Source organism: Bacteroides caecigallinarum, from assembly GCF_021530995.1.
Classification (GTDB): domain Bacteria; phylum Bacteroidota; class Bacteroidia; order Bacteroidales; family Bacteroidaceae; genus Phocaeicola; species Phocaeicola faecigallinarum.
In genome coordinates this window covers 1-53714 of record NZ_JADYTF010000008.1, presented here as the reverse complement: position 1 = coordinate 53714, position 53714 = coordinate 1, and the positions used below count along the sequence as shown (strand labels likewise).

The 53714-nt window shown below is 43.2% G+C and carries 44 protein-coding genes and 1 pseudogene; 41 read left to right on the top strand and 4 right to left on the bottom strand.

The annotated features are described in order from the left end of the window. From I6E24_RS02410 to I6E24_RS02380, 7 genes are all read left to right on the top strand, one after another. On the top strand, window positions 1–530 hold a 530-nt coding region (locus I6E24_RS02410), incomplete at its 5' end, for a type IIL restriction-modification enzyme MmeI (RefSeq protein ID WP_317218720.1). Further along, complete coding sequence (locus I6E24_RS02405; RefSeq protein WP_235325963.1) at window positions 527–1207, top strand: hypothetical protein; 681 nt, start codon at window positions 527–529, stop codon at window positions 1205–1207. The genes I6E24_RS02410 and I6E24_RS02405, both read left to right, overlap by 4 nt. A gap of 80 nt (window positions 1208–1287) precedes the next feature. Then, window positions 1288–1515: a DUF3791 domain-containing protein gene (locus tag I6E24_RS02400; protein WP_235325961.1), complete on the top strand. Its 228-nt coding sequence runs from the start codon at window positions 1288–1290 to the stop codon at window positions 1513–1515. Continuing rightward, window positions 1512–1994: a DUF3990 domain-containing protein gene (locus I6E24_RS02395; protein ID WP_235325959.1), complete on the top strand. Its 483-nt coding sequence runs from the start codon at window positions 1512–1514 to the stop codon at window positions 1992–1994. Before I6E24_RS02400 ends, I6E24_RS02395 begins: the two co-directional genes overlap by 4 nt. Further along, complete coding sequence (locus I6E24_RS02390) at window positions 1991–4210, top strand: DEAD/DEAH box helicase (protein WP_235325957.1); 2220 nt, start codon at window positions 1991–1993, stop codon at window positions 4208–4210. Before I6E24_RS02395 ends, I6E24_RS02390 begins: the two co-directional genes overlap by 4 nt. Then, a complete protein-coding gene (locus tag I6E24_RS02385) occupies window positions 4207–5415 on the top strand; it encodes a GIY-YIG nuclease family protein (protein WP_235325955.1) in 1209 nt (402 codons plus the stop codon). Before I6E24_RS02390 ends, I6E24_RS02385 begins: the two co-directional genes overlap by 4 nt. Continuing rightward, window positions 5405–5764, top strand: a complete 360-nt coding sequence (locus tag I6E24_RS02380; protein WP_235325953.1) for a Fic family protein — start codon at window positions 5405–5407, stop codon at window positions 5762–5764. The genes I6E24_RS02385 and I6E24_RS02380 overlap by 11 nt, the downstream gene beginning before the upstream one ends. A gap of 213 nt (window positions 5765–5977) precedes the next feature. Here I6E24_RS02380 and I6E24_RS02375 read toward each other — a convergent pair whose 3' ends face one another. Then, window positions 5978–7324: an ATP-binding protein gene (locus I6E24_RS02375; RefSeq protein WP_235325951.1), complete on the bottom strand. Its 1347-nt coding sequence runs from the start codon at window positions 7322–7324 to the stop codon at window positions 5978–5980. 217 nt (window positions 7325–7541) lie between these two features. On the opposite strand from I6E24_RS02375, the gene I6E24_RS02370 reads away from it, so the two are divergent. The 18 genes and pseudogenes from I6E24_RS02370 (at window position 7542) to I6E24_RS02285 (ending at window position 27210) form a co-directional block, all read left to right on the top strand. Next, a complete protein-coding gene (locus I6E24_RS02370; protein ID WP_235325949.1) occupies window positions 7542–8912 on the top strand; it encodes an ATP-binding protein in 1371 nt (456 codons plus the stop codon). A 176-nt stretch (window positions 8913–9088) separates the two neighbouring features. Further along, window positions 9089–9772 carry a zinc metallopeptidase gene (locus I6E24_RS02365; RefSeq protein ID WP_204403233.1) on the top strand — a complete coding sequence of 228 codons (684 nt, stop codon included), beginning with the start codon at window positions 9089–9091 and terminating at the stop codon, window positions 9770–9772. A gap of 73 nt (window positions 9773–9845) precedes the next feature. Further along, on the top strand, window positions 9846–11207 hold the full coding sequence (gene hisS, locus I6E24_RS02360) for a histidine--tRNA ligase (RefSeq protein WP_235325947.1): 1362 nt from the start codon (window positions 9846–9848) through the stop codon (window positions 11205–11207). Window positions 11208–11347: 140 nt separating this feature from the next. Next, entirely contained in the window at window positions 11348–12256 is a 909-nt protein-coding gene (locus I6E24_RS02355; protein ID WP_235325946.1) for a PepSY-like domain-containing protein, read from the top strand. Window positions 12257–12435: 179 nt separating this feature from the next. After that, window positions 12436–12996, top strand: a complete 561-nt coding sequence (gene frr, locus I6E24_RS02350) for a ribosome recycling factor (RefSeq protein ID WP_154043187.1) — start codon at window positions 12436–12438, stop codon at window positions 12994–12996. Between the two features lie 153 nt (window positions 12997–13149). Next, window positions 13150–14085 carry a ribosome small subunit-dependent GTPase A gene (rsgA, locus tag I6E24_RS02345; RefSeq protein ID WP_235325944.1) on the top strand — a complete coding sequence of 312 codons (936 nt, stop codon included), beginning with the start codon at window positions 13150–13152 and terminating at the stop codon, window positions 14083–14085. Window positions 14086–14116: 31 nt separating this feature from the next. Beyond that, entirely contained in the window at window positions 14117–15775 is a 1659-nt protein-coding gene (locus I6E24_RS02340; protein WP_235325942.1) for an amino acid permease, read from the top strand. 110 nt (window positions 15776–15885) lie between these two features. Then, on the top strand, window positions 15886–16692 hold the full coding sequence (cysQ, locus tag I6E24_RS02335; RefSeq protein WP_235325940.1) for a 3'(2'),5'-bisphosphate nucleotidase CysQ: 807 nt from the start codon (window positions 15886–15888) through the stop codon (window positions 16690–16692). 42 nt (window positions 16693–16734) lie between these two features. Continuing rightward, a complete protein-coding gene (locus tag I6E24_RS02330) occupies window positions 16735–18276 on the top strand; it encodes an SLC13 family permease (protein WP_235325938.1) in 1542 nt (513 codons plus the stop codon). Between the two features lie 24 nt (window positions 18277–18300). Then, window positions 18301–18912 carry an adenylyl-sulfate kinase gene (gene cysC, locus I6E24_RS02325; protein ID WP_154043182.1) on the top strand — a complete coding sequence of 204 codons (612 nt, stop codon included), beginning with the start codon at window positions 18301–18303 and terminating at the stop codon, window positions 18910–18912. Window positions 18913–18927: 15 nt separating this feature from the next. Next, entirely contained in the window at window positions 18928–19839 is a 912-nt protein-coding gene (gene cysD, locus I6E24_RS02320; protein WP_204390506.1) for a sulfate adenylyltransferase subunit CysD, read from the top strand. 90 nt (window positions 19840–19929) lie between these two features. Further along, window positions 19930–21435: a sulfate adenylyltransferase subunit CysN gene (cysN, locus tag I6E24_RS02315; protein WP_394800348.1), complete on the top strand. Its 1506-nt coding sequence runs from the start codon at window positions 19930–19932 to the stop codon at window positions 21433–21435. An 8-nt stretch (window positions 21436–21443) separates the two neighbouring features. Next, window positions 21444–22550 carry a sulfotransferase family protein gene (locus I6E24_RS02310; RefSeq protein ID WP_235325936.1) on the top strand — a complete coding sequence of 369 codons (1107 nt, stop codon included), beginning with the start codon at window positions 21444–21446 and terminating at the stop codon, window positions 22548–22550. Window positions 22551–22803: 253 nt separating this feature from the next. After that, a pseudogene (locus I6E24_RS02305) lies at window positions 22804–24197 on the top strand (PTS galactitol transporter subunit IIC). A 35-nt stretch (window positions 24198–24232) separates the two neighbouring features. Beyond that, entirely contained in the window at window positions 24233–25153 is a 921-nt protein-coding gene (gene kduI, locus I6E24_RS02300; RefSeq protein ID WP_235325934.1) for a 5-dehydro-4-deoxy-D-glucuronate isomerase, read from the top strand. A gap of 170 nt (window positions 25154–25323) precedes the next feature. Continuing rightward, entirely contained in the window at window positions 25324–26136 is an 813-nt protein-coding gene (locus tag I6E24_RS02295) for an ATP-binding cassette domain-containing protein (protein ID WP_235325932.1), read from the top strand. Further along, window positions 26133–26840: a hypothetical protein gene (locus I6E24_RS02290; RefSeq protein ID WP_235325930.1), complete on the top strand. Its 708-nt coding sequence runs from the start codon at window positions 26133–26135 to the stop codon at window positions 26838–26840. Before I6E24_RS02295 ends, I6E24_RS02290 begins: the two co-directional genes overlap by 4 nt. Window positions 26841–26844: 4 nt before the next feature. After that, a complete protein-coding gene (locus I6E24_RS02285; protein WP_235325928.1) occupies window positions 26845–27210 on the top strand; it encodes a GntR family transcriptional regulator in 366 nt (121 codons plus the stop codon). 95 nt (window positions 27211–27305) lie between these two features. Here I6E24_RS02285 and I6E24_RS02280 read toward each other — a convergent pair whose 3' ends face one another. Further along, window positions 27306–29771 (bottom strand): bifunctional UDP-N-acetylmuramoyl-tripeptide:D-alanyl-D-alanine ligase/alanine racemase, encoded by a 2466-nt coding sequence (locus tag I6E24_RS02280; RefSeq protein ID WP_235325926.1) that lies wholly within the window; start codon window positions 29769–29771, stop codon window positions 27306–27308. Next, window positions 29747–30733 carry a GSCFA domain-containing protein gene (locus I6E24_RS02275; protein WP_235325924.1) on the bottom strand — a complete coding sequence of 329 codons (987 nt, stop codon included), beginning with the start codon at window positions 30731–30733 and terminating at the stop codon, window positions 29747–29749. The genes I6E24_RS02280 and I6E24_RS02275 overlap by 25 nt, the downstream gene beginning before the upstream one ends. A gap of 93 nt (window positions 30734–30826) precedes the next feature. Here I6E24_RS02275 and dxs point away from each other — a divergent pair, with 93 nt between their 5' ends. From dxs to I6E24_RS02195, 16 genes are all read left to right on the top strand, one after another. Then, window positions 30827–32740 (top strand): 1-deoxy-D-xylulose-5-phosphate synthase, encoded by a 1914-nt coding sequence (dxs, locus tag I6E24_RS02270; RefSeq protein ID WP_235325923.1) that lies wholly within the window; start codon window positions 30827–30829, stop codon window positions 32738–32740. 39 nt (window positions 32741–32779) lie between these two features. Then, window positions 32780–34120 carry a Trk system potassium transporter TrkA gene (gene trkA, locus I6E24_RS02265; protein ID WP_235325921.1) on the top strand — a complete coding sequence of 447 codons (1341 nt, stop codon included), beginning with the start codon at window positions 32780–32782 and terminating at the stop codon, window positions 34118–34120. A 620-nt stretch (window positions 34121–34740) separates the two neighbouring features. Beyond that, the gene (locus tag I6E24_RS02260; RefSeq protein WP_235325919.1) at window positions 34741–35091 is read left to right on the top strand and encodes an NADH-quinone oxidoreductase subunit A; all 351 of its coding nucleotides are present in this window, start codon (window positions 34741–34743) and stop codon (window positions 35089–35091) included. Then, complete coding sequence (locus I6E24_RS02255) at window positions 35082–35756, top strand: NADH-quinone oxidoreductase subunit B (RefSeq protein WP_235325917.1); 675 nt, start codon at window positions 35082–35084, stop codon at window positions 35754–35756. Before I6E24_RS02260 ends, I6E24_RS02255 begins: the two co-directional genes overlap by 10 nt. Before the next feature lie 2 nt (window positions 35757–35758). Then, window positions 35759–37351, top strand: a complete 1593-nt coding sequence (locus tag I6E24_RS02250) for an NADH-quinone oxidoreductase subunit D-related protein (protein WP_235325965.1) — start codon at window positions 35759–35761, stop codon at window positions 37349–37351. A 132-nt stretch (window positions 37352–37483) separates the two neighbouring features. Continuing rightward, window positions 37484–38572: an NADH-quinone oxidoreductase subunit NuoH gene (nuoH, locus tag I6E24_RS02245; protein WP_204507291.1), complete on the top strand. Its 1089-nt coding sequence runs from the start codon at window positions 37484–37486 to the stop codon at window positions 38570–38572. 57 nt (window positions 38573–38629) lie between these two features. Further along, window positions 38630–39100: a NuoI/complex I 23 kDa subunit family protein gene (locus I6E24_RS02240; RefSeq protein ID WP_235325915.1), complete on the top strand. Its 471-nt coding sequence runs from the start codon at window positions 38630–38632 to the stop codon at window positions 39098–39100. Between the two features lie 34 nt (window positions 39101–39134). Further along, window positions 39135–39647 carry an NADH-quinone oxidoreductase subunit J family protein gene (locus tag I6E24_RS02235; RefSeq protein WP_204403290.1) on the top strand — a complete coding sequence of 171 codons (513 nt, stop codon included), beginning with the start codon at window positions 39135–39137 and terminating at the stop codon, window positions 39645–39647. A gap of 22 nt (window positions 39648–39669) precedes the next feature. Beyond that, window positions 39670–39993 carry an NADH-quinone oxidoreductase subunit NuoK gene (gene nuoK, locus I6E24_RS02230; RefSeq protein ID WP_204403292.1) on the top strand — a complete coding sequence of 108 codons (324 nt, stop codon included), beginning with the start codon at window positions 39670–39672 and terminating at the stop codon, window positions 39991–39993. Window positions 39994–40008: 15 nt separating this feature from the next. Continuing rightward, the gene (nuoL, locus tag I6E24_RS02225; protein WP_235325913.1) at window positions 40009–41898 is read left to right on the top strand and encodes an NADH-quinone oxidoreductase subunit L; all 1890 of its coding nucleotides are present in this window, start codon (window positions 40009–40011) and stop codon (window positions 41896–41898) included. A 66-nt stretch (window positions 41899–41964) separates the two neighbouring features. Continuing rightward, a complete protein-coding gene (locus I6E24_RS02220) occupies window positions 41965–43446 on the top strand; it encodes a complex I subunit 4 family protein (protein ID WP_235325911.1) in 1482 nt (493 codons plus the stop codon). Window positions 43447–43573: 127 nt separating this feature from the next. Next, window positions 43574–45073: an NADH-quinone oxidoreductase subunit N gene (locus I6E24_RS02215; RefSeq protein WP_235325909.1), complete on the top strand. Its 1500-nt coding sequence runs from the start codon at window positions 43574–43576 to the stop codon at window positions 45071–45073. Between the two features lie 97 nt (window positions 45074–45170). After that, entirely contained in the window at window positions 45171–45413 is a 243-nt protein-coding gene (locus I6E24_RS02210; RefSeq protein WP_235325907.1) for a hypothetical protein, read from the top strand. A gap of 298 nt (window positions 45414–45711) precedes the next feature. Then, window positions 45712–48390 (top strand): TonB-dependent receptor, encoded by a 2679-nt coding sequence (locus I6E24_RS02205; protein ID WP_235325905.1) that lies wholly within the window; start codon window positions 45712–45714, stop codon window positions 48388–48390. 1279 nt (window positions 48391–49669) lie between these two features. Beyond that, the gene (locus I6E24_RS17615) at window positions 49670–50893 is read left to right on the top strand and encodes a hypothetical protein (protein WP_455577807.1); all 1224 of its coding nucleotides are present in this window, start codon (window positions 49670–49672) and stop codon (window positions 50891–50893) included. A gap of 176 nt (window positions 50894–51069) precedes the next feature. After that, entirely contained in the window at window positions 51070–52041 is a 972-nt protein-coding gene (locus I6E24_RS02195) for a type I phosphomannose isomerase catalytic subunit (protein ID WP_235325903.1), read from the top strand. Between the two features lie 30 nt (window positions 52042–52071). Here the strand turns inward: I6E24_RS02195 and I6E24_RS02190 are convergent, their stop codons facing one another. Next, complete coding sequence (locus I6E24_RS02190) at window positions 52072–53349, bottom strand: hemolysin family protein (protein WP_235325901.1); 1278 nt, start codon at window positions 53347–53349, stop codon at window positions 52072–52074. Window positions 53350–53714 lie beyond the last annotated feature (365 nt).

The window sequence follows — 53714 nt, the reverse complement described above, 5'->3', positions numbered from 1 at the left end:
CTATAGTTCCATATAAATTTGGAGAAATCCGTTATAAAGAAACTGAATGCATTATTATACCTGCTGTATCCTCAGAACGTCGCGAATATATTCCAATCGGTTTTTTAAATTCTGGAACTGTTGTTTCCAATTCGGCTTTTGCAATATATGATGCCCCTTTATGGCTTTTCAGTATTCTCACAAGCAAGATGCACATGGCTTGGGTAAAAATAATAGGAGGACGATTAGAAACACGATATCGATATTCAGCTCAACTTTGTTATAATACTTTTCCTTTCCCCTCAATCAGCGAAATACAAAAAAAAGAATTAGAGGAGTTAGCACAGTGCATATTAGATATACGTGACCAACATTTTGACATGACATTAGGTGAAATGTATAACCCTGAAACGATGCCTGAGGATTTAAAGGAAGTACATCATAATCTTGATGTAGCAGTAGAACGTTGCTATCGTCAGGAACCTTTTTCTTCAGATGAAGAACGTTTGGAATATTTGTTTAAGTTGTATGCTAAAATGACGAAGAAATGAAAGAGTATGTAAAAATAAATTGGAGTTTCTGGCTTTCTTTAATGGCTTTTGTTATATCATTAGTAGCATTAGCTGTGTTTATTTGTAAGGTGGAACCATATAGTGTCGTAACAATTGATACATATATAGGTGTAATAGCTGGATTTATAGGAATTGCTGTTACCTTATTAGTAGGTTATCAAATATACAACGCTATTGATTTAAGACAAAGAATTAATGCTGTAGAAACTTTAAAGACATCTTTGGAAAATCATCAAAAACAATTGGATATATTACGACAAGAACAAGCTGAAAGTACTGAAATTTTACAAGCAAGATTATTCCTTAAAACACAGAATATGGATCTTGAGGCTTTTTTACATTTTCATTCAGCTATAAAATATTCCTTATCTGTAGACCATAAACGAGAAGGGTATAAATGGTTATTAGATGAACTAAAAGAATATATGCTAAATATTACAAATTCATCTTTTGCATATTGTACAAGTAAAGAAGAACTTTTAAATACAATCAAAAAATTCAAAGGTTTTTATCAAGAATATGACAATTTCATTCGTAATCATCCAAATTATCTTTTCATAAGAATTGGATATGAAGAATTAATGGAAAAATTTGAAAAACGACTTGATAATATTGCTAATTTTAAAACAGTATCATTGAATTATTTAGATGAGTGAGTTTACTACAGAAAATAATAAAATGATATATAAAAAGATTTTGCGAACTTCATTTGATATAACACTCTAAAAAATAAGAAATGAACGACAAAGAACTCGATATAGCCTATTTCCTTTCTTTCTGCATAGAACAATACAGAAAGAAACATCAACTGAGCGGAGAAGAAACTTTTTCTCTGTTCGATAAATACGATGTACTGCCCTATCTGGAAGAGAACTTTGAGATACTCCATACTCAGGGACATCATTGGCTGATGGAAGAGATAGACGAACTGATTAATAACAAGAAAAAAGAAATAATAAAATGATATTATATCACGGCAGTTTAGAACAGGTAGAAAAACCGGAAATACGGGAAGCCAATCGTGCATTGGATTATGGAAACGGTTTCTACACTACAACATCAGAAGAACAAGCTACGCTTTGGGTTAAGCGCAAATTGGGTAGAAAAGGAGGAAAAGGATACGTTAATGTATATGAATTTGACGAAATCAGTGCTTCTCAGCTTGACATTCTTCATTTTTCAGAACCTACTGAAGAATGGCTTGACTTTGTAATGGCAAACCGTACTGATATAAATTTCTGCCATACGCACGATATAGTATGGGGTCCTGTGGCAAACGACCGTGTATATGCTGCTTTTGCTTTATATGAAGGAGGCCTTTTAAACAAACAGGAACTCATTAAGGAGCTGAAAACATATATATTGGTAGATCAGCTGCTGTTTCACACAACACGTTCAATCGACTGTCTGAAATTCAAGGAAATAAAGGAGGTAAGTCTATGAATTTGGAAATATCTGATAAAAATCTGTATTTGCTATTGCCAAGTAAAGTAAGCAGACTGGCACAGATTTATGCCCATGAGTCTCATATTACAATTATAGAAGCTATGCGACGTTTCTATAATTCGGAAACATACAAGAAACTTGCCGATGAAACCACCAAGCTGTGGCACTACGGGCCGGTTGCTTTGTATCAGGAATTCATGGACGAACTTAACAGAAAGGGAACAAATATGGCAATCAATAATCTGGTAAATATAGAATATGCACAAACAGGACAGTCAAGCACAACCAATGAACTTGGTATGCGCGAGATGCAAGCGATGGTTTACGAACAAAAGCATCGCCAATATTTATTGGTAAAAGCTCCACCGGCATCCGGTAAAAGTCGTGCCATGATGTTTGTAGCATTGGATAAATTAGCAAATCAGGATATAAGAAAAGTTATAGTAGCAGTACCGGAAAAATCTATCGGACGTTCATTCAGAAATACCAACCTGAAAGAATATGGTTTCTTTGAGGACTGGAAAGTCGCACCGTATTACAACCTGTGTGATTCGTTAGGCTCTGAAACATCGAAACGTAAAGTTCTGAGAGAGTTTCTAAAGCCTGAGGACAAGGCTAAGATATTGGTCTGCACACATAGTACATTGCGTAATGCAATGAAAGAGATTCCTAATGAGTTGCTGAACAACGTATTCTTTGGTATTGACGAGTTTCATCACACTTCTGCCGACGCAAACAATAACTTGGGAGAACTTATCAGAAGGCTTCTCAACGAAACTTCTGCGCATATATTAGCCATGACTGGAAGTTATTTCCGTGGAGATGACATACCGGTGATGCGTCCGGAAGATGAAGCAAAGTTTCAGCCTACCATAAACTATAACTATTATCAGCAACTTAGCGGATATAAGTATCTGAAAAGTTTGGGTATTGGTTATCAGTTCTTTACAGGGAAGTACATAACAGCTATTCCGGAAGCACTTGATACCACTAAGAAAACATTGATACATATTCCTAATGTAAATTCTAAACCTACATACGCTTCTAAATATGATCAAGCTGCAGATATAATAAACTGTATAGGTGAAATAATTGATATAGATTATGAACATTATATCTATCGTGTACGTACTCCTGACGGACGTATCCTGAAAGTAGGTGATTTGGTAGAAGATGTTCCGTCACGTAGAGAAGCACTACAGGCATATCTGCAAAGAATGAACTCACGCGATTCTCTCGACATACTGATAGCTCTTGGTACAGCCAAAGAAGGATTTGACTGGACATGGTGCGAATGCTGTATCACTATCGGAATACGCTCTTCGCTTACTGAAATTGTACAGATTATCGGTCGCTGTACACGCGACTGTGAAGGCAAAAGTCATGCACAGTTCATCAATCTGATTCCTTGCCCTGATGCTGCACAGGAAGATGTTTCTATGGCAGTAAACGACTTCCTTAAAGCAATATCCGTGTCCTTGCTTATGGAACAGGTTATGGCTCCACGATGGACTTTCCGTACCAAAAGGGAAGAAAACACACCTGAAGAAGAGGAAGCAAAGCAGCAGAGAAGAAAAACAGACCGCAAACATACCATTGATGTGGAAGGACTGCCAACGCCTACCGAACGGGCACAGGCAATAATAGATAATGACCTTGATACACTTATTGCAACAACATTATCCGACAGACGCATAAGGGAAGCCATTATAGGTACTGATATGACAGAGATTATCACACAGGTTTATTTCCCGAAGATTATTGCCGAAAAATACAAAGACCTTACGGAAGAGGAAGTAGATCAGGTTTCTAAACATGCCATACTGACTATAGCGACTCAGGGACAGGATATAACAACTGATGATAACGGAAACAAATTTATCCGTTTGGCTAATAAATTTGTGAATCTTGACAATTTATCAATTAATCTTATAGATTCCATAAATCCATTCCAAAGGGCATACGAAATATTGTCAAAATCATTGACACCTGAGGTTTTGCGTACTATACAATACGAGATAGAGGAACACAAGGAAGAAATGTCACGTGAAGAGGCTATTCTACTATTCACAAAGTATCTGCCTAAATGGAGAGAAGAGCATAACGGACAGATACCTACACTCAATGAAGCCGATGCTAACGGAAGACGTATAGCTATGGCAATAGAATATTTGCGTAAACTGAAACAACAATCACTCGCTAAAAAACAATGATAGACTGGGATAAAGAACTGGAAAAGATTTTTGAAGATCCGCTTTTGGCAGATGTTACTGCTCCCAAAAAGAAAGTGACATCGAGCGACCGTCTGATAGCCGGATTTCAGAAGATTGTAGAATTTGTGGAAACGAACGGACGTATGCCACAAAATTGTAATGAACGTGAAGAACGTAGTTTTTACAATCAGCTGAAAGGCATTATGAGCGACCCGGCTAAAAAAGAACGTTGTCGTCCATACGATACAGCCGGAATACTGAATGAAGAAGAGAGCCAGAATGTTTCAGAGTCACCGGTATCTTATGGGGTAACAACTCAGACACCGGAACAACAGCTTGAAGCTATCTTTTCCGACCCTCTTTTAGAAGATGTCAGCCAGACTGTCAGCAGCTTGTTTGACTTGCCGGACTATATGAAGCGTAAATTGGAAGAAAGGCGTGAGGCTGATTATGTGGCACAGAGAGTAAAGTGTGAGGATTTCAGTTCTTATGAAGCAGGATTCAAGGCTATACACGCAGGACTTAAATCAGGAAAATATCGTTTGATAAAATTCAAGGATGCTCATGTGGCGCAAGGACGGTATTTTGTGGAGGATGGCATTCTTGTTTACATAGCAGGTCTTGACCAGATAGAGAAAAATCGTCATGGAAGAAAAGACAGTCGTACACGATGTATTTACGAGAATGGCATGGAATCAGGTATATACATGCAAACACTCTGCAAAAACCTTTATAGCACGGGATACACAGTACAAGATATGTCGGATGTTGGTGATGATTTCCTGAACAAGCAGTTTTCCATAACAGATAATGATGTGGAGAGTGGTTTGATATATGTACTTCGCTCACTATCGAAAGATCCGGAGATACAAGCTATCAAGAATTTGTACAAAATAGGTTTTACGACTACTCCGCTTGAGGCACGTATAGCCAATGCAAAAAACGAACCCACATATTTATGTGCGGATGTTGAAGTCGTAGCTACATGGCGAGTATACAATGTGAAAAGCTCAGTATTCGAATCTCTTATACACAAACTTTTCGATGATGTTCAGTTACAAGTGACTGTAGATGGAATAAAGCCACAGGAATGGTTCGTGGTACCATTCACAGTAATTGAACAGGCCATAATGTATATCATTAACGGTAAGCCTGTAGCTTACGACAAGAACATAGAACAGTTGATAGATTTGAATGGAAAATAGATGGCAAAACATCTTCTTTTATAAGTATGGGGAAGATTGTTTTAAGTTTACTGATAATTTTATCCGTATTACTTTTCCGATAAGTACAAGTGACCATGCAAGTGACCATGCAAGTGTACAAATAACAAAACTCGTTTCTGTTTTAATGGGAGAAATGGGACGTTCGGAATTGCAGAATATGTTATTAATTAAGAATAGAGATTATTTTAGAACGGATTATTTAATTCCGGCAATTAATAACGGTTATATAGAACTAACAATACCAGATAAACCCAATAGTCAAAATCAAAAATATCGCCTTACAGCAAAAGGTATAGCATTGAAGAAGACTTTGAAAAATAGCAAATAACGATTTAGATAATAAAGATGAACGAAGAAAATAATCCATTTAAACAGTGGTTAAATAGCGTTTAAACACTGTTTAAATGGTTTTCAAAATGCTTGCAAAGGCTTTGCAAAAGGTTTGCAAGAGATGGGGAGCGGTTATATTTTATAGCAACCGGATTGTGTGTTTGCTGAAATCCTATGAAACAGATAAAAAGCATGAAGCCAACTTTATCACTTAATTTAGTCCGCTCAAATCAACTTTATAGAATGTTGGAGCATCGTTTTTCTTCTCAATAAACATCACCATATAAATTGGGGCATAAATATATTTTCCTCTGACATTAATATTATCATTGTTAAAAATTATTGATTCCGGAATTTCATACTCACTGCAATCCATGATGTTTGTAAGCGCACGATGTACCTCGTAATCTTTTCCTGACTTTACCTCAATAGGAAGAACTTTTCCAGCAAGTTCAATAACAAAGTCCAGTTCACCACGTTTTTTATTGTTGTAATAATAGACATCAATACCATGTGCTACCAGCTCTTGTGCAACAGCATTTTCGAAGACTGAGCCAAAATTTATTGATTTATCCCCACTGATTATGCGCAACTGTATTCCTTCAGCATATTGTGCAGCGAGAAGACCTATATCGCTTTGAAAGAGTTTGAAAAGATTTCTTGAGCGGGAGAGCAATAAAGGGAGTTTTGGCTCTTCTATATTATATACCGGCAATGCAACACCGGCATTCTTTAGCCACAAGAAGCTGTTCTGGTAACGCTCAAACTTGGCATTTTCATTCAGACGCTTTAATATAAAACGTTTGTTTTTTGCGTTCAGTTCCGGCGGAATCAAGTCAAAAATCTCTTCGATGCTCAACTTGTTGTTGGAATCATACTGGGCTATATCACGCTTATAAAGTTTTATAATATCCTTCTGTACTGCCATTACTTCCTGCAGGTTATTCGTTTCGATATACTTACTTACAGCAGCCGGCATTCCACCTACCACTAAGTATAACCGAAACAGTTCCATAATTTTGGAATGGACAAATTCATCCACCGGAGTCCTGTTTTGCCATGCAGTGCGGAGAGAGTCAATGACCTGCTGATTAATACCCACACAACTGATAAATTCCTCAAAGTCCATTGGATACATATCTTTAACACCCATATATCCCACTGGCTCAGAACGCAGGTCATTCAGTTCAACACCCAATAAAGAGCCACTCAATATATATCTGTATGAACCTTCATCTACCAGAAACTTGATTGCTGTAACAATATCCGGACATTTTTGGACTTCGTCAAAAAAGATAAGAGTTTCGCCTTTGATAAGTGGTTTAGTAGTGATAGCTGAAAGTCTTAGCAATATATCCGAGCTGTTTTTAGCTCCTTTGAATAGAGCTACCGCATCAGGATTCTCAAGAAAGTTAATTTCGATGAAACTTTTGAATGTCCTTCCAAACTCACGGATAGAGTAGGTCTTACCAATTTGACGGGCACCGGTAATCAAAAGAGCATTACGGTTAGTCGCGTAATAATTAGTCAGATATGTGTCTATTTTTCTCTTCAACATAATGCAATATCTTTATTTTTCCACTTTTCCAAGACAAAAATACATAGTTTTTGCCGCTTTTCCAAGGTATAAATGCGGTTTTTTGCCGCTTTTCCATGATTTCTTTATAATCAAGATACCAGCTACAATAAGAAGACATCATAAAAACTAAATGTATAATATTATAATTTAAAGTATTATCTGTATCTTTGTAACACACGCAACTAAAAGATACACAATGAATACCGAATCACAGAACATAGAATTCAAAGAATCATGGAGGGATGATTATCTGAAATGGATATGCGGTTTTGCAAACGCACAAGGAGGAATACTCTATATCGGCATAAAAGACAATGGTGATATATGCGGAGTGCAAGATGCCCAAAAACTGATGGAAGATATACCTAATAAGGTACGTGATATGCTCGGTATTCTGGTAGACGTGAATAAAAAAGAAAAAGAAGAAAAAGTATATCTGGAAATTGTGACTGAAGCATATCCTTATCCTATAAGTTATCGTGGCAAGTATTATCAGAGAAGTGGTGCTACAAATCAGGAATTGAAAGGTGCGTCACTTGACCGGTTCATGCTTCGCAAGCAGGGAAAGACTTGGGATGGTGTGCCTGTTCCATATTTGAATGAAAAAGACCTGGATAATGCCACTTTTAATTTATTTCGTAAATATGCCAAAAGAAGCGGGCGCATGGAGGAAGCCGACCTTATGGACGATAATCACGGACTGTTAGAAAAATTACGACTTTACGAGGGCGATTATTTAAAGCGTGCTGCCGCCTTGCTGTTTCATCCAGACCCTGAACGATATGTTACAGGAGCTTTTGTCAAGATTGGTTTCTTTCGTGAAGGTATGGACTTGGTATATCAGGATGAAGTTCACGGAAATCTGTTTCAACAAATAGCGAAACTCATGGATTTGCTGTGTACCAAATATATGAAAGCCATCATTACTTACGAGGGAATCCAACGTGTGGAAACTTTACCTGTACCAAGAGAAGCTCTGCGTGAAGCATTATTGAATGCGTGTATTAATAAAGATTATGCAGAACCATCACCGATACAAATCCGCGTTTATGAGAATAAAATGGAAATAGTAAATGGAGGTGTACTGCCGGATGGTTGGACTGTAGAAACTTTACTTTCTTCACATCGAAGTTTCCCTTACAATCCTGATATAGCAAATACATTCTTCCGTTCCGGAGAAATTGAAGCCTGGGGGCGTGGTATTGAACGTATAATTACGGATTGTAAAAACGACGGGTTCTCTACACCTGAATTCCGTTATGATGCATCCGGCATATGGACAATATTCAAATTTGAGTATCCTGAAAGGGCAACTACCCAAAAGACCATACAAAAGACCATACAAAAGACCATACAAAAGACCATACAAAACCTTACGGAACAACAAAAGAATATATTATCATATTTAAATGAAAATCCTAATGCAACACGTAAAGAGCTATATGAGAATATCCCTGATGCAACAATGGGGGGCATTATTCATAATCTCTCACGCCTTCAAGAACTTGGACTACTTAAACGCATAGGGGGACGAAAACAAGGTTATTGGGAAATTATAGAAGAATAATCCTTTGATTCCATTTCAATACTATTAAGGAAAGAAACACTTTTCGAAAGGTGTTTTTTCAGTCAAAAGTCACTTTTCGAAAAGTGTTTTTTGTATTGTATTAAATTCACTTTTAAAACTTTGGCAAGGTTTTTGTACGTCAATTCATTGATTAATAATTATAAAACAGAAAATATATGGTATTTAGTTGGATTATTTTTATCGGAATCGCTATAGTGAGTTTTATAGTGCAGTCCAGTTTGAAAAGCAAGTTTGACAAGTATTCGAAGGTTCCTCTCTACAACGGGATGACAGGACGCGAGGTAGCGGAAAAGATGCTGCGCGACAATGGTATCTACGATGTAAGGGTTATCAGCACTCCGGGTATGCTTACAGACCATTTTAACCCAACCAACAAGACTGTAAATCTGAGTGAAGGTGTTTACTCGTCGTGCAGCGTGGCTGCGGCTGCTGTTGCTGCCCACGAATGCGGTCACGCCGTACAGCATGCACGCGCGTACGCTCCTCTGCAGATGCGTTCGGCTCTGGTGCCGGTAGTACAGTTCTCTTCGTCTATAATGTCGTGGATATTGCTTGCAGGTATATTGCTCATAAATTCGTTCCCTCAGCTGTTGCTGATAGGTATCTGTCTTTTCGCAATGACAACACTTTTCAGTTTCATCACTCTTCCTGTAGAGATTGATGCCAGCCGTCGTGCACTGGTATGGCTGAACAGCGCGGGTATCACAAACGCTTCGAATCACGGTATGGCTAAAGATGCGCTTAAGTCGGCTGCATACACATACGTGGTTGCCGCACTTGGCTCGCTTGCCACTCTGGTATATTATATAATGATATTCATGGGTCGCCGCGAAGAGTAATTTCCACGATTATTTCCTTCTTATAAAATAATTATCTAATTTTGTGACCAAAAATAATTAAAACAGAAACAATATGGCTACAAAACCGGGAATACCGAAAGGAACAAGAGATTTCTCGCCTGTTGAAATGGCGAAGAGAAACTACATATTCGATACCATACGCGAAGTTTTCCACCTCTACGGATACAGTCAGATAGAAACTCCTTCTATGGAGAACCTTTCTACCCTGATGGGTAAATACGGTGAGGAAGGCGACAAACTTCTTTTCAAGATACAGAACTCAGGCGACTACTTCTCAGGCATCACTGACGAAGAACTTCTGAGCAGAAACGCGGCCAAGCTTGCGAGCAAATTCTGCGAGAAAGGACTCCGTTATGACCTAACTGTACCTTTCGCCCGCTACGTGGTTATGCACCGCGACGAGATTACTTTCCCGTTCAAACGTTTCCAGATCCAGCCGGTATGGCGTGCCGACCGTCCTCAGAAGGGACGTTACCGCGAGTTCTATCAGTGTGACGCCGACGTTGTGGGAAGCAACTCCCTTATCAACGAGGTGGAACTGGTGCAGATGATTGATTCTGTGTTCAACAAGTTCGGAATTCGTGTTTCCATCAAGATAAACAACCGCAAGATTCTTACCGGTATAGCTGAAATCATCGGCGAGGCCGACAAGATTGTTGACATCACAGTAGCCATCGACAAGCTGGACAAGATTGGTCTGGAAAATGTAAATGCCGAACTTGCATCGAAGGGTATTCCTCAGGAAGCTATTGACAAGTTGCAGCCTATAATCCTGCTGAGCGGAACGAACGAAGAGAAGCTTGAGACTCTGAAAACAGTTCTGGCTGCAAGCGAGACAGGACTTAAGGGTGTGGAGGAAAGCGAATTTATCCTGAAGCATGTCGCACAGCTTGGTATGAAATCGGAAGTGGAACTCGACCTTACTCTTGCCCGCGGACTGAACTACTATACAGGCGCCATCTTCGAGGTGAAAGCTCTCGACGTTCAGATAGGAAGTATCAGTGGCGGTGGACGTTATGACAATTTGACAGGTGTATTCGGAATGGATGGCATGTCAGGTGTAGGTATCTCTTTCGGTGCCGACCGTATCTATGACGTTCTTAATCAGTTAGACCTTTATCCAAAGGAGGCAGTAAACGGAACACAGCTTCTGTTTGTCAACTTCGGCGAGAAGGAAACAGAATATTCTCTTCCTATATTGTTCAAGGCCCGTGAGGCAGGCATCCGCGCCGAAATATATCCGGACAGCACAAAGATGAAAAAGCAGATGAGCTATGCCAACGCAAAACAGATTCCTTTTGTGGCTATAGTAGGAGAAAACGAGATGAACGAAGGAAAGGTTACCCTGAAGAATATGACTACAGGCGAACAGTCGCTTCTTACTCCTGAAGAGCTTGTAGCTGCCATAAAATAAGAAAGACATTTTAAATTATATACATTGTAGCGTCATTATGGACACAATATCCATAGTGGCGCTGTTTTTTTTCAAAATTCCCAAATCTTTTCAGTTTTCAATACTATGTTTGCAATATGATAATTTAAAAACCAATTGTTATGAAGCAAATTAAGTTTATTACAACCGCCCTGATATGCGGAACTATCGCCCTTTCATCGTGTGACAAGCAGAACGGCGACGGCTATATAGACAATGCTGTTTACGAAGCATTAGAACGTGAATTTCCCGGAGCGAAAGATGTCTCCTGGAGAACCAACGGAAATTATGCGATAGCTTCTTTCGAATGGAACGGCAGCCGTGCAGGAAACGACACGGACTTCACAGCGTGGTTCGAGAAAACAACTGCAGAATTCAAAATGCATGAATATGACATTCCTTTCTCTTCACTTCCACAAGCTGTAACGACTGCTTTCAACGAAAGCGACTATTCCAAACTCCCATGGAGGCACGACGACGAAGTGGATGTGATAAAGAAACACGACGAGAATCTGGTTCTATATGTAATAGAGGTGGAAAAGGAGGAAAACAACAAGGAGACTGAAGCTGACTTGTACTACTCGGAAGACGGTGTTCTGGTGAAAGAAGTACTTGATGCAAACCAGAATCCTGACTATACGGATCTGTTGCCTACACAGCCTGCCAACAATGCGTATTCGTGGGTTGAAAGCAAATATCCGGGTGCAAGAATCGTTGACGTGGAATTTGAGGATGGCGGCGTTGAAGTGGAATTCATATTCGAGAACATCAAACATGACGCTTTGCTGACTGCCGGATATGAGTGGGTTTATACAAAGAAGGATTATAACAGAGATTCGTCTGTATTGCCTGAAGCAGCAAGAAATCATATCACAACTACATATCCTGATTATTATATTGATGACATCGAGTACTACGAGACGAATTCGAAAGGCAATTTCTTCAGCGTTGAGATAGAAGGCAGATATGATGATGACATTGAATTGCAATTTTATGAGGACGGAACTCTGAAGGCTGAATATAAAGACTGACAGGTCTGCAGACATTAAGCTATCCTGTTTCGCACAGCATAATAAGCGTGACGAAACGGGATAGTTTCATTTTAGAATATCAATTTATACATCAACTATTGCAAAAGAGCAAAAAAACACATACTTTTGTTCACTTAAAATATTATCACATAACAGCATAACCTAAAAATTAAAAAATAATGGCAGATTCAAAAACTATAATCAGCGAAGCTGAAGAGAAAATGGACATGGCAATCATGTACCTTGACGAAGCATTGGCACATATCCGCGCAGGAAAAGCAGATGTACGTTTGTTGGACGGCATCAAAGTTGACTCATACGGAAGCATGGTTCCAATCAACAATGTGGCAGCAGTAACTACTCCTGATGCCAGAAGCATAGCTATCAAGCCTTGGGACAAGAGCATGTTCCGCGTGATTGAGAAAGCCATCATCGACTCAGAACTTGGAATTATGCCTGAAAACAATGGCGAAATCATACGTATCGGTATACCTCCATTGACAGAGGAACGCCGTAAGCAATTGTCAAAACAGTGTAAAGGCGAAGTTGAAACTGCAAAAGTAAGTATCCGTAACGCTCGCCGCGATGCAATCGACGCATTGAAGAAAGCTGTAAAAGACGGTATGCCTGAAGACGAGCAGAAAAACAGCGAAGCAAAACTGCAGAAGATACACGACAAGTTTATCAAGCAGATTGACGATATGTTTGCTGCCAAGGATAAGGAAATCATGACAGTATAATGTTTTCTGTTGGTGCATACACCAATACATTTATACACTATAAAAGAAAGAAGAATCTGCACTACCATTTTTTCCAAAAAACACAGTGATGCAGTTTCTTCTTTTCTTTATTAAATAATATCAGTAATTCACAATTACAAAAAATCAACTCTTTTGGACAAAGGTTTAGTAATAAAAAATACAGGTAGCTGGTATCTGGTGAAAACCGATGACGGAAGCGAAGTGGAATGCAAGATTAAAGGCAACTTCCGGTTGAAAGGTATCAGAAGTACAAATCCGGTAGCTGTAGGCGACCGGGTAAAAATCATACGCAATCAGGAAGGAACAGCCTTCATAACAGAAATCGAGGACAGAAAGAACTATATCATACGACGTTCTTCCAACCTGTCCAAGCAATCGCACATCATAGCTTCAAACCTTGACCAGTGCATGCTTATCGTTACAGTGAACTATCCGGAGACATCGACCACCTTCATAGACCGCTTTCTGGCATCGGCCGAAGCATACTGCGTACCGGTGTGTCTGGTTTTCAACAAGACAGACCGATATTCGGAAGATGAAAACAGATATCTGGAAGAACTTATAAACCTATACACCACTATCGGATACCAGTGCTACAAGGTTTCGGCACTGAACAATATAGGTATCGAAGAAATTAAAAAGGGACTTGAAGGCAAGATTACTCTTTTCTCCGGAAACTCAGGGGTAGGAAAATCTACGCTCATCAATGCCATTCTGCCGGGACAGAACTTGAAGACAGGTGATATTTCGAACGTCCACAACAAAGGTATGCACACCACTACATTCTCCGAAATGTTCCCCGTAGATGGCGGAGGATATATAATTGACACTCCGGGAATAAAAGGTTTCGGAACATTCGATATGGAAGAAGAAGAGGTGGGACATTATTTCAAGGAAATTTTCAAATTCTCTGCCGACTGCAAGTATGGCAACTGTACGCACCGACATGAGCCGGGATGTGCAGTAAGGGAAGCTGTGGAGAAACATTATATCAGCGAATCAAGATATACTTCTTATCTGAGTATCCTGGATGACAAAGAGGACGGCAAATACCGTTCGGCATATTAGAAAATATAAAAACATATACAACTAAAACAGAATGGGACTATTTATAAGAAAAAGTATTGAAGTTCTGCAAGCAGAAGCACAGGCTTCAGGCAGCAAGACTCTGAAAAGAGTGCTTGGTCCTATAAGCCTTATAGCTCTTGGAGTGGGAGTAATAATAGGTGCAGGACTTTTCTCAATCACCGGAACAGTAGCTTCAGAATTTACCGGACCTGCCATAACACTGTCGTTCATCATTGCAGCAATAGGATGTTGTTTTGCAGGTCTGTGTTATGCAGAATTTGCATCCATGATTCCTGTGTCGGGCAGTGCATACACATATTCGTATGCCACTATGGGTGAGCTCATTGCATGGATTATAGGCTGGGACCTTGTGTTGGAATACACCGTCGCCGCAACTACCGTAAGCATTAGCTGGAGTAGGTACATGGTAGTCTTTCTGGAAAGTATAGGCATATCACTCCCCCATCATCTTACGGCTTGTCCATGGGACGGAGGTATAATAAACATACCTGCAATACTTATTGTAATAATGATGAGTATCATACTGATGCGGGGTACAGCTGGAAGCTCCATATTCAACGGTTTTATAGTATTTCTGAAAATAGCGGTAATTCTGGTGTTCGTAGTTCTGGGGTGGAAATTCATTCAGGCAGACAATTATATTCCATATATTCCTGAAAATACCGGAAAGCTAGGTGAATTCGGTATATCAGGAATATTCCGTGGTGCGGCAATAGTTTTCTTCGCTTTCTTAGGTTTCGATGCAGTAAGTACTGCCGCACAAGAGACAAAGAATCCTAAACGCGACATGCCTATAGGAATTCTGGTTTCACTTCTGGTTTGTACTATCTTATATATTCTGTTTGCTCACGTGATGACTGGTGTGGCAAACTATACCGAGTTCAAAGGTCACGTAGGAATAGCTCCTGTTGCTGTAGCTATAGAAAATATGGGAACTGCTGATGCCTCAGGAATAATTACTCCTGCATATCCGTGGCTCAATAAAGCTATCATTCTGGCTATACTGTTCGGTTACTGCTCTGTCATAATGGTAACTCTTATGGGACAGAGCCGTGTATTCCTGAGTATGAGCCACGACGGTCTGCTTCCGAAATTTTTCTCAAGAATAAACGAGAAGACAAGAACACCGGTACACAGTAACTTGTTGTTCATGGTGGTTGTAAGTCTGCTGGCAGGATTTGTTCCGGCACAGGTGGCAGGCGAGATGACCAGTATAGGAACACTTCTTGCGTTCACACTGGTATGCGCCGGAATTCTTGTTGTGAGAAAGACCATGCCGGATGCACCTAGGGCATTCAAGACTCCTTTTGTACCGGCAGTACCGATACTGGGAATACTGACATGTCTGTGTATGATGTGTTTCCTGCCTGCCGACACGTGGATAAGACTTGTGCTATGGATGCTTATTGGACTTGACGTATATGCATCGTATGGTATCAGACACAGCAAACTGGAAAATGGAGTCAGAATAAGAAAAGGAGATATGGTACTGAACATCATGGGTATATCATTGTCCGTACTGAGCATAATAACTGGACTTTGGCATCAGCAGACAGTTGGCTGGGAAGCTGACAAGACATTGCTGGCCATATCATTTGCCTTTGCAGTGACACATTGCGCATACTATATGTACAGAATGTGGAAACACTCCAAACCTGTAATATCGTAATATTTTATATCTTAAAATAAGTTATAAAACGTAACTTAGTCCAGGAAATCAGAGTTTTCAACTATAGGCTTTTAGAAAAAAAGTACTTATTTTACAGCGATTTATAGATTATGGATAAAAATATATTGATGGTCGCAGTCCGTGCTGCAATAGAAGCAGGTGCGAAAATAATGAGTGTCTATACTAATCCGAATGCAGATTTTGAAATAGAAAAGAAAGCTGACAATTCACCTCTGACAATAGCCGACAGGAAAGCGCATGAAGTTATCAGCGGAATACTTTCATCGACAAATATACCTGTGCTGAGTGAGGAAGGAAAGAAACTTCCGTTCGAAAACAGAAAGGAATGGGACGAGTTGTGGATAGTCGATCCGCTGGACGGAACAAAAGAATTCATAAAAAAGAACGGCGAATTCACCGTTAATATAGCATACGTAAAGAACGGTACGCCTCAAGCCGGAGTAATATATATTCCGGTAAAGGAAGAATTATATCTGGGCGACTGTGAACACGGGGCATACAAAGTGGAAAATATAAGTTCCGTATCTGAAGAAGAAACATTCTCTTCGCTGACATCAAGAGCAATCAGTCTTCCTATTAAAGAAGAGAGGAATACATTCGTCGTTGTGGCTTCTCGTTCACATCTTTCTCCTGAGACAGAAGAGTTTATCGAAAAGGTAAAAGAGTTACACCATGACGTAGAGACTGTGTCAAAAGGCAGTTCTCTAAAACTATGTCTTATAGCCGAAGGCAAGGCTGATATTTATCCGCGTTTCGCTCCTACAATGGAATGGGATACGGCTGCAGGACATGCCATTATCCGCGCTGCCGGCAGAGAGGTATACCACACAGACGAGAAGACTCCACTCGCATACAACAAAGAAGATTTATTGAATCCGTGGTTCATTGCCAAGTAACAAGTAAGATAAGAATTGTCAAATCGACTAAGTCAATAAAAGATGTCACACGAAATAATCATAGTGCTTGTCTCACTTGTCGGGATGCTTGCAGCTCTAATTGCTGACAAAATGAGACCGGGAATGATTTTATTCTCCGTTCTTGTAATTTTCCTATGTACCGGAATACTAAGCCCGAAAGAGATGCTTGAGGGTTTCAGCAACAAAGGAATGATAACTGTGGCCATGCTATTCCTCGTAAGTGAAGGAGTACGCCAAAGCGGTGCTCTGACAAAACTTATCAAGAGACTGCTACCTGTCGAGAATATTAATGTATTCAAGGCCCAACTAAGAATGCTGCCAAGCATTGCCTTCATATCGGCATTCCTCAACAACACTCCGGTTGTGGTAATATTTGCTCCTATAATAAAGAGATGGGCAAACTATGTAAAGCTGCCTGCCACTTATTTCCTCATTCCCCTGTCGTATGTAACGATTTTGGGAGGTATGTGTACACTTATTGGAACTTCTACAAACCTCGTGGTACACAGTATGATACAGGATGCAGGAATGAAAGGGTTCAGCATGTTTGAGCTTGGCAAGGTGGGTATCTTCATAGCACTTGCCGGTATCATATACCTGTTCATTTTCTCTAAGAAACTGCTTCCGGCACAACGTCCGGACCAGATTATTTCAGGCGAAGATGATCCGTCGCTACACCCTATAGAGGCTGTGATAGGAGCACGTTTCCCTGGTATCAACCGCCGTATATCTGATTTCGACTTCAAACGCCACTATGGTGCCGAGATTAAGGAATTGAGAAGAAACGGTAATACTTATACCAATCTTTCGAAGATGCACTTCCGCGAGAACGATACGCTGGTGATAATGGCAGACGACAGTTTCATCAAGACATGGGGTGAATCATCTGTATTCATCATGCTGGCAAACGGTAAGGATGTAGAGCCTGTGGGAAAGAAAAAACGCTGGCTTGCCCTGACATTATTGTTGATTATGATTATCGGAGCTACAGTGGGCGAACTTCCTGCCGTACAGAAGATGTTGCCCGAAGGAATTAAGCTGGATATGTTCTTTTTCGTGTCGGTAACTACAGTAATAATGGCATGGACAAAGATATTTCCTCCACGCAAATACACCAAATACATATCATGGGACGTACTGATAACCATTGCATGCGCATTCGGGATAAGCAAGGCTATGGTGAACTCTGGGGTTTCCGACCTGATAGCCAGCCAAATCATAAGCCTCAGCCATAGTTACGGTCCGTACGTATTGCTGGCGGCAATGTTTATAATAACAAATGTCTTTACAGAACTGATAACAAACAATGCAGCTGCGGCATTATCATTCCCGCTTGCCTTGTCACTGTCGCAACAGCTTGGAGTAAGCCCTATGCCATTCTTTGTAATCGTATGCGTGGCTGCCTCGGCCAGTTTCTCCACTCCTATCGGTTATCAGACCAACCTTATAGTACAGGGTATCGGTAATTATAAGTTTACAGACTTTGTACGCATAGGTCTGCCGCTTAATATCATTACTTTCATAATTTCGGTACTGCTTATACCGCAAATTTGGCCATTTTAGGAAATAAATAAAAACTAGACATATATGGAAAATAAAAACAACATTTATCCTATATTCGACAAGATGCTCACCAGAGCCGACAAGGAAGAACTGCTTCATCAGCATAGCGTGATGATATGGTTCACCGGACTGAGCGGCTCAGGTAAAAGCACGATTGCAATAGCTCTTGAAAGGGAATTGCAAAAGCGTGGTCTGCTATGCAGAATTCTTGATGGAGACAATATCCGCAGCGGAATAAACAACAACCTGGGTTTCTCTGAAGAAGACAGAGTGGAAAATATACGACGCATAGCCGAAATAGGAAAACTGTTTGTAGATACCGGCATAATAACTATTGCAGCATTTATAAGCCCGAACAATGACATTCGTGAAATGGCTGCCAATATAATAGGCAAGGAAAATTTCCTTGAAATATTTGTTAGCACACCTATAGAGGAATGCGAGAGAAGAGATGTGAAAGGCCTTTATGCAAAAGCCAGACGTGGAGAAATAAAGAACTTCACAGGTATATCAGCACCTTTCGAAGCTCCGGCAAACCCGGCTTTGTCTATAGATACATCAAAACTGAGTGTTGAGGAGTCTGTAAACAAACTTTTGGAACTTATACTTCCTAAAATATCATTCAAAAAAGACTAAAAACAAAATAAAAATATGATCGAAGAATATAAACTTAGCCACTTGAAGGAACTGGAAGCCGAGTCTATCCACATTATACGTGAAGTGGCTGCCGAATTCGAAAATCCTGTCATGCTTTACAGTATAGGCAAGGATTCATCTGTAATGGTACGTCTGGCAGAAAAAGCTTTTGCACCGGGCAAGGTACCATTCCCTCTTATGCATATCGACTCAAAATGGAAATTCAAGGAAATGATTCAGTTCCGCGATGAATATGCAAAGAAATATGGCTGGAATCTCATCGTAGAAAGCAATATGGAGGCATTCAAAGCCGGTGTAGGTCCTTTCACTCACGGTAGTAAAGTCCATACAGACCTAATGAAGACACAGGCTTTGCTTAATGCACTCGACAAATACAAATTCGATGCAGCATTCGGTGGTGCACGCCGCGACGAGGAAAAGTCACGTGCAAAAGAACGTATATTCTCTTTCAGAAATGAGTTCCACCAGTGGGACCCTAAAAACCAGCGTCCTGAACTTTGGGACATTTATAATGCCCGCATCAGAAAAGGAGAAAGCATCCGTGTGTTCCCTCTGAGCAACTGGACAGAACTTGATATATGGCAGTACATACGTCTTGAAAATATTCCTATCGTTCCTCTGTACTTCGCAAAGGAAAGACCGGTCATAAACATCGACGGACAGCTAATTATGCCTGACGACGACCGTCTGCCTGAACAATACAAGGACAAGATAGAGATGAAAAAGATACGTTTCCGTACTCTTGGTTGCTGGCCGCTCACAGGAGCGATAGAAAGTGAAGCTGATACAATCGAAAAGATTGTTGAGGAAATGATGACTACTACAAAGAGCGAACGTACCACTCGTGTGATTGACTTCGACCAGGAAGCCAGCATGGAGCAGAAAAAACGCGAAGGATATTTCTAAATAATTAAAAATTAATAATTTAAAATTAGCATAGCTAATTGAAAACGCCATCAGTTATAATTATTAATTGTTCATTATTAATTAAGTAAAATGGAAACTTTAGATAAAAACAAATCAGGAAACCCTATGGAAGGCGAAGCACGCGGAAATATGTCCATAGAGGAATTCCTAAAGAAAGACGAACAGAAGGACTTGCTCCGTTTCCTTACAGCAGGTTCTGTTGACGACGGTAAATCAACTCTTATAGGCCGTCTGTTGTTCGACAGCAAGAAACTTTACGAAGACCAGCTTGACGCACTCGAACGCGACAGCAAGCGTGTAGGTAACGCAGGCGAACATATTGACTATGCCCTTTTGCTTGACGGCCTGAAGGCTGAACGTGAACAGGGTATCACAATCGACGTGGCATACAGATATTTCTCTACAAACAACCGTAAATTCATCATTGCAGACACTCCGGGACACGAACAGTACACACGTAACATGATTACAGGTGGTTCTACAGCCAACCTTGCAATAATCCTTGTTGATGCACGTACAGGAGTTATCACCCAGACAAAGCGCCATTCATACCTGGTTTCACTGCTCGGTATCAAACATGTGGTTCTGGCTGTGAACAAGATGGACCTCGTAGACTTCTCAAAAGAAGTGTTCGACAAGATTGTCAACGACTATAAGTCTTTCGTTGAGCCTCTGAATATTCCGGATATTCAGTGTATTCCTCTGTCAGCCCTCGAAGGTGACAACGTAGTGGAGAAATCAGACCGCACACCATGGTACGAAGGTACATCGTTGCTTGAATATCTTGAAACAGTACATATAGGAAATGACCACAATCTGAAAGATTTCCGTTATCCGGTTCAGTACGTTTTGCGTCCTAACCTTGATTTCCGCGGATTCTGTGGAAAAGTATCTTCAGGTGTTATACACAAAGGCGACGAAGTGATGGCTCTCCCGTCAGGAAAGAAATCACACGTAAAGAGTATCGTTACATACGAAGGTGAGATAGACTATGCCTTCCCTCCTATGTCTGTAACCATCACACTGGAAGACGAAATAGACGTATCAAGAGGTGAAATGCTTGTACATCCTGATAACGTTCCTATGGTGGGACGTAACTTTGAGGCTATGCTGGTATGGATGGATGAAGAGAAGATGGATATGGAGAAATCATTCTTCCTGAAACATACCACAAACACAAGCCGTACACGCATCGACAGCATAGAATATAAGGTGGACATCAACACTATGGAACACCTGAGTGTTGAAAACGGCCGCCTTGCCAAGGAAGATATTCCAATGCAACTGAACCAGATTGCGAAAGTTGTACTCACTTCATCAAAGGAACTGTTCTTCGACTCATATTCGGACAACAAGGCTACAGGTGCATTCATACTTATAGACCCTATAACAAACAATACAAGTGCCGTAGGTATGATTATCAATCAGGTGGCAGACAAGGATATGCACAACCAGATGGTATTGCCTATTCTGGATTTGCCTAAACTTGGTATTGCTCCTGAACACTATGAAGCTGTAGAAAAAGCAGTGAAAGAGCTGTCACGTCAAGGAATCGATATAGAAATAAGAAAATAATACTAATAATGGGATTACTAGAATTCAGTAAATTGCCTGTTAACCCACTTGTGGGAGCTGACTGGAAAACTTTCAATCAGATAACAGAGGGAAGAGTTATAGACGATAAATTCAAGAATAAATACAGACTTACAAAATCTGTATGCCGCTTGCTGTCAACTCTCAAACCACTACAGGACAAAAAATACGAAAAGCTGTTGGCTGATAAACCTCTTGAGCACGATCCGGTATTCATACTGGGACACTGGCGCAGTGGAACCACATTCATGCATAATGTATTCTCTTGCGACATGCACTTTGGCTACAACACAACGTATCAGACAGTATTTCCTCATCTTATGATGTGGGGACAGCCATTCTTCAAAAAGAACATGAGTTGGATAATGCCAGACAAGCGTCCGACAGATAACATGGAACTTGCAGTAGACCTTCCTCAGGAAGAGGAGTTTGCTTTGGCCAATATGATGCCTTATACATATTACAACTTCTGGTTTCTTCCTAAGCACATGATGGAATATGCAGACAAGTATCTGCTTTTCAACGATATTACAGATGAAGAACTGAAAGTTTTCGAAGAGGTTTTCACTAAGTTGATCAAGATTTCATTATGGAATACAAAAGGAACACAATTCCTGAGCAAGAACCCTCCTCACACCGGACGTGTAAAGGAACTTGTAAAAATGTTCCCTAATGCCAAGTTCATTTATCTGATGCGTAATCCATACACTGTGTTTGAGTCAACAAGAAGTTTCTTTACCAACACTATACAGCCTCTGATGCTGCAACATATCAGTAATGAAGAACTTCAGGCAAACATATTGGAGGTATACTCTAAACTATACCACAAATATGAAGAAGACAAAAAATTCATACCTGAAGGAAATCTGGTAGAGGTAAAATTTGAAGACTACGAACAAAATGCTTTTGATATGACAGAAGAAATTTATAAAAAACTGTCATTGCCAGGATTCGACGAGTCACGCACCGCGATAGGAGATTATGTGAACAAGAAAAAAGGTTATAAAAAGAATAAATATCAATATAAACCTGAAACAATAGAGCTGGTAGAAAAGCATTGGTCGTTTGCACTTGAGCAATGGAACTATAAGCTTTAACATATAAAAATACAATAAGTATATATTACAAAAATATCGTTTGTAAAGTGTTTTCGATACAAACGATATTTTTTTATTTCTATTCCATAATAGATACATAATTCGTGTGCGATAACGAAAAATATGTTATATATTTGGCGAATAGTCCAAAATAGTCAAAAATAGATTGGATTTTACAATAAAAGAAATTACTTTTGGCCAAGAAAATAAACAACAAATCTTAATTATAGTAAAATCTGTAGAAAAACAAAGCATGGAACAAGTCTTCAGTTACATCATCGGACTGGGTGCTGCTGTGATGATGCCTATCATTTTTACAATCTTAGGCTTGTGTATTGGAATTAAATTTGGTAAAGCTCTCAAGAGCGGTCTGTTAGTTGGTGTCGGTTTCGTTGGTTTGTCTGTGGTGACAGCCTTGCTGACAAGTAGTCTTGGCGACCCACTTAAAAAAGTAACAGAAATTTACGGTTTAAGTCTGCGGATTTTCGATATGGGTTGGCCAGCTGCCGCATCTGTAGCATACAACACCTCTGTAGGAGCATTTATCATTCCTGTATGTTTGGCTGTAAACATTGTTATGCTTCTTACTAAAACTACTAAAACTGTCAATATCGACCTTTGGAACTACTGGCATTTTGCCTTCATTGGTGCTGTAGTATATTTCGCAACAGAAAAAATCTGGTGGGGATTCTTTGCTGCAATCATCTGTTATATCATAACACTTGTTATGGCAGACCTTACCTGCAAACAGTTCCAGGGATATTATGACAAGATGGACGGTATCTCTATTCCACAACCATTCTGCTAGGGATTCGTACCTTTCGCACTTGTTATCAACAAAGCTCTGGACATGATTCCTGGATTCGACAAGCTTTATATCGATGCTGAAGGCATGAAAAAAAATTCGGTATCATGGGCGAACCTCTTTTCCTTGGTATCGTAGTGGGTTGCGGTATCGGTATGCTTGCATGCAAGAACGGTCAGGAAATGGTTGACAACATACCTGCAATCCTTGGATTGGGTATCAAGATGGGGGCCGTTATGGAACTTATACCACGTATCACTTCTTTATTCATTGAAGGTCTTCGTCCTATATCGGATGCAACACGCGAGCTTATCTCACGCAAATTCAAAAACAGTGCCAACCTCAACATCGGTATGAGTCCGGCATTGGTTATCGGTCACCCTACAACTTAGGTTGTATCTCTTCTTCTTATTCCTGTTACACTGTTTCTTTCAGTTATACTTCCGGGTAACCAATTCCTTCCATTGGCCTCACTTGCCGGAATGTTCTACCTATTCCCAGCTGTACTTCCTATCACAAACGGTAACGTATTGAAGACATTCCTTATAGGTTTGGTCAGCCTCATCGTTGGTTTGTATTTCGTAACAGACCTGGCTCCATACTTTACTCAGGCTGCTCATGACGTATTTGTCAAGACAGGTGACGCAGCAGTTAAGATTCCTGAAGGATTCCAGGGTGGTGCACTTGACTTTGCTTCAAGTATTTTCTCATGGTGTATCTTCCATCTGATCTACAATTTCAAATATGTGGGTTCAGCAGTATTGGTAGCTATAGCTCTTATCATGGCTATCTATAACAGAACACGTATCGTAAAGGAAGCAAAAGCCAACAGCAACAATTAATCAAGAAAACCTAAACTCAATAAAACAATAAGAACATGAAAAAATTAGCATTAGCAATGATGATGGGTGTAGCTGCTCTGTCATCTAACGCACAAGTTAACTACCAGATGAAGACAGCTTGTCATCCACAGGATTTCAAGACTTATGACACTCAGAGAATCCGTGAAAACTTCCTTATGGAAAAAGTTTTCTCTGCAGATGAAATCAACCTTACATACGCTATGTACGACCGTTTCATCTTCGGTGGTGCTATGCCTGTAAATAAAGAAGTAGTTCTTGAAACTATCGATCCACTTAAAGCTCCATATTTCCTGTTCTCACGCGAACTTGGTGTTATCAACGTAGGTGGTGACGGTATCGTTACTGTTGACGGTAAAGAATACGAATTGAAGTTCAGAGAAGCTTTGTACGTAGGACGCGGTAACGAAAAAGTTACTTTCAAGAGCAAGGATTCTTCAAAACCAGCTAAGTTCTATATCAACTCAGCTCCTGCACACAAGGAATACAAAACTCAGCTAATAACAATCGACGGACGTAAAGGTTCTTTGAAAGCTAACTCAATGGCTGCCGGTAAGTTGGAAGAAAGCAACGACCGTGTTATCAACCAGCTTATCGTTAAGAATGTATTGGAAGAAGGACCATGCCAGTTGCAGATGGGTCTGACAGAATTGAAACTAGGTAGCGTATGGAACACTATGCCTGCCCACACTCGCAGTCGCCGTATGGAAGCTTACTTCTATTTCAATGTACCAGAAGGCAACATGATCTGCCACCTGATGGGTCAGCCACAGGAACAGCGCCTTGTATGGATGGCTAACGAACAGGCTATCGTTTCTCCAGAATGGTCAATCCACGCAGCTGCAGGTACTAGCAACTATATGTTCATTTGGGGTATGGCAGGTGAAAACCTTGACTACAACGATATGGATAAAATCAAATATACTGAAATGAGATAATAATAGTATATAAGTCATATTTAGAGTCTGTCTATTCCGGTTTCCGGATAGGCAGACTTTTTTTTGTGCATAAAAATATGCCTGTTCTTTTGCTTTTATATAAATAATCCATACATTTGCACTGTACTACTTTTATGGTACAGTATAACAATATTAAAATATCTAGAGTTATGGTAGAACTAAAGAATGTATCATTCGGTTATAATCCGAATAAAAACGTAATCGAAGATCTGAGCCTCAATCTTGAAGAAGGCAGATTTTACGGACTTTTAGGGAAAAACGGAACAGGAAAAACTACTCTGATGAAAATCATATCCGGTATCCTTTTTGCAAAAGAAGGATATGTAAATATATACGGCAATAATCCTGGAGACAGAAAGCTTGAGACGCTACAGGAAATATTCATGATGCCCGCTGATTTTACATTTCCAAAAATGAGTCTTGAAAAGTATGTCTCTCTCTATTCATCATTTTATCCTAAATTCAATAAAGACATCCTTGATGACTGTCTCGATAACTTTGAAATAAACAAAAACATAAAAAGTATCGACAAACTTTCTTTAGGAGAGAAACACAAGATAGCGGTAAGCCTGGCTATTTCATTCGGTACAAAACTAATACTATTCGACGAAGCAGCCAACGGAATGGATATACCTACCAGAAAAATGTTCCGCAAAATGCTTATGAAGCACATTAGGGAAGACCAGACTGTAGTTCTGTCCACACATGTGGTCCAGGATATAGAAAACCTGTTGACAGACATAATAGTCTTAAGAAAAGGCCAAAAGACATTTATATCATCACTTGACGACATACGCAGTAAGTACTCTTTCGGAATACAGAGCAATGAAGAAGGTGCGATATATTCCGAACCTTGTGCCGAAGGTTATCGGGTGATATGCAACAACACCAACAATGATGATACAGAGATTTCTCTGGAACTATTATTTAACGCATTGACAAAAGAAGGAGGTATATTATGAAAAGTTTCAGTTTGAAAAGAATGATGCAATTCAGTAAACTGCAACTAAATGAATTGTTTTTAAACAAGACTGCAGCTGAAGCAATAAAACTTCTATTACTACATTCGTTCTCAATAACATTTATCAGCCTTGCAATGAAAAGGAATGGTGGTATAAAGGAGTGTATATCATTGATTGAGTTATTATTACTTCTTTACTCATATTATTTTCCATTCTTGAATCTGTTTAGCGATTTAGTTACTAAAAAAGGACTTTTAAACAAGATATCCGTTCCGGCTACTCTTTCTGAAAAGCAAGCCAGCCTGTATTACAGCACCTTACTTATGGGGACTATGATATTAATACCAAGTATTATAATATCAAACATAATACTGCAAGCTGCCATTCCTTTTGTATTTGGAGATGAGGTAAACGGTTTGCACCTCATATTCGGTGGTGGTGGAAAGGGTATAAAGATGAATCTGATTGCTGCGATATTAATACTTTATTTGATAATCCTCACCCCTCTTGCATTACTATACCGGAAATACAAAAAAGTATATTTCTGGAGTATGTTCATAGCCTTTATCCTGTCGTATATGTTGTCGATTATATTTATGTACGGATTAATAACTAAAATTACTCTGGTGCTGGTAACTGTATTTTGGAGTATTTTTGCTGTAATTACAGCAAACAAAGGATTAAGAAAAGTAGAACTGGAATAAGCCTATGACAGACTTCAAACAAGACAGAGCCATTTATCTGCAGATGGCAGAAAGGATATGTGACAAAATACTTGCAGGAAAGTACAATGCCGACGACCGCATTCCCAGTGTACGCGAACTGGCCGTATTGCTCGAAGTAAATACAAATACCGTTGTCAAGACTTACGACCTATTGCTACAATGGGGAATTATATATACCAGACGCGGACTGGGATATTTCGTCACAGAAAATGCTCTTCAGAAAATAAGACATACAAGAGGAGAAAGATTCATGAATGAGAACCTGCCGGAACTATTTCGCCAGATGGAATTGCTTGAAATATCTATAGAAACCATAATCAGGCAATGGAAGAAATTTAAAGAAAAATAATAGCAGTAATATGTCCACAAAAACTTGCCCACGTTTTACTTAAAACACGGGCAAGTTTTAAGTAAAACGTGGGCAAGTTTTTTTATCTGTAATTATCAGTCCTGATAATACACTCTTTTCACACGCATGGAAACGCTGGTCAATATCTCATAAGGTATAGTATCAAGCCATTCCGCCAATGTAGTTACAGGAAGGTTTTCGCCAAAAACTTCCACCTTGTCACCTTCCTTACAGTCAATATCCGTAACATCTATCATACAAACATCCATACAAATATTTCCCACATAAGGAGCTTTCTTTCCGTTTACAAGGCAATACCCTTTTCCATTTCCTAACCTACGGTTCAATCCGTCGGCATAACCAATAGGTATAGCTGCAATACGTGAATCTCTATCAAGTCTTCCCTTACGGCTATAACCTACCGTATCCTCTGCTTTCACATCGTGTATCTGTAAGATGGTGGTTTTCAGTGTACTTACGTTGTTTATCATTTTTCCTGTATAAGGGTCTATTCCGTAGAGCCCTATACCCAGTCTTACCATATCTAACTGTGCGCCCGGATATCTTTCTATGCCGGCTGTGTTACAGATATGACGCAATATCTTATACGAAAATCCTTCCTGAAGCTTTGCTGCCGCCTCTTCAAATGTTTCTATCTGTCTGCGGGTAAAGGCATCAAAACGACTTGAATCACTGCCTACCAAATGAGAGAAGACCGAACGCGGTATTACCGCCGACTGACGTTTCAAACGCTCAACCAGCTGAGGCAACTGCTCAGGCTCAAACCCAAGACGGTTCATTCCGGTATTGATTTTCACATGAATAGGGAAATTGCTGACACCTTCCCTCTCGGCTGCCTTAATAAGTTCTTCCAATATATTGAAACTATATACCTCCGGTTCAAGGTGATAGTCGAACATTGTCTTGAACGCCGTAAGTTCAGGATTCATTATTATAATAGGACAATTAATTCCTGCCTTACGCAAATCTGCACCTTCATCTGCCACCGCAACAGCAAGATAATCCACTCTATGCTCTTCCAGTGTTTTTGCAATCTCAAACGGTCCTGCCCCGTATGCCGAAGCCTTTACCATGCAGACCATCTTAGTCTCAGGTTTAAGTTTATTACGGAAATGGTTAAGATTATCTGTCAAAGCCCTAAGGTTGATTTCAAGTATCGTTTCGTGCACCTTTAGCTCCATATAATCAGTAATATCGTCAAAATGGAACGCACGTGCTCCCTTGATCAATACCACTTCATTTCTCAGCGAATCCAGTATTCCGGACTCCATGAGTTCAGAAGTCTTGTTGAAGAAATATTTTTCAATTTGAAAAAGTGATGCCGATGCCGATATTTCAGGACCTACACCGATTATTTTATCTACTCCACGGCTGTGTACAAGTTCTGCCACCTGTCTGTACAAAAGTTTGCTGGTCTGTCCACTCTCAAGAATATCCGACAAAATCAATGTACGTTTCTTGCCTTTATCTTCTGTTCTTCGCGACATGAAGTCGAGAGCAATATCCAATGATGCAAAATCAGAGTTATAACTGTCGTTTATCAGGATACAGCCATTCTTTCCTTCCTTCACCTCCATTCGCATTGCCACAGGTTCCAGTGTAAGCATTCTTTCGGCTATCTCTTCCGGAGAAATCATCAGATACAGAGCTACGGCCAGACAGTTTATGGAATTTTCAATTGAAGCATCGTCAATAAACGGAATGCGATATTCCTTCATAAATCCCAAATAGCGGTACTTGACGTCTGTATAATTGCTGAACTTGTTGATACTCTCGATATACAGCGGACGCTCCATGTCTTTTGTGGACCACGCTATTTCCTTTGCTCCGAACAGCGATTTTGTCACACAACTGCTTATCAATTCATTATCACCGTTATAGATTACAACATCACAATCCTTGAACAGCTGAAGTTTCTCCATACACTTGTCCTGGACGGATGTGAAATTCTCCTGATGAGCGCCACCTATATTCGTAAGGACACCTATGGTTGGACGGATTATTGGCTTCAATTCTTCCATCTCGCCCATCTCAGATATACCGGCCTCGAATATACCTATCTCAGTATTTTCATTCATCAGCCATACTGACAAAGGTACTCCTATTTGTGAGTTATAGCTTCTTGGGGAACGGGTTACAACCCTGCTTGGGCTGATAATATGATAAAGCCACTCCTTGACCACTGTCTTACCGTTACTTCCGGTAATTCCAATCACAGGCACATCGAACAGTTCTCTATGACTTGCAGCAAGGCGCTGAAGCGATTTCAAGGTATTTGAAACCTTCAGGAAATTGCAGTTCTGAAATCCCGACATATCTTCAGGCAAATCAGTAACCACAAAGTTCCTCACTCCGCGGTTAGACAATTCAGCTATATATTTATGACCATCATTTCTTTTTGTCTTTAAAGCAAAAAAAAGAGTTTCTTCCGGAAAGCACAATGATCGGCTATCGGTAAGTATCCAGTCTATTTTAGCAGGAGCATTACCTATACGCTCCGCATTCAGTATTGAGGTTATTTCTTCAATAGTGTTCGACATAATTCTATTTCCTTTTCGACATCTAAGTACGTGAATTTTTCTTTTAGTGCTTCTATTTTTAACAGTATTTGACTTAAAAAGCCACGATATGCTTCACTATCCGGATTGAATGGCTTATGTCCCAAAGCACGGGTTATTTCATTACAGGCCTTTATTGAATCTATAGTTTCCCGATTAAAATATGTTTCTGAAAATCTCTCCCAAATATAATCAACAGCCTTTCCTGACGGATGAAGCATATCATCAGCATAAAAACGATAATCCCTAAGTTCGTCCATCATTATCTCATACGACGGGAAATAATAGCACCCGTCATTCGACGAGCATATTTTATCAATGGCTAATAATAACACAGACTTGCTTATCTGATTGCCATGCATACCATCCTTGGCATGACGTATTGGGCTGACAGTAAAAAGAATCCTGATTCCAGGGTTAACAATCCTCAAAACAGATATCAGATTTGAATATGAAGTAACAATATCATCAACATCAAGGATACTGCGGGAAAATAATTTCTCATTCAGTTTATGACAATTACCTACTATATGCCCGTCTTCATTCCATCTATAGACACGTGCCGTACCAAAAGTAAGCACAAGCCAATCTGCTTTAGTCAGAAATTCAGAACTCTCATTTATACGACTGTTTATATTATCAAGACATTCGTCGATATTAAAAGAAGAGAATGAACTGTGGTGCATCAGGCTAAACCATAACCCGCGCGATTGCATCAAATCATCGGGAGTGTATGTCTTATTTTTAATAATCTGAGTCAATGCCTCCCTGATAGACATAGGATTATAAAGTACACCGAAAGGATTAATATCACATCTGAATTTATTTACGGACAATCTGTTACCTATGTTTTCAGTAAAGCACGATCCCATAAGCATTAATTTATAAGAATGCTTGATTTCACATTGTCCAACAGGTAATTCTGTCCTGGTAATCAGTTCCATATCACTCTATATCAATTATTTTTTGCTACAAATGTAACCACAATATGTATATTTGTAGTACTTTTGTGGAAGAAATGTTTAATTAATGTATAGATGGAACAAAACGCATCATATAAATTCCTTGACAAAATTGATAATCCTGATGATCTTCGCAAACTTCCAATAGAAGAACTGCCAGAAGTTTGTAAAGAGCTGCGTGAAATGATTATTGATGAGCTTTCACGCAATCCGGGACATTTTGGTTCCAGCTTGGGAGTAATAGAACTGACCGTCGCATTACATTATACATTCAGCACTCCATACGACCGTATAGTATGGGATGTTGGGCATCAGGCATATGCTCACAAGATACTGACAGGAAGACGAGATAGTTTCTGTACAAACAGAAAACTTAACGGTCTCGCACCCTTTCCATCTCCAGCAGAAAGCGAATATGATACATTTACATGCGGACACGCTTCAAATTCAATATCCGCAGCATTAGGTATGGCTGTTTGTGCAAATTTCAAAAAAGAAAAAGACAGACACATTGTGGCAGTCATTGGTGACGGCTCGATGAGTGGTGGTCTGGCCTTCGAGGGATTGAACAATGCATCGGCTATTCCGAACAATCTTCTTATCATCCTGAACGACAACAACATGGCTATTGACAGAAGTGTCGGTGGAATGAAACAATACCTTCTGAATCTCCATACATCGGAAGGTTATAACCGTTTCCGCAATACTATGTCTAAACAAATGGCCAAATGGGGATTGCTCACTGAAGAAAGAAAAAAAGCCATTATACGGTTCAATAATAGTCTGAAATCATTGCTCATGCAGCAGCAGAACATCTTTGAAGGTTTGAATATCAGATACTTCGGTCCTATAGACGGGCATGACACCATTTCTTTGATAAAAGTCCTGAATGAAATAAAGGACATGAGCGGTCCAAAACTATTACACATACACACCGTAAAGGGTAAAGGATATAAACCTGCAGAAGAGTGTGCCACAGAATGGCATGCACCTGGAAAATTCGACAAAATTACCGGAGAAAGAATAAAACCTACAACTGACGGTATTCCACCGCTGTTACAAGAAGTATTCGGAAACACTCTTCTTGAGCTTGCCAGACAGAATCCAAACATTGTAGGAGTTACTCCTGCAATGCCGTCGGGATGTTCAATGAACATTATGATGAAAGAAATGCCTGACAGGGTTTTCGATGTAGGTATTGCAGAAGGACACGCAGTAACATTCTCTGCCGGAATGGCAAAAGACGGTCTTACACCGTTTTGCAACATTTATTCCACATTTATGCAAAGAGCATACGACAATGTAATCCATGATGTAGCCATACATAAACTCAATGTAGTAATGTGCCTTGACAGAGCCGGACTAGTAGGCGAAGACGGTGCCACACATCATGGAATATTTGATATTGCATACATGAGGATTATTCCAAACCTGACTGTTGCGGTTCCAATGGACGAACACGAACTCAGAAAACTCATGTTTACAGCACAATTACCTGATATGGGTCCATTTGTCATAAGATACCCACGAGGGAGAGGACTGAAAACAGACTGGAAATGCCAGTTCGAAAAGATACCTGTAGGAAAAGGAAGACTTCTTAAGGATGGAAATGATATGGCTGTGATTTCTGTAGGTCCAATAGGCTACAAAGCAAAGAAAGCAATAGCAAAAGCAGAAGAATGCAGTTCAATAAGCATAGCTCATTACGATCTTAGATTTGTAAAGCCATTGGACAAAGATATGCTCGACTCGATAGGGAAAAAATTCAAGAAAATATTGACTGTTGAAGACGGCATATTGGCAGGAGGAGCAGGTAGTGCCATAATGGAATTTATGTCTGACAATGGACATGATGACATAACTATTAAAAGAATAGGTATAAATGACTGTTTCGTACAGCATGGCACTGTAGATGAACTGTATAAGATATGTGGACTTGACGAAGAAAGTATTTACAGTTCGATTATTGAATTGGCAAATAAAAATTAATAAGGGGCAACATAAAAACTTGAATAAAGATAAAGACTCATGAAAATAATAATAGCAGGCGCAGGAGCTGTTGGTACACATTTGGCGAAACTACTTGCCGGGGAAGATCAGGACATTATCCTGATAGACGAAAATCAGGAAAGATTGGGAAAAATGAGCAGTAATCTGGATATGATGACAGTAAACTACTCTCCTACTTCCATAAATGGACTTAAAGAAGCGGGAGTAGCCGGCGCAGACCTGTTTATAGCAGTAACTCCTGACGAAAGCCGGAATATGACTGCCTGTATGCTTGCCAATAATCTTGGTGCACAAAAAACCGTTGCCAGAATTGATAATTATGAGTATCTCCTGCCCAAGCATAAGGAGTTTTTCAACGGACTTGGTGTCCATTCGCTCATCTATCCTGAAATGTTGGCTGCAAAAGAGATTGTTGACGCAGTAAAAATGAGCTGGATAAAGCAATGGTGGGAATTTGCCGGCGGTTCGCTTATCATGATTGGTGTAAAGATGAAAGAACAGGCCGAGATACTCAATGTACCGTTTCATGAATTAGGAGGACAAGGTATACCTTTCCATATTGTAGCTATAAAAAGAGGTAACGAAACCATTATACCTAGAGGAGATGATTTCGTAAAACTTAATGACATTGTATATTTCACCACTACCAAAAAATATATACCATACATTAGAAAGATTTCAGGAAGAGAAAACGAAGCTGACGTAAGAAGTGTCATGATAATGGGAGGCGGAAGAATAGCTGTCCGTACGGCACAATATCTGCCCGAATATATGAAGATAAAAATTATAGAAATTGATGAGAGCAGATGTAACAGGCTTACGGAAGTAGTGGACGATGACGTGATGGTCATAAACGGAGACGGTCGCGACATGGAACTTCTCATTGAAGAAGGAATTAAAAATACAGAAGCTTTTGTTGCATTGACAGGCAATTCGGAAACTAATATACTGGCATGTCTGGCTGCCAAACGTATGGGAGTAAGCAAGACTGTAGCAGAAGTAGAGAATGTGGATTATATAAGCATGGCTGAAAGTCTTGATATAGGAACTGTCATCAATAAGAAATACATAGCGGCAAGTCACATTTACCAGATGATGCTTAAAGCAGATGTATCCAACGTCAAATGTCTTACTTTTGCTAATGCAGATGTAGCGGAATTCATAGTAAAAGAAGGTTCAAAAATAACTAAAGCACCTGTAAAAGATATAGGACTACCAAAAGGAGCTACTATCGGAGGACTGATACGAAACGGAGAAGGTATTCTCGTAACAGGTAATACAATAATCAAAAAGGACGATCATGTGGTTGTATTCTGCCTCGGATCTATGATAAAGAAATTAGAAAAATATTTTGGATAATATGTTTTTTAACATAGAAATAACCATCTTTACTCAAAATATATTCTAACTTTGCACGCGTGATTGAATAAGGTAACAGTTTTTTTTATGAATTATTGGTTGAGGGTAATATTTTTAGGCATATTGTCTTGCTTATTGTTGCAAGAAATAAAGGAAGAGATTTCCTCCGTTTTGGCGGAAGAAATATGCCATGAAGATATACTATCAACAAATAAGGAAAATTGTACGTCATTTGAAGAATCTTCATCAGACATTTGCCTTATACGTACCATAAATCATATCCTCAAATCAAGATATGCTGATTTGCAGGTACCGGTATTCATAGTTCCTGCCGCAAAGGATAAAAATGACAATAAATCTATACTGACAATAACCGGAGGGTTACAAAGAAATAATATCACGTATAGATATTCTAACGCAGACGCAAAATATTGCAAGGAATCTCATAATCAGATTCATTCTCCAAAAGATTATTACATATACGCATTGGAAAAAATAATCATTTAGATTTTTCCCGATGACGGTTTGTCTCTATATTCAGGTATGGAGACAAACCTTGTGTGCTCATAAAGCAAATGACATGTTATGTTTTCGCAACAAATAACTAAAACAAATAAATCATGTATTTTATTTTTTTAATTGTAGTGATTCTCACGGCAATTGCCTTGGTTGTTGCAGCCATGACTATTGCCAAACTAATCGCCCCCCATTCATTCAACCCTCAGAAAGGCGAGCCATACGAATGTGGTATCCCTACAAGGGGTGATTCGTGGGTTAAGTTCAAGGCAGGTTACTACCTCTTTGCCATCCTCTTCCTGATGTTCGACATAGAGACAGTGTTCCTGTTTCCATGGGCAGTGGTAGTGGCTGAGACAGGAGTATATGCACTCTGTGGAGCGGCATTCTTCCTGGGAATTCTTATTTTAGGCCTGGCATACGCCTGGCGGAAAGGAGCGCTGGAATGGAAGTGAAAAAACGTGCGGAAATACGCAGTATGCAGTATGATGAGTTCCGCAATAATGATTATCTGGAGCGGATGGCAGATCAGCTCAATCGTGACGGCGCGGGAGTGATTGTAGGTTCGGCGGACGAACTGATAAACTGGGGACGAAGCAACTCGCTGTGGTCGCTCACTTTCGGTACAAGCTGTTGCGCCATAGAGTTTATGGCATTGGGAGCAGCACGGTACGACATGGCACGTTTCGGATTCGAGGTGACACGTAACTCTCCCCGCCAGGCGGACATGATTATGGTGCTTGGAACCATAACTTACCGTATGGCGCCTGTGCTGAAACGTCTTTATGACCAGATGGCTGAGCCTAAATACGTGGTGGCTGTGGGCGGATGTACCATCTCGGGTGGTCCGTTCAGAAAGTCATATCATGTAGTGAACGGTATAGACAAAATCATACCAGTGGACGTGTTCATTCCCGGATGTCCTCCACGTCCGGAGGCTTTCTATTACGGCATGATGCAGTTGCAGAGAAAGATTAAGGTGGAACGTTTCCTGGGGGGAGTAAACCGCAAGGAAGACGACAAGGCTCCAGTTACAAGGGAACAAGGCTCCCATCCGGACGGAGAACCTCGTCAACTCGTCAACTTGTCAACTTGTCAACTAAATAAAGAGGAGGAATGACTATGAGTGCAGACAACATTATACTGATAAAGCCGGAAGAACTCTATGACGAGGCTTCCAGACTGAGATACGACGCCAAGGAGCCTATGGACTATCTGCGCGACATCGTAGGCATGGACTGGGGAGAAGAAGGACTGGGCGCGCTGTATTATCTTGAGAGTACTTCTACGGGGGCGCGCCGTGTGCTGAAGGTTGTGGCCGCGGACAGGAAGAATGCGTTTGGCTGTGCCGAACATTCGTTTCTACCATCTGTATGCAGCCTTTGGAAAACCGCGCGTATCAAGGAACGTGAGGTGTTCGATTTCTTCGGCATCCGCTTCACGGGCAATCCGGACATGAGGCGTCTGTTCCTGCGCGAGGACTGGAAAGGGTATCCGCTGCGCAAGGACTACGATATGGACTCGAATCCGCTGAACATGGATAATGAGACGAACGCGGACGTTACGGAGGAATACACCCTGCGTCCGGACGGAACTGTGGAAGGACGGGAGAATGTGGTGTTCGGCAAGGAGGATTTCGTGGTTAACATCGGTCCTCAGCATCCTTCCACTCATGGTGTGTTGCGTATGCGTACTTCCATCGACGGTGAGAATATCCGCCGTATAGACCCTATTCTGGGATATATTCACCGCGGCATAGAGAAGATGAACGAGAGTCTTACTTATCCGCAGACTCTGGCTCTGACTGACAGACTGGACTATCTGAGTGCTCATCAGAACCGTCATGCCCTGTGTATGTGTATAGAACAGGCTGCAGGCATCGGGATTCCGGAACGCGCACAGTACATCCGTACGATAATGGACGAGCTGCAGCGCATCGACTCGCATCTGCTGTTCTACTCGTGTCTGGTGATGGATATGGGGGGACTTACTCCTTTCTTCTATGGTTTCAGGGAGAGGGAGATGATTCTCGACATTATGGAGGAGACTACGGGAGGACGCCTGATTCAGAACTACAACGTGATAGGCGGTGTGCAGGCGGACCTTCATCCGGACTTCCGGCGCAAGGTGAAGGAATTTATCAAGCACCTGCGCAGCGTGATAAAGGATTATCATGATATCTTTACGGACAATGTCATCGCGCGCCGGCGACTGGTGGGTGTAGGCGTGCTTTCGCGTGAGGATGCGATATCGCTGGGTGCCACGGGCGGTACGGGACGCGCTTCGGGATGGAGCAACGACGTGAGGAAGCGTCATCCGTATGCCATGTACGGCAAGGTGGATTTCCGTGAGATAACGCGTACTGAAGGCGACTCGTTTGCGCGCTACATGGTGCGTATGGACGAGATTATGGAGTCGTGCCACATCATAGAGCAGCTTATCGACAATATCCCGGAAGGGGAATTCCGCGTGAAGACCAAGGCTATCATCAAACTGCCGGAAGGTAACTTCTCTACTTCGGTGGAGAGCAGCCGCGGCGAGTTCGGAGTGATGCTGGAGAGTCATGGCGACAAGTATCCTTACCGCCTGCACTACCGCTCTACGGGTCTGCCGCTGGTGGATACGATGGACACCGTGTGCCGCGGACAGAAGATTGCGGACCTGATAGCGATAGGCGGTACGCTGGACTTTGTGATTCCGGACATAGACCGATAAGGTGAGTTTGTGAGTTTATGAGTTTGTAAGTTTGTTGATGATAACCAACTTAAAAACTCATAATAAAAAACTTAAAAACTCATAATAACAAACTTAAAAACTAAAAAACTAAAAAACTAAAAAACTAAAAAAATGTTTGACTATTATAATCTTGAGCCGCTCCTGATGTGGATACACAGCACGATGTGCAGCCTGATGCCCGAATGGCTGGCCTTCACCATCGAAGGTATTGCCGTGGGGGTGTTCATCATGGTGATGTATGCCGTGCTGGCCATCATCCTGATATATATGGAGCGTAAGGTGTGCGCGGCTTTCCAATGCCGTATCGGACCGGACCGTGTGGGGGGTCGTGGAGGGCTTCTGCAGGTGCCGGCGGACGTTATAAAAATTCTGACGAAAGAGATTATCTCGCTGAAAAACTCTGATAAGTTTCTGTACGGGCTGGCTCCTTTCCTGGTGATCATGGCGTCGATACTGACATTCTCGTGTCTGCCATGGAACAAGGGGGGAGAGATTCTGCACATGAACATCGGTATCTTCTTCGTGCTGGCGGCTTCGTCCATCGGTGTGCTGGGCATCCTGCTGGCAGGATGGAGCAGCAACAGCAAATATACGCTGATAGGTGCCGTACGAAGCGGGGCGATGATTATCAGCTACGAGCTTTCCATCGGTCTGAGCGTTCTGACTATGGTTATCCTGTGCGGGACGATGGACATCCAGGAGATTGTGGCGTATCAGGAGAACGGGTGGAACATCTTCAAGGGACACGTCCCGGCAGTGATGGCTTTCATCATCTATCTGATAGCGGGTAACGCGGAGGCAAACCGCGCTCCGTTCGACCTGGCGGAAGCGGAACAGGAACTTACAGCGGGGTATCATACTGAATACTCGGGTATGCACTTCGGTTTTTTCTATCTGGCGGAATACCTGAACCTGTTCATTACCGCGGGCATTGCGGTAACGCTTTTCTTCGGAGGATGGATGCCGCTGCACATTGCGGGGCTGGAAGGACTGAACATGGCGATGGACTGCATTCCGGGAGTGATATGGTTCGTGGGCAAGACTTTCTTCGTGGTGTTCCTGCTGATGTGGATAAGATGGACTTTCCCACGGTTGAGAATTGACCAGGTGCTGATCCTGGAATGGAAGTATCTGATGCCGCTGTCGCTGCTGGTGCTGATGGTGATGACGGTGATGAAGGTGTTCGGACTGGTGTTTTAATACCGTAAACTAAAAACTGAAAAAACTGAAAAAACTGAAAAAACTCAAAAACTTAAGATGAGTACTTTTAAAGATTATATAAGCGGATATGCGTTCGGAGTGAAAAGCCTGCTGGTGGGTATGCGCACCTCGATGAAGGTGTTCATGCAGAAGAAGGTGACGGAACGCTATCCTGAGAACAGACACACTACTCTGTACATACCGGAACGTCACCGCGCCATGCTGGTGATGCCCAAGGATGAGAACGGAGAGAACAGATGCGTGGCGTGCGGACTGTGCCAGATGGCCTGCCCTAACGGCACGATAAACATAACAAGCGAGACACGCGAAACGGAAGACGGAAAGAAAAAGAAGGTCCTGCTGAAATATGAATACGATCTGGGGGCATGTATGTTCTGCCAGCTGTGTGTGAACGCGTGTCCGCACGACGCGATACGTTTCAGCAATCATTTCGAAAACGCCGTGTTCGAGAGAGAAAAGCTGGTGATGACTTTGAATGAACCAACGGTCAGCGAAGCTAACCAATAATCAGCGAAGCTAATAACTAAAAACTAAAAAAAACATGTTTTCACTTTTTGAAATAGCATTTTATGTAGTGGCACTGTGCATAATAGTTTTCTCAGTGCTGGCTGTCACTACCAACAGCATCCTGCGGTCTGCCACTTATCTGCTGTTCGTGCTGCTTGCCACAGGGGGGATATATGCCATCCTGGGCTACACATTCCTGAGCGCGGTGCAGCTGATGGTGTATGCCGGAGGTATCATCGTACTGTATGTGTTCTCCATCCTGCTGACACGCTCGTCGGGAACCATGAAGTATAAAATAGGACGTGGCAAAATGATAAGCGTGCTGCTCACCACGCTGGTGGGTATGGCACTGGTGATGTTCATTATCGCCACAAACGGATTCGCCCTGAACATCATCCCTCAGGGAGTGGAGCTGCCGGTGAAAAATATCGGCGAGGCGCTTATCGGAACAGGGAAATATCAGTTCGTACTGCCTTTCGAGGTTATGAGCGTGCTGCTGCTGGCCTGTATGATAGGCGCAATCATGATTGCCAGAAAAAGAAAATGATGAAAAAATAAGAATCGGAATTATGGAAATTGAAATAGAAGTACACGTTATACACTATCTGGTGATAAGCGCCGTGATGCTGTTCTGCGGAATTTACGGGTTCTTCACACGAAAGAACCTGCTGGCTCTGCTTATCTCGGCCGAACTTATGCTTAACGCCACGAACATCAACTTTGCGGTGTTCAACAGATATCTCTTTCCGGGACAGCTGGAAGGACATTTCTTCAGTCTGTTCGGCATTGCCATAGCCGCTGCCGAAACTGCTGTGGCAATAGCGATAATAATAAATGTATACAGGAATATCAATAAGATTCTGACTGACGATATTTCGGAAATGAAGGGATAAAAAAATAGAAGGAATATGGAATATACAATACTTATACTGGCTCTGCCGGTGCTGAGCTTCCTAGTTCTGGCTCTGGCAGGAATGAAAATGCCTCATAAGGTGGCGGGAACGATAGGTACACTGTCGCTGGCGGCTGTCACAGTGCTGAGCTACATCACGGCCATCGGATATTTCGGCGCGCCACGTACTGCCGAAGGGGTGCTGCCTGTCTCTACTCCGTGGAACTTCCGGTGGCTGCCGTTCACCGAGTCGCTGCACATCGACATGGGTATCATGCTCGACCCTATCTCGGTGATGATGCTGGTGGTTATCTCCACGGTGTCGCTCATGGTGCATATCTATTCGTTCGGATATATGAAGGGCGAACGCGGGTTCCAGCGCTACTACGCTTTCCTCTCGCTGTTCACTTTCTCAATGCTCGGACTGGTGGTGGCTACGAATATCTTCCAGATGTACGTGTTCTGGGAGCTTGTGGGAGTTTCGTCTTATCTGTTGATAGGTTTCTATTACACCAAGCCTGAGGCTATAGCTGCCTCCAAGAAAGCTTTCATCGTTACACGCTTTGCCGACCTGGGCTTCCTTATCGGTATCCTGATTTACGGCTACTACATGCAGACTTTCACTTTCTCTCCTTCCGAAGAGCAGCTGATGAAGGCGGGTATGGTGTTGCCATGGGCTCTGGGACTGATGTTCGTGGGTGGTGCCGGAAAGAGTGCGATGTTTCCGTTGCACATCTGGCTGCCGGACGCGATGGAAGGTCCTACTCCGGTATCGGCGCTGATTCATGCCGCTACGATGGTTGTGGCAGGTGTGTATCTCGTGGCGAGGATGTTCCCGCTGTTTATCGGTTTCGCTCCTGAGACTCTTCACTGGGTGGCATACATCGGCATGTTCACCGCTTTCTATGCGGCTACGGTGGCTTGCGTGCAGAGCGACATCAAGCGCGTGCTTGCGTTCTCTACCATCTCGCAGATTGGCTTCATGATGGTTGCGCTGGGCGTATCTACAAGTCTTGACCCGCACGAAGGCGGACTGGGTTATATGGCATCTATGTTCCATCTGTTCACTCACGCCATGTTCAAGGCACTGCTGTTCCTCGGAGCCGGCTGTGTGATACATGCGGTCCACAGCAACGAGATGTCGTTCATGGGCGGACTCAGGAAATATATGCCTGTCACTCACATCACATTCCTCATAGCGTGTCTTGCCATCGCAGGTATTCCTCCTTTCTCAGGCTTCTTCTCGAAAGATGAAATCCTGGCGGCCTGTTTCCGCTTCAGTCCTGTAGCCGGATGGATAATGACCATCATCGCCGGAATGACTGCTTTCTATATGTTCCGTCTGTACTATTGCATCTTCTGGGGAAAGACAAACGACAACTATGCGCACCACACTCCGCACGAAAGTCCTGTGGTTATGACATTGCCTCTCGTCATTCTTGCGGCTATCACTGTCGTTGCCGGATGGGCGATGCCTTTCGGACATTTCGTTTCGAGCAACGGACATGCGTACGACATTCATCTTGATGCCACAGTGGCAACTACAAGTATCGTGGTGGCTGTGCTGGCTATCATCCTGGCTACATGGATGTACGCCGGAAAGACTCAGCCTGTGGCAGACATGCTCCAGAAAAGGTTCAGCCGTCTGCACCATGCCGCCTACAAGCGTTTCTTCATGGACGAGCTCTGGCTGTTCGTGACGAAGAAGATTATCTTCCGCTGCGTCTCTACTCCGCTTGCATGGTTCGACCGCCACGTAATCGACCAGTTCATGAACTTCATGGCATGGGGCACGAACGCGGCCGGCGAAACCGCACAGCCTGTACAGAGCGGAAAGATCCAGACTTACACAATGTGGTTCCTGGGAGGTATCATCATCCTGACTGCGGCACTTATCCTGCTGTGATAAAACCACATTTACTCAACAAGCTTTCTGCTTTTAATTATTAATTTTTAATTATTAATTGAAACAATGAATATATTAAGTTTATTTGTAATCATCCCTCTGGTAATGCTGCTGGGCCTGTGGCTGGCGAAAGGCATCAATCAGGTAAGAGCGGTTATGGTAGCCGGATCTACCGTATTGCTGGGATTGTCCGTGTGGCTCACTGTAGCGTATATCGGTTTGAGAAACGGAGGAGCTACAGAAGAAATGCTCTTCACCGCAAGCACTCCATGGTATGAGCCATTGAATATATGCTATTCCGTGGGAGTGGACGGTATCTCCGTAGTGATGCTGCTGCTAAGCTCTATAATAGTATTCACCGGTACATTCGCTTCATGGCGTCTGCAGCCGATGACAAAAGAATATTTCCTCTGGTTCACACTGCTGAGCACCGGAGTTTTCGGTTTCTTCATCTCTACCGACCTCTTCACCATGTTCATGTTCTACGAGGTGGCGCTCATCCCTATGTATCTGCTCATCGGAGTGTGGGGAAGCGGAAAGAAAGAATACGCGGCCATGAAGCTTACTCTTATGCTGATGGGTGGTTCGGCATTCCTGCTTATCGGTATCCTGGGTATCTACTACGGTGCCGGAGCTGAGACGATGAACATTCTCGAGATTGTGAACCACAAGATACCTACCGAGTTCCAGCGTCTGTTCTTCCCGCTGATATTTATCGGCTTCGGCGTGCTGGGAGCTCTTTTCCCGTTCCACACATGGAGCCCTGACGGTCACGCGTCGGCCCCTACCGCCGTATCTATGCTTCATGCCGGTGTATTGATGAAACTTGGCGGTTACGGATGTTTCCGTATTGCCATGTATCTTATGCCTACAGGTGCCGCTATCTGGGGCGACTTCTTCCTCGTGCTGACTACTATCTCTGTGGTTTACGGAGCATTCAGCGCCGTAGTTCAGACAGACTTGAAGTACATCAACGCTTATTCTTCGGTAAGCCACTGCGGCCTGGTTCTCTTCGCCCTGCTTATGATGACTAAGGTAAGTGCAACAGGAGCCATCCTTCAGATGCTTAGCCACGGACTTATGACAGCCCTCTTCTTTGCTCTTATCGGTATGATTTACGGAAGAACCCACACACGCGATATCCGCCAGCTCAGAGGTCTGATGAAGATTATGCCTTTCCTTGCCGTGGGATACGTCATTGCCGGTCTTGCCAACCTCGGTCTTCCCGGATTGAGCGGCTTCATTGCCGAAATGACTGTATTCGTAGGTTCGTTCCAGAACCCTGACATCTTCCACCGTGTCTGTACAGTGATTGCTACAATGAGTATTGTGATTACGGCAGTGTATATCCTCCGTGTGGTAGGAAAGATTCTGTACGGAACTTGCGAGAATCCCGAACATCTGAAACTTACAGACGCCACATGGGACGAACGCTTCACTGTTATCTGCCTTATCGCTGCTGTAGCCGGACTCGGACTTGCTCCGTTCTGGGTAAGCAATGTGATAAGCCACAGTGTGGAACCTATTATTTCGGCAATAGTGAGATAAATAATAATTAATAATGAATAATTAATAATTAAAAATGGGTGGATGCTATCACTTTTAATTATTAACTCTTAATTATTAATTGAGCGACGTTTTTAATTATTAATTTTTAATTCTTAACTAAAAAAACATGTTTCAATTTATACCAATGCAGGCAGAAATCACTCTGGCAGCCATGATGGTGATAATCCTCCTGGCCGACCTTATAATGAAAGAGCCTCATCACAAGACATTACGGACTATGGCCTGCACGCTGATGGTGATACAAATCATTCTGAACATACAGCCGTCGGCGGGAGAATATTTCGGCGGGATGTATCACTGCACTCCTGTCGCATCCGTAGTAAAGACTATACTCACTGCAGGAACATTGCTCGTGTTCATGCAGGCAGGCGAATGGATTTCATCGCCGGACTCACGCCACAAGGCAGGCGAGTTCTACGTAATCACAATGAGCACACTGCTGGGAATGTATTTCATGGTGAGCGCCGGAAGCTTCATCCTGTTCTATGTGGGACTTGAGCTTGCCAGCATTCCGATGGCATGTCTCATCGCATTCGACAAATGGAAGCACCACAGCGCCGAAGCAGGGGCAAAGTTCATACTGAACTCTATGTTCTCGTCCGGACTCATGCTATACGGACTCTCACTGATTTACGGAACATGCGGAACAACCTATTTTGCCGACATGACTGCCGGCATCACAGGCACACCGCTGCAGATTCTGGCCATGGTGTTCTTCTTTGCAGGTCTGGGTTTCAAGCTGAGTCTTGTCCCATTCCACATGTGGACGCCGGACACATACCAGGGCGCGCCCACAGCCGTGGCAGGCTATCTGTCAGTCATCTCGAAAGGAGCCGCGGCCTTCGCGCTGATGAGCATCCTGACTAAAGTGTTCGCACAGATGTCCGACCGTTGGGAACTGATGCTCAGTATCGTGATAGTAGCCACAATAACACTGGCAAATATCTTCGCTATCCTTCAGGACAACATGAAGCGTTTCATGGCCTACAGCAGTATCTCGCAGGCCGGCTACATCATGCTGGCTGTGATGGCAGGCAGCACCCAGGGAACAACTTCGCTGATATATTACATCACAGTATATATAGTAGCCAATCTGGCCGTGTTCGGAGTGATAGGAGCAATAGAGAGACATACCCTTGGCGATAACTATGCCGATGCAAACAATGTAGAAGGAGAACTCGCAGGAAATGCACTTTCACGCTCGGAAGAAACAGTAAAATCGGAATATGCAGTGAGCCGTGCGGCATACGCAGGACTTTACCGCACAAATCCGAAACTCACTTTCGTAATGACTCTAGCCATGTTCTCCCTTGCCGGAATTCCTCCATTCGCAGGATTCTTCAGCAAGTTCTTCGTGTTCGCATCAGCATTCAATGCAGGCCACTGGCTGGTAGTGTTCCTTGCCCTTGTCAATACAGTGATTTCGCTTTATTACTATCTGCTGGTGGTAAAGGCCATGTACATCACTCCGAACGACAGTCCGCTGCCATACTTCCGCAGCCCATGGCTGACACGCGCATCGCTTGCCATCTGCCTTGCAGGAATAATTCTGCTGGGAATATTGAGCAGTGTGTACGGAGGAATAGAGGCAGTGGCAGGAATGTAAATATCCGCTCTTTAGAATTCTATTTCAATTCTGATTAATTTCCGTATTACAGGAATTTTCATTAACTTTACGCAATGTTGAAATCAAGTAACGGATTATGGGAAATTTTGAGGAAACCAGAAAAGCAAAAGAAGAGGTAAGAAAGAAAAACGATGTCCGAAAAGAAAAGATTGCCGGATATTTTTTCGACTTGTCAAAATTATCTTTTGCCGGTATGGTAATAGGCGGATTTACACCTCTATTATCTAATTTAAATAATGAGGCTAATTGGCTTTCAGCTATATGTGGTATTATAACAACTTACACTTTTGCTTTTTTTGCCAACAGAATTCTAAAATAAAAAATTATGAATACATTAAGTTTTATTTTTTTAGTGACCGCTATCATTGGTATAGGTTTGGTAATATGGTCTTATACAAAAAGCGGTAAAAAATGGATTGACAGTCTATAACCGATATCGGTTACATATATTAATAAAGGATATATCTCACAAAAAAAGATATATCTTTTTTTTATTTCTCCCACCATCCGCTGTAACCGATATGTAACCGATACGTAAACGTATTATAAACATATGGAAACATCCAAGTAACACCGCTGCCATAATTTTGCCCACGGAAACAAAAGGGTAAAAAAGAATGAATGACATTAAGAAACTGATGCTTGCATCTCCCCTGCTGATGGCAGCAGTAACAGCACAGGCCATTGATTTCAAGGGAGTGATAATTGACAAAGCTACGGGCGAGCCGCTTATCGGGGCAACAGTGCAAATAGAAGGAACAACAACAGGCGCGGTGACAGACATCGACGGAAAATTCGAGATTAAGGACGTAGCCGACAATGATGTACTGATAATCCAATACGTGGCATACGAAACCCGAAGAATAACAGTCGATAAAAATGTAAAGGGGGAAACAGTAATTGCGCTGAACACCGACAACCAGCAGCTGGACGAGGTTACCGTAGTTGCCAAGAAAAACCTTGAGGGAGAACGCGCACTGATGATGGAGAGACAGAAATCGAGCGTGGCTATAGAGAACCTCGGCGCAAAGGAGATGAGTACAAAAGGTATTTCGAACGTGGCAGAAGGCGTGAAAAAGATATCAGGAATATCAATCGCGTCGGCAGGACAGATTATCGTGCGCGGCCTGGGCGACAGATACAGCACCACCACACTGAACGGTCTGCCTATAGCATCTCCAAATCCGGACAACAAGCTTATCCAGCTAGACATATTCCCTACATCCACAGTGAAGAACATCACAGTGAGCAAGGTATATGAGGCAAACACTTTCGCCGACTATTCCGGAGCCCACATCGATATAGGCACGAAAGAACAGACAGGCGAAGACTTCTTCAACATATCATTCAATACAGGCGGCAAATTCAACACGCTGGGCCAGGACATGTACCGCATGGACCACGAAGGGACTCTCTTCAGAACTCCAAAGCTGAACAGCATGTACACAGAGATGGACCTGACAGATTTCGAAGATTATGCCCGCCACAACAAGCTTTTCAACACATCATTTGATGTTTCCAAGAGAAAAGCCCTGCCCGAGTTCGGCGGAAACATAGGTTTCGGCAAGAACATCGACCTGGCAGGAAACAACCTGAGTGTACTGGCATCCGTAGGCGTGAGCAACGGACAGCAGCTGATGAAGGACGCATACGTACGCACGCTTGAAGCTACAGGAAACACACTGAACAACTTCGCATACGACAGCTATACAAACGAACTTAAACTGGCCTCACTCGCCAGCGTAGGCTACTCGTTCAGGAAGCAGGACCTGCTGAGCTATACTTTCTTCTACGCCCGCAACGCCTCGGACACATACATGCGCCGCGAAGGTGTGGATTACGAAGACCACAATCTGATAGGCAGCAACAGCGTGTCGCACATCTACAGCCTGCAGAACCACCAGCTCAGCGGCAAGCACTACATAAAGGACGCATGGAGCATCAACTGGAGCGGCTCGTACAGCAAGACATCGAGCGCCGAACCGGACAGACGCCAGGTGATGTTCGAAGTGCAGGACGACAATTCGCTGGAGCTTTTCAAGCTGAACCGCCAGGAGACGATGAGATACTTCGGATCATTGGACGAAAACGAATGGGTGGCAAACCTCATGAGCGACTATAAATTCGGCGACAGCAACAAGATACAGGCCGGAGTGACCTACAAGGACAAACAGCGCGACTACAAGGCCACACGCTTCTACTACAACCTGAACAAGCTGAACCCTACAATCACAGACATTTACAATCCGAGCGAATATATCAATCAGGAGAACATCGAGAACGAACTTCTCACCATCAACCTGGTGAATCAGCCGAAGGACCAGTACAAGGCAGGCAACAGCATCATTGCCGGATACCTCCTTGCCGACTACTACCCGATGGAAGCTCTGCTGATAAACCTCGGAGTGAGATACGAATACTCCCGCCAGTGGGTTGACTACCACACCGACGGCGGACGCCCCGAGAGAAGCGAGCTGAACACAGGCGACCTCTTCCCGGCAGCCAACTTCCGCTATCAGATGAATAAGGAGAACAGCCTTCGCCTCTCATTCTCGCGCACAGTGACACGCCCGTCGTTCATCGAGATGGCCCCGTTCCTCTACCAGGAATCATACGGAGCGTCGCAGATCCGCGGTAACGCCGACCTGCAGAACGGCTACAACTACAACTTCGACCTCCGCTACGAACTGTTCAAGGAAAACGGCGACATGCTTTCCGTAACCGCCTACTACAAGCACCTTGAGAGTCCGATAGAAAGAATCCAGGAACTCTCAGGAGGAGCCACAGTCCAGTCGTTCCGCAATGCCGACAACGGTATGGCAGCAGGAGTGGAAGTGGAGTTCCGCAAGGAGATAGTCAAAGACCTGCGCCTCGGAGCCAATGCCTCATATATGTACACCAACGTGAAACTGCCCGAAGGAGGGGTATATACCAACGCCCAGCGCGCCTTGCAGGGAGCATCGCCATATCTGGTAAATGCCGACATCACATACAGCCCGCGCATAGACGAAGACAGACAGATATCAGCCGCCATTCTATACAATCTGCAGGGCCCACGCATCCACACAGTAGGTATCTCAGGCCTTGGCGACGTAAAGCAGCAGGCAGTCCACACCCTGAACTTTGCCGGAAGCATGAAGCTGAACAGCCGTGTAGCGGTAAAACTCCAGATAAACGACCTGCTCAACCAACCGGTAATCTTCCGTCAGGAGGTACCGAAGACAGGCGAGACACTTGAAGTGGAAAAGTTCAAGCGTGGAAGCAGCTTCGAAATAGGAGTATCGTACACGCTATAAGATATAAACCTGACTAAGGCGATAAGAGATAATCCTGACTAAGGAAATAAGAAACTATCCTGACTAAGGAAATAAGAGATAAACCAGACTAAGGCAAATTGAATAAGATAACATCAAAAACATTTCAAAATTAAAACTGTTTATGAAAAAGAATTGGAAACTTGCCACTCTTGCACTGGCAACCACAGGAATGATGCTCACAACAGCATGTACCGACGACAATATCGGCGACGGCGGTATCGGCAACATCGCCGACAATCTCCTCAACGCCGATATCACAGAAGACGTCACTCTGAAAGCAGGCATAACCTACACTCTCGACGGAGGTATCCACGTAAAGAACGGAGCCACCCTGAAGATTGAGCCGGGAGTAAAGATCGAGGCAAAACACGACAATAAAGTAGACTACATCCTCGTAGAGCAGGGAGCAAAAATCGATGCGCAGGGTACAGCCTCACAGCCCATCGTAATGACATCCGAGAAGAAAGAAGCCGGAGCATGGGGCGGACTCCACATCTGCGGATACGCACCTACAAACGTGGGTACAGGCACATCAGAAATCGGTGACGCCACATACGGAGGCGACAAAGCTGACGACAATTCCGGCGTTCTGCGCTACGTCCGCATGGAATACACCGGCTATGCCTTCAGCGAAGACAAGGAATCAAACGGTATTACATTCTACGGAGTTGGTAATGGTACAACAGTAGACTACGTACAGGCTTTCATGGGTTCCGACGACGGTTTCGAGTTCTTCGGCGGCTCGGTAAATATCCGCCATGCGGTAGTGACCGACTGTAGCGACGACTCTTTCGACTGGACAGAAGGCTGGAACGGCAAAGGCCAGTACCTCGTGGCATACCAGGGCAGCAAGGACGAGATAGGCTACGACTGCGACTGTCTGATGGAATGCGACAACCACAGCACCAACTTCGAAGCCACTCCGACGTCATTCCCTACACTGGCCAACGTAACCCTTGTGGGCAACGGCGGAGAGAAACAGGGCGTACGCCTTCGTGCCGGAACAAAGGTCAATCTCTATAACACCATCATCACAGGCAAGGGACAATGCCTCACAGTAGAAACCGCGCCTACTGAAAACGCCCTGAAGAACGGCGAGTCAAAACTCAACTACGTAACTATCGGTTCAGGTTTCACAAGCAAGGAAAACATCTACACACAGAGCGACTTCCTCGCTGCCGGAAACAACAACGAAGTGAAAGACCTTGCGCCCGTGCTCGAGTCATTCTACGTCGGCACAGCCGAAGGAGGCCGGAATATGAGCACAGCAGATTCATTCTTCGACGCAGCAGAATATCGCGGAGCCGTACCGTCGGACAACGACTGGACAGCAGGATGGACTGCCGCCAGCGGTTCCAAGCCTCAGGAGATAGAAGAGCTGAAAGGCACAGTGACATCAGATGTCACCCTGGCTGCCGGAAAGACATATTATCTTACAGGCGACTACACCGTGAAAAGCCCTGCCACACTCACCATAGAAGAAGGAGTGACAATCATTGCCAAGCATGACAACGTTGTAGACTACATCCTCGTGGAACAGGGAGCCAAAATCAATGCCGTAGGTACAGCCGAAAACCCTATCGTCATGACATCCGAAAAGAAGGAAGCCGGAGCATGGGGCGGACTCCACATCTGCGGAAAAGCGCCTATCAACGTACAGGGCGGCAAGGGAACATCCGAAATAGGTGACGCCGCATACGGTGGCAACGACGCGGCCGACAACTCCGGAAAATTGAGCTATATCCGTCTGGAATACACAGGATATGCATTCAGCGAAGACAAGGAAGCCAACGGAGTGACATTCTACGGCGTGGGCAGCGGAACCTCAGTAGACCATCTGCAGGCATACCGCGGTTCTGACGACGGTTTTGAATTCTTCGGAGGAACGGTCTGCGTAAAATACATGGTAGCTACAAGCTGCAGCGACGATTCGTTCGACTGGACAGAAGGCTGGTGCGGAAAAGGTCAGTTCATGGTGGCATACCAGGAAAACGAAGAGACACTGGGCTATGACTGCGACTGCCTTATGGAATGCGACAGCAACGACAAGGACAACTCGCTCACACCAGTCTCACATCCGGTACTGTCGAATCTGACACTCGTGGGCAACGGCAACGACGGCCGCGGAGTACGCCTGCGTGCCGGCACCGAAGTGGAACTCTACAACGCCATCATCACAGGCAAGGAGCAGCCTCTCACTGTGGAAACCGACAATACAGAAAACGCGCTGAAAAACGGAATCTCCCGATTGAACTACGTAGAGATATCAGGCGTATTGTCGTCAAAACAGAACATCTACACCAACGATCTTTTCGAGGCAGCCGAAGGCAACAAGACAAACGCCACTTTCGAACTTGAAGACAAATTCATAGGTACAGCAGACGGAGGAAAAGACATGTCCGCCGACTCATTCTTCACCGCAACCGACTACAAAGGAGCCGTTCCGACAGACGACAACTGGACCGCAGGATGGACTCTCTGATCCTCCGGAAACACGGAAACACACATATCCCCACGGGAAAACACACACCGGGACCGCCGCCACACCAAGCGACGGCCCCGGTTCTTTTATCAGAAAATCTTCCCTACATCAACCGCCGTAAAGAATTTTAATGTATCTTTACGTCCGTAATCATAACCTTATAAAACCCTTAAATTATGTATCCACTCAAATTCAATCCCATCCTGAAATCCACAATCTGGGGTGGCGACAAAATCATTCCGTTCAAACACCTTGACTGCACACAGCCCAACGTAGGCGAAAGCTGGGAGATATCCGACGTCGCGGGCGACGAATCGGTAGTGGCCTACGGACCCGACGCCGGCAAGAACCTCACACAGATGGTCAGCCTCTACAAAGGAGCCCTGGTGGGCGAAGCCAACTACACTCGCTTCGGCGGCAAGTTCCCCCTGCTGATAAAATTCATCGACGCCCGGGACGACCTCTCCATCCAGGTGCACCCTGACGACGAGCTGGCCATGCGGCGCCACAACTCCATGGGCAAGACCGAGATGTGGTACGTGATAGACAACGCCGAGGGCCGCGCACACCTGCGTTCGGGCCTGAGCCGCAGCATCACGCCGGAGCAGTACGAACAGATGATAGCCGACAACACCATCTGCGACGCCCTTGCCGACTATGCCGTCCGTCCGGGCGACGTGTTCTTCCTCCCCGCAGGACGAATCCACAGCATCGGAGCCGGATGCTTCATAGCCGAGATACAGCAGACATCGAACATCACCTACCGCATCTACGACTTCAACCGCAAGGACAAGGACGGCCGCACCCGCGAGCTGCACACCGAGCTGTCGAAACAGGCCATCGACTACAGCGTGCAGCCGGACTACCGCACCGCCTACACCCCGTGCAAGGACCGCCCCGTCCACCTCGTGTCGTGCCCATACTTCACCACATCCGTCTATCACCTTTCGCGGCCGATGACCATGGACTATTCCGGACTCGACTCGTTCGTCGTCTACATCTGCATGGAAGGATCGTGCACCATAAAGGACGACCGGGGAAACACCATCGGCATGCAGGCAGGCGAGTCAGTACTTTTCCCTGCCACAACCCGCAGCCTTGAAGTGACCCCCCATGGCGAAGTGAAGTTCCTCGAGACATACGTATAGGCCCGCCCACAGGCACCCGCGCCATGCGCCTCAGTCCGCCACGTCGCGGGTGACAAGGACCTTATCTATTCGCGCGCCGTCCATATCCACCACCTCGAAACAGAATCCGTTCCACCGCATGGTTTCGCCGCTCTGAGGCACATGCTGCAGATGCTGCAGGATGAGCCCTCCCAGGGTATGGAAATCCGACACCTCGAACAGCTCCGGACGGTCGAAATAATTCAGGAAATCGTACATCGTGCACTGTCCGTCCACCAGCCATCCGTCGTTGTTCACCCTCTTGATGATGTCCGGCTCGCCGTCGGCGTCGTCCACAGTTCCCACCAGTCCCTCCAGAATATCCTTCAGCGTGATTATACCCGTACACGCCCCGAACTCGTCGCACACCAGCGCACGGCTTATCTTCTTCATCTTCATCTGCTCCAGCACCTTATACACATTCATGTTCTCATGAAAGAACACCGCGTCCTGGGTCAGTGCCACCAGATTGAAATCCTCCTCATGCAGATGCAGCACCAGGTCCTTCAGATGAATGACTCCCTTCACATGGTCAAGGCCGCCATCCGCTATAGGATAGAACTCATACAGATTGTCGCTCACAATAGCCTTCACATCGTCCGCGGTCATGTCCGCCTCCAGCCATACGATATCCGACTTATGCGTCATAATAGAGCTTACCTTCAAATCGCCCAAAAGAAATACCCTCTGCATGATATCCTGCTCAACCGGTTGCACCTCACCGTCTTCGGCCCCCTCTTTAATAATAGACTTGATTTCTTCTTCTGTCACCCTGCTGTCCTCCTCTTTCACCCCAAGCAGATTGAAAATCGCCTCAGTGCTTTTCGCCAGCAACCCGACGAAAGGAAGCGCAATCACAGAAAGAACATTCATGGGCCGCGCCATTACCTTTGCAGCCTTTTCGGCCATACTCATACCTATACGCTTAGGCACCAGCTCGCCGAATATAATAGTGAGATATGTAACCACCACAACGATAACTCCCTGAGCCAACCCGAAGGCGTATGCCGCAGATACTCCCCACGACTTCATAGCCTCCGTCAGGTCCGCCGCAATCTGATTTCCGGAATAGATACCCGTGAGGATTCCGATAAGAGTGATGCCAATCTGTACGGTGGAAAGAAACCTGTCCGGTTCGTTTGCGAGCTTCAAGGCTGTTTTTGCCGATTTGTTCCCGTTTTTAGCGTCAGCGGAAAGACGTGATTTACGGGCTGATATGAGGGCCACCTCGGACATTGCGAAAACTCCATTAAGCAATATCAACCCGATGATAATAAAAATTTCGTTCATATATATATTAAATGTTTTCAACAGCAAAAATAATAGATTGTTCACGCTCAAGACGAATTAATAACATTCTATTAGAAAGTTTTAACAATATGTTTATTGTCCATTTTGGGCAATACCTAAAAATGATTAGTAATACATACAAAAACAGCATGAAATATACCTAAAAATTGCGATTGTGGGAAAATGCTCATGGCAGTAACTTTGCATCCGGAATTAAAGGTATTAGAAATATATATAAAAGGTATTAGTTTATGAGCAAAACGCTGTGGAATATAATTGATAATTCCATAATTGGTAACATTTCAACATTATACTAGTAGTAAGAACTCAAATATCTGTAAACAGAGACCTTTAATCATAAACAT

What these genes read in the sequence shown, in the direction of transcription:
- cysQ (WP_235325940.1), top strand. Translation starts at nt 15,886, where the DNA reads ATGGATAAAAATATATTGATGGTCGCAGTCCGTGCTGCAATAGAAGCA.
- dxs (WP_235325923.1), top strand. Translation starts at nt 30,827, where the DNA reads ATGGAACAAAACGCATCATATAAATTCCTTGACAAAATTGATAATCCT.
- nuoL (WP_235325913.1), top strand. Translation starts at nt 40,009, where the DNA reads ATGGAATATACAATACTTATACTGGCTCTGCCGGTGCTGAGCTTCCTA.
- I6E24_RS17615 (WP_455577807.1), top strand. Translation starts at nt 49,670, where the DNA reads ATGAGCACAGCAGATTCATTCTTCGACGCAGCAGAATATCGCGGAGCC.
- I6E24_RS02215 (WP_235325909.1), top strand. Translation starts at nt 43,574, where the DNA reads ATGTTTCAATTTATACCAATGCAGGCAGAAATCACTCTGGCAGCCATG.
- I6E24_RS02400 (WP_235325961.1), top strand. Translation starts at nt 1,288, where the DNA reads ATGAACGACAAAGAACTCGATATAGCCTATTTCCTTTCTTTCTGCATA.
- frr (WP_154043187.1), top strand. Translation starts at nt 12,436, where the DNA reads ATGGCAGATTCAAAAACTATAATCAGCGAAGCTGAAGAGAAAATGGAC.
- I6E24_RS02395 (WP_235325959.1), top strand. Translation starts at nt 1,512, where the DNA reads ATGATATTATATCACGGCAGTTTAGAACAGGTAGAAAAACCGGAAATA.
- I6E24_RS02240 (WP_235325915.1), top strand. Translation starts at nt 38,630, where the DNA reads ATGAGTACTTTTAAAGATTATATAAGCGGATATGCGTTCGGAGTGAAA.
- cysC (WP_154043182.1), top strand. Translation starts at nt 18,301, where the DNA reads ATGGAAAATAAAAACAACATTTATCCTATATTCGACAAGATGCTCACC.
- I6E24_RS02260 (WP_235325919.1), top strand. Translation starts at nt 34,741, where the DNA reads ATGTATTTTATTTTTTTAATTGTAGTGATTCTCACGGCAATTGCCTTG.
- I6E24_RS02365 (WP_204403233.1), top strand. Translation starts at nt 9,089, where the DNA reads ATGGTATTTAGTTGGATTATTTTTATCGGAATCGCTATAGTGAGTTTT.
- trkA (WP_235325921.1), top strand. Translation starts at nt 32,780, where the DNA reads ATGAAAATAATAATAGCAGGCGCAGGAGCTGTTGGTACACATTTGGCG.
- I6E24_RS02330 (WP_235325938.1), top strand. Translation starts at nt 16,735, where the DNA reads ATGTCACACGAAATAATCATAGTGCTTGTCTCACTTGTCGGGATGCTT.
- I6E24_RS02390 (WP_235325957.1), top strand. Translation starts at nt 1,991, where the DNA reads ATGAATTTGGAAATATCTGATAAAAATCTGTATTTGCTATTGCCAAGT.
- I6E24_RS02405 (WP_235325963.1), top strand. Translation starts at nt 527, where the DNA reads ATGAAAGAGTATGTAAAAATAAATTGGAGTTTCTGGCTTTCTTTAATG.
- I6E24_RS02380 (WP_235325953.1), top strand. Translation starts at nt 5,405, where the DNA reads ATGGAAAATAGATGGCAAAACATCTTCTTTTATAAGTATGGGGAAGAT.
- I6E24_RS02355 (WP_235325946.1), top strand. Translation starts at nt 11,348, where the DNA reads ATGAAGCAAATTAAGTTTATTACAACCGCCCTGATATGCGGAACTATC.
- cysN (WP_394800348.1), top strand. Translation starts at nt 19,930, where the DNA reads ATGGAAACTTTAGATAAAAACAAATCAGGAAACCCTATGGAAGGCGAA.
- cysD (WP_204390506.1), top strand. Translation starts at nt 18,928, where the DNA reads ATGATCGAAGAATATAAACTTAGCCACTTGAAGGAACTGGAAGCCGAG.
- kduI (WP_235325934.1), top strand. Translation starts at nt 24,233, where the DNA reads ATGAAAAAATTAGCATTAGCAATGATGATGGGTGTAGCTGCTCTGTCA.
- I6E24_RS02235 (WP_204403290.1), top strand. Translation starts at nt 39,135, where the DNA reads ATGTTTTCACTTTTTGAAATAGCATTTTATGTAGTGGCACTGTGCATA.
- nuoH (WP_204507291.1), top strand. Translation starts at nt 37,484, where the DNA reads ATGTTTGACTATTATAATCTTGAGCCGCTCCTGATGTGGATACACAGC.
- I6E24_RS02210 (WP_235325907.1), top strand. Translation starts at nt 45,171, where the DNA reads ATGGGAAATTTTGAGGAAACCAGAAAAGCAAAAGAAGAGGTAAGAAAG.
- I6E24_RS02195 (WP_235325903.1), top strand. Translation starts at nt 51,070, where the DNA reads ATGTATCCACTCAAATTCAATCCCATCCTGAAATCCACAATCTGGGGT.
- I6E24_RS02295 (WP_235325932.1), top strand. Translation starts at nt 25,324, where the DNA reads ATGGTAGAACTAAAGAATGTATCATTCGGTTATAATCCGAATAAAAAC.
- I6E24_RS02255 (WP_235325917.1), top strand. Translation starts at nt 35,082, where the DNA reads ATGGAAGTGAAAAAACGTGCGGAAATACGCAGTATGCAGTATGATGAG.
- I6E24_RS02190 (WP_235325901.1), bottom strand. Translation starts at nt 53,349, where the DNA reads ATGAACGAAATTTTTATTATCATCGGGTTGATATTGCTTAATGGAGTT.
- I6E24_RS02205 (WP_235325905.1), top strand. Translation starts at nt 45,712, where the DNA reads ATGAATGACATTAAGAAACTGATGCTTGCATCTCCCCTGCTGATGGCA.
- I6E24_RS02285 (WP_235325928.1), top strand. Translation starts at nt 26,845, where the DNA reads ATGACAGACTTCAAACAAGACAGAGCCATTTATCTGCAGATGGCAGAA.
- I6E24_RS02310 (WP_235325936.1), top strand. Translation starts at nt 21,444, where the DNA reads ATGGGATTACTAGAATTCAGTAAATTGCCTGTTAACCCACTTGTGGGA.
- I6E24_RS02220 (WP_235325911.1), top strand. Translation starts at nt 41,965, where the DNA reads ATGAATATATTAAGTTTATTTGTAATCATCCCTCTGGTAATGCTGCTG.
- I6E24_RS02250 (WP_235325965.1), top strand. Translation starts at nt 35,759, where the DNA reads ATGAGTGCAGACAACATTATACTGATAAAGCCGGAAGAACTCTATGAC.
- I6E24_RS02290 (WP_235325930.1), top strand. Translation starts at nt 26,133, where the DNA reads ATGAAAAGTTTCAGTTTGAAAAGAATGATGCAATTCAGTAAACTGCAA.
- hisS (WP_235325947.1), top strand. Translation starts at nt 9,846, where the DNA reads ATGGCTACAAAACCGGGAATACCGAAAGGAACAAGAGATTTCTCGCCT.
- I6E24_RS02370 (WP_235325949.1), top strand. Translation starts at nt 7,542, where the DNA reads ATGAATACCGAATCACAGAACATAGAATTCAAAGAATCATGGAGGGAT.
- nuoK (WP_204403292.1), top strand. Translation starts at nt 39,670, where the DNA reads ATGGAAATTGAAATAGAAGTACACGTTATACACTATCTGGTGATAAGC.
- I6E24_RS02275 (WP_235325924.1), bottom strand. Translation starts at nt 30,733, where the DNA reads ATGGAACTGATTACCAGGACAGAATTACCTGTTGGACAATGTGAAATC.
- I6E24_RS02375 (WP_235325951.1), bottom strand. Translation starts at nt 7,324, where the DNA reads ATGTTGAAGAGAAAAATAGACACATATCTGACTAATTATTACGCGACT.
- I6E24_RS02340 (WP_235325942.1), top strand. Translation starts at nt 14,117, where the DNA reads ATGGGACTATTTATAAGAAAAAGTATTGAAGTTCTGCAAGCAGAAGCA.
- I6E24_RS02280 (WP_235325926.1), bottom strand. Translation starts at nt 29,771, where the DNA reads ATGTCGAACACTATTGAAGAAATAACCTCAATACTGAATGCGGAGCGT.
- I6E24_RS02385 (WP_235325955.1), top strand. Translation starts at nt 4,207, where the DNA reads ATGATAGACTGGGATAAAGAACTGGAAAAGATTTTTGAAGATCCGCTT.